The following is a 55,645-nucleotide window of genomic DNA, read 5'->3' on the forward strand; positions in this document are numbered from 1 at the left end:
CAAACCTTGCTCGGCAATGTCGCGAATTTCCAGCCAGGTAGCGTTGATGTTTTCCCACATGTCGGCGGTGATTCGTCCCCGCACTGCATGGGCACTGGCCCGCGCGGACCCGAGACAACTGTAGATGCTCGCCGGGTTGGCCGCTTCCAAAGCGAAAAAGTGCAGCAATCGCTCGGCATGCGGTTCGCCGTGCCTGTCGCGATAATCGTCCAGCGTGCCGGTGATCAACAGCGGCATCGCCAGTTCATGCAGACCGTCACCGTGTCCGTCCTGGGGCATCAATGACAGCGAATAGCTGATATCGAGCATTCGCGCGAGGTTCTCTGCCCGCTCCAGATAACGCGACATCCAATAAAGGTCCGAGGCGGTTCTACTTAACATGGCAGCTCCTTCAATCCTCGACCACCCACGTGTCCTTGGTACCGCCGCCCTGGGACGAGTTCACCACCAGGGATCCTTCGCGCAGCGCCACACGGGTGAGGCCGCCTGGCACCAGGCGGGTTTCACGGCCCGACAGGACGAATGGACGCAGATCGATATGCCGTGGGGCAACGCCGTTTTCGACAAAGGTCGGACACGTCGAAAGAGACAGCGTCGGCTGGGCGATGTAGGCATGCGGCTTGGCCTTGATCCGCTCGCGGAACGCGTCGATCTGCGCGGCCGTCGAGGCCGGCCCCACCAGCATGCCGTAGCCGCCGGAACCCTGGGTTTCCTTCACCACCAACTCTGGAAGATTCGCCAGCACATGGGAAAGTTCGGACGGGTTGCGGCATTGCCAGGTAGGAACGTTGCTCAGGATCGGCTCTTCGTCCAGGTAGAAGCGGATCATGTCAGTGACAAACGGGTACACCGATTTATCGTCCGCCACGCCGGTGCCGATGGCATTGGCCAGCACCACGTTGCCCGAACGGTAGGACGACAGTAGCCCCGGCACGCCAAGCATCGACTGCGGATTGAACGCCAACGGATCAAGGAATGCGTCATCGAGGCGACGGTAAATTACATCCACCGCTTTCGGCCCATCGGTGGTACGCATGAACACCTTGTCGTCACGCACGAACAGATCGGCGCCTTCCACCAACTCCACACCCATCTCCCGCGCCAGGAATGCATGCTCGAAGAATGCGCTGTTGAAACGCCCTGGCGTGAGCACCACGACGCTGGGGTCGTCCAGCGGGCTGGCACTTTTCAAAGTGTCGAGCAACAGGTTGGGGTAATGGTCGATCGGAGCGATGCGCTGGGCGGCGAACAATTCGGGAAACAGCCGCATCATCATCTTGCGGTCTTCGAGCATGTAGCTGACGCCACTGGGCGTGCGGAGATTGTCCTCAAGCACGTAGTACGTACCGTCGCCGTCACGTACCAAATCGACCCCGCAGATATGCGCATAGATATCACGGTGCAGATCCAGCCCTTGCATCGCCAGCTGATATTGATCGTTGGCCAGGACCTGCTCGGCCGGAATGATGCCGGCCCGGATAATCCGTTGTTCGTGATAGAGGTCGGCCAGGAACATGTTCAGTGCCTTGACCCGCTGGATGCAACCGCGCTCGACCACCCGCCACTCGCTGGCCGGAATGCTGCGAGGAATGGTATCGAAGGGAATCAGCCGCTCTGTCCCCTGTTCGTCCCCGTAGAGGGTGAACGTGATTCCGGCACGATGAAACAACAGGTCGGCCTCGCGTCGCCGTTGCGCCAGGAGTTCGTCAGGCGTTTCGGCCAGCCACTGGGCAAACGCTCGATAATGCGGGCGGACCTGGCCGTCGGCATCGTACATCTCATCAAAACCCGTGCGCATCATGCCGTACTCCTTGTTCCAGGCATCAGGCATCGCAAGGCCCGTGCCATTGGCATAAACGCTTGCTGCTCAAGGGGTTGGATCTGCCACCGGCGGTTCATGCCCCTATCTGGTGCAACCAGCCTCCTTGCCCCGAGCCCCCCGCTTCATTGCGACGCAACGTGCCGCTTTCCTGAGCATAGTCAGAGAAAAGCGATGAGGCTCGGGTTGGATACAGTTGGCTACAAAACATGACGGGTTGGCGGCGGGTCGAATGTATGAAAATCGCTGCCAGACACATGAAAACGGCCGACACGATGGCCAGCCGTTGCTGTGGATCTGTTGGAAAGTGTCAGGCTTGCAGGCGCCGAATCTCCTGCTTGACGCCCCACCCTTCGATGATGCCACCCAACGGTTCGACCACGGCTTCGAAGTTCATCTCGAAGTCGCCAATGTCATCATAAGTGGCGTACATCACCCGGCTCAGCTCCAATGACCAGGCGCCATCGTCCCGAGCGCTGATCTGCGCATTCAACGACTCTCCCCGAAAATGACCTGCCGCGCGCCGTGCCCGTTCCTCGTCGGGAAAAATGGCGTAGAACTCGATGGGATGAAACTGGGAGAAATCGAAACCGCCTTCTTTCATGCGGCGCAACACGCTGGTGCTGATGTCTTCTTGATAGGCTGTGCTCATGAAACGTCCTCCTAAAACCGATGGATAGACTTTCCGTCTTCCCGTGCGTGCAACCTGCTGTTGCAAGCGATACGGCATCAATAACCGTCGGGACACAAGCATGTAGCTGACAAGACCGGACCTTGGCGATCCTTTCGCTGATCTCGATTGCAGAGTAGCTTCAAGTCAGTGCGGCTGCCAAGCGGGACCAGACAATGATTTCATGAAACCGGTTTAATGCTGGTGATTTCAATGCTGTTTTGGGTCTTCAGACTCTTGACTGTGGGGTCCTCGGTGCGACCTTCCAGGTCGTTGAGGTCAAGCGCTTTCGAGAGAGGCACTAGCTTTTCACGAATCAGTTGTGCAGCTTGTTCCATCGTGGGCTCCTGGGCGTAATCAAACTGCTCGGCGATCGTTTCGCCGTGATCGTCAACGAAGGTGATTTCCCACTTTTGCATCAGTGTCTCCTTGATCGATGGAATGGCCAGGCTTACCCCTATCTCGACATTGGCGGCGAAACAATCGTTCCGCTGAGTTCATAGACGGCCTATATAAAACCGCCTCGAGGGCGGTTTTTCACAGAGTGATTGCCGTTATTTTTCGGCGCGTTCTTTCATCGCTTTCAACGTATTGAATGGCGCATCCACGACAAACTTGTTAGCGAGCCAGGACGGTACGTCGCCACCTGGTTCGGTATGGACCTGATAAATCACTTCGATCTGGCCCGCGTCCTTGGGCGTGAATTTCCAGAAGCCGTCGACTTGGGTCACGCGCACGAAACCTTTTTCTTCAGGCGCGTAAGTGGGCACGCCCTTGAGGTTGCGCGTCAGGCTGCCATCAGCGCCTTCGACGGTGGTGACTTCCAGCACGGAATCACGGGACGTGACCGGCCACGGCGTGTTGAATTGCGTATAGGTCCAGCTTTTGTTGCCTTCGTGCTTGAGCAGCTTCTGGCTCTTGCATTCATGAATCCAGGCGCACGCGCCGGACACGTCTTCCTGCAGGGCTCGCAGCTTGGCCATGGTGGTTTTCATGACGGTCACGCCACGGTAGGCCTTGTACTTGGAGCCGGCCACTTCACTGAGGGAAACCTGGATACCTTCCTTTTCCTTGGCGACCTGCCAGTCTTCTGCCTGGGCGGTCGCCGTTGCCAACAAGACAGTCAAACCACACAACACAGCCATACGATGCAGCGAACCCATAGTTGTTTTTCCTTATTGTCCAAGTTCGATCATTGACCATCACGCCGCCGTGACTTGCTCCCACCAACCGATCAGCCGAATGGCTTCGTCGCTGCTATGACCACAGACCTCGATATCGGCCTCGAACGCCGAGCACACCGCCGGACGTTCCGGTTGGCCAAAGATCTGGCACAAATTGTCGGCCGACAGTTGCACGCAACGTTCTCCCGCTGGTTTGCCCTGGGGCATGCCCGGGATGGGCGAACTGATGGAAGGGGCGATGCAACAGGCGCCACAGCCTTCACGGCATTCCATGACGACGATATCCTCACGACAGGTAATGATTGGTAACAGAGACAGAGTAACGGCTAAAACAGTCGTTTCAAATTGCCCGCCACGTGTTTTTTCATACATCGCCCGGTGACCGGGCGGTCAGCGACGAACAGCAGTGTTTTGCAGCGCTTATTGCTTGAATTCGAACTCCAGCGCGGCGCCTTCCACTTCGTTGCGCTCCTGGTTGCGCAGCGGCAGCTGCATCTCGTTGCTCAGCAGGCGGCCGTTGAGCTGGAACGGACCGGGTTTCTCGCCGAACATGGACGGCAATAACGGCTCACGCTTGGGTAACGGTACTTTGCCCGGTGGTTGCAGCTCATCGACCATATCGTGCGGCAGGCTCAGGTCGAGCTTGGCCGGTGGCAAAGGCGTCTTGGCGACCTCACGGGCGGATTTGCTCTTGGAGGCGATGGGCGCGCGTTTTTTCTTCGTCGTGGCGGATTTTCTAGCAGGGGACTTTTTCACCACTGCGGCTTTCTTTGGCGTGTCCTTCTTGGCGCTTGCGGTGGTTTTTTCCTGCGCTGGAGCCGCCACGGCAACGCTTCCGACATGGAAGGCGCTCAACAGGCCGATCAAAACCCAGGCAGCAGGACCAATAGCTTTCATAGACACAACGACATTCGCGGCAGAGTCCCCATGCTCGCCCGATTATGAGGCGCTGACAAGCACATCAAACCAAGCCACTGATTCCTATAGAAACCCGCTGGCTGTCTCCTGGCACAATTGAGTGGCCAGCAGCCCCAGCGTCATCAAGGCCCGCTCTGCTTCGCGGTTCCACGGAGTGCCGCAGTTCAGGCGGATGCAGTGGTTGAACTGCTCGGTATTACTGAATATCAACCCAGGGGCGATACTGATGCCCTGTTGCAATGCCCGCACATGCAATTCCTGAGTGTTGACCCGCCCCGGCAGGCTGACCCACAGGATAAAACCTCCGGTGGGACGGCTCATTTGCGTGCCTTCCGGGAAGTATTGCTGCACCGCCAGCTGGAAGGCGCTGAGGTTTTTGCGGTACTCCTGGCGGATATAGCGCAGATGCCGGTCGTAGCCGCCGTTTTCCAGATAGGCCGCGATTCCCATCTGGGTGACGCTGCACGCCGAGTGGGTACTGAACGTCTGGAGCCGCTGGATTTCCTGCTGGAACTTGCCGGCTATCATCCAACCAATACGCACGCCCGGTGAGAGCGTCTTGGAAAAACTCGAACAGTAGATCACCCGGTCCAATCGGTCGTACGCCTTCAGGGCCTTGGTACGACCCTGCTCGAACATCAGCTCGCCATAGATATCATCCTCGACGATCTGGATGTCGAAGTCCGACGCCAGGCGCAGCAGCTGCTTTTGCCGCTCCTCGGGCATGGTGCCGCCGAGAGGGTTGCTCAGGCGCGTGGTCAGGACCAGCGCCTTGATCGACCATTGGTTGGCCGCCAGTTGCAAGGCTTCAAGGCTCATGCCAGTGACAGGATCACTCGGGATCTCGATCACCTTGAGCCCCAGCAGATCCGCCAGTTGCAGCAAACCGTAGTAGGTCGGCGATTCGGCGGCGATCAGATCCCCGGGGCGAGTCAGCACGCGCAACGACATCTGCAGCGCATCGACACAACCATGGGTGATCACGACTTCGGAAGGATCCACCACGACACCGGCATCGCGCATGCGAATTGCCACCTGCCGGCGCAACGGTTCGAAGCCGGGGCTGAACATGTAGCTGAACGCCCGTGGACTGTGGAAACGCGTGACCTTGGCCAATTGCTGATGCAATGCCCGGACAGGCAGGTAGTCGACGCTCGGTACCGCTGCGCCCAACGGAAAGACGCCTTCGCGGCGCGACTCGACCAGTACCTGCTGGATGATGCTGCTGCGCGTCACCAGCCCCGGGCGCTCCACCCGGGCAATGTCCGGCGTCGGCGCGGTCAGGGCCGGCGTCTGGTGCACGTAATAGCCCGATTGCGGCCGCGCGCGAATCAAACCCTGGTCTTCAAGGTTGGCGTAGGCCTGTAGCACGGTGGCATGGCTGACGTTGAGCTGCGAACTCATCTTGCGCACCGAAGGCACGCGTTCACCGGGCTGATACACACCGCGCCGGATGTCTTCAGCCAGCTGTTGAGCAATACGTTGGTAGAGCAGGAGGTTGGTCATGACGCAGCACTCGATTTCACGGGCATTTTATTCTTGTCGGAAACGATACCGTAACAGTTTAGAAGTGTACTGGGACAGTTGCCAGATTACTCGACAGTACAGTGGAGTGACAGCTCTAACTGTACCCCTCCCCGGCCAATCGGCGAGCCCAAAAAAACCCGGCGCCTGTACAGGGGCCGGGTTTTCCAGAGACGCAGCCCTTAGCGGGCGGCGCCGAGCTGGCCTTTTTCGTCGGAGAACACAATTTCAACCCGACGGTTCTGTGCCCGGCCACGTTCGGACGCGTTGACGTCCACCGGGTATTGATCGCCGTAGCCTTCGACCTGAATGCGCTTCTCGTCGATTCCCAGGTCCACCAGCACGTCCGCCACCGCTTGCGCACGGTCACGGGACAGCTTGAGGTTCTCCTGTTTGCCACCGGTACTGTCGGTGTAGCCCTCGATACGTACTACGCGCTTGGGGTTGAGTTGGAGGAATTGCACGATCTTGAGCACCACGCGATTGGCCGAGTTCTTCAGCTCAGCTTCGCCGGTGTCGAACAATACGTCGCCGAGCGTCATCACCAGGCCGCGATCAGTCTGGGTTGTCGCCATCGCCATGATCTGCTCTTCGAGCCATTTGCCCTGCTGCTGGACACTCAGCAACTTGGACTCGCGCAAGGCCAATTGCAGACGCTGGCGCTCAAGCTCGAGCTTCGTCGCGCGCTCTTCGTTGAGCACTTGATTGCTGTGCTCCCGGGCAATCGCACTGTAGCGCTGGCTCAGATAGGCGTAATGCTGCACATCCTCACCGCTGCCCCAGTAGCTGGACAAGCGATCGGCACGGGCCAGGGATTCGCCGGCGCGGATCACGTCCCGGGGCGCGGCACGCAGCACGTTGGCGTCCTCCTTGACCTTCTGGAAATCGCCGCTGGCCTGTTCCAGCACTGCCTCGCTGCGCTGGCCGGCGCAGCCATACAAACTCGCGAGACCTGCAATCAGCAGGCCGCCGAATAGATGGGAGTGATTCATTGGGCATCCTCCCTCAACTGTTTGCGCAAGCGCTTGATACGCGTATCGAGCACGTTCAGTTGCTCCTGGCTCTTGAGCGTCAGCACCTTCGCTTCGGCCAGGCGCGCGTCCAGCTCGGCCTGCTCGGCCCGCATGCGCGCCTTCTTGTAGGATTCGTCGGCCATGTTCGATTTGGCACGAGCGAACTTTTCTTCGGCCAGTTTCAACTCGGGCACTTCTTCGGTGGTGGCACCTACCGCACGTGCTTGCTCGATGGCCTGTTCAGTCAGGCGGATCTGTTCATTCGGCGCCGGATCGGCTGCACAACCCGCCAGAGCCAGAACGGCCAGGGCAGCGAAAAGAGGTCGAATAGTCACTAATATTCCCTACTGTTTTGGGGCACTGACGGGAGACTTCAACTGTGTCTTCCAACGCTCCAGATTGCGTTGCAATACAGCCTCCGTCAGGCCGGACGCGGCCAATTCTGTCATCTTTTGCGCCAGCTGTCCGCGTAACCATGGGTCGTTGCAGGCGGAGTTATGGGAAACCGCGAGGAACAGTCCTGGTTTATCCACCGGTTGCGGCGCAGCCTGCAGATCGTTGGCCAAGCCCAATGTCTGCGCCATCGCCAAGCCCGAATAGCGCCCCGCCAGGACATATTCCACCTCGCCCAAGAGTAATTTCTGAAAGGCCTGGGTCAGGTTCGGCGTACGGATCAGGGACAATTGCTGCTCGGCGAAAACGCCAAATCCCTGGGTCATTCGAGCCTTTTCCGACAACGCGCCGGGATGCCCATGAAGGTCTTCTGGCTGGTTGATGACCAGCGTCGAATCGTTGCGAGTCCAGACCAGGTAATCATTTTCCAACAGTGGCGGGTGGAAGTAATCCAACGCTTCAAGCCCGGCGGCGGTCAGCGGAGCGTCAGTGAGCAGGTCCATGCGCCCGCTGCGCACTTCGTCCAGCGCCTGGGCACGCTTGCCGGCATACAGCAGCTCGATCTTGATCCCCAGCTCCGTCGCGACGTGCGCCAGCAGATCGGCGCCAGCGCCAATCAGGTGCTTGGGGTCCTGAGGGTCTTGCCAGAGGTAAGGTGGCGCGTCCGGACTGCCGGTGGCGATCAGTCGTTCACATTTGCCGGCGGCGACAGACAGGCCCGGCATGACCGCCAATGTCCACAGCAACGACCAACTGGTCAAACGACGCAGATCCATGGCGACTTGCTCCCCTTGCAGCGAAAAAAACAATGCAGAAAATAAAAAGCCCGGCCAAAGGGCCGGGCTCTTTATAAGTGAAGACGCTGGATTAGACCAGCTTCTCCAGCTCAGGGATGGCTTCGAACAAGTCCGCTACCAGGCCGTAGTCGGCCACCTGGAAGATCGGTGCCTCTTCGTCCTTGTTGATCGCAACGATCACCTTGGAGTCCTTCATGCCGGCCAGGTGCTGGATCGCGCCGGAGATGCCGACGGCGATGTACAGCTGTGGCGCAACGATCTTGCCGGTCTGGCCGACCTGCATGTCGTTGGGCACGAAACCGGCGTCAACTGCGGCGCGCGAAGCACCAACGGCAGCGCCCAGCTTGTCGGCCAGGGCGTACAGGTGCTTGAAGTTGTCACCGTTCTGCATGCCACGGCCGCCGGAAACGACGATCTTGGCAGCAGTCAGTTCAGGACGATCGGACTTGGCCAGTTCTTCGTTGACGAAGCTGGAGATGCCGGCGTCATGGGCGGCGCCCACTGCCTCAACGGCAGCCGAGCCACCTTCGGCGGCAACCGGGTCGAAACCGGTGGCGCGTACGGTGATGACCTTGATCGCAGCGTTCGACTGCACGGTGGCAATCGCGTTACCGGCGTAGATCGGGCGCTTGAAGGTGTCGGCGCTTTCTACCGAGATGATCTCGGAGATTTGGTCGACGTCCAGTGCAGCGGCCACGCGCGGCAGGATGTTTTTGCCGTTGGAAGTCGCGGCAGCCAGGATGTGGCTGTAGCTTTTGCCCAGCTCAGCTACGAGCGGCGCAACGTTTTCCGGCAGCTGGTGCGCATAGGCGGCGTTGTCGGCCGACAGCACTTTAGCCACGCCAGCGATCTTCGCGGCGGCTTCGGCAACGGCGCTTGCGCCCTGCCCGGCGACCAAAACGTGCACGTCGCCACCGATTTTGGCAGCGGCAGCAACAGTGTTCAGCGTGGCCGGAGCCAGCGCCTTGTTATCGTGTTCGGCGATTACCAAGATAGTCATAGTCAGATTACCTTCGCTTCGTTTTTCAGTTTCTCGACCAGTTCAGCCACCGACTTGACCTTGATGCCTGCGCTGCGTGCAGCCGGCGCTTCGACCTTGAGGGTCTTGTTGGTGGAGGCGGTGGAAACACCCAAAGCATCCGGAGTCAGCACTTCGAGCGGCTTCTTCTTGGCTTTCATAATGTTTGGCAGGGACGCATAGCGCGGCTCGTTCAAACGCAGGTCGGTGGTAACGATGGCCGGCAGTTTCAGCGCAACGGTCTGCGCGCCGCCGTCGATTTCGCGAGTCACGGCAACGCTGTCGCCAGACACTTCGACTTTCGAAGCGAAGGTGCCCTGGCCGTAGCCGCTCAACGCGGCAAGCATCTGGCCGGTCTGGTTGTTATCGCTGTCGATGGCCTGTTTGCCGAGAATGACCAGCTGCGGCTGTTCCTTGTCGACAACGGCCTTGAGCAACTTGGCCACGGCCAGGGAAGTCAGGTCTTCGGCGGATTCGACGAGGATGGCGCGATCGGCACCCAGTGCCAGCGCGGTGCGCAGTTGCTCCTGGGCAGTGGTCGGGCCGATGGAAACGACGACGATCTCAGTCGCCACGCCTTTCTCTTTCAGGCGTACGGCTTCTTCTACGGCGATTTCGCAGAATGGGTTCATCGACATCTTGACGTTGGCGAGGTCGACGCCGGAGTTGTCCGCCTTGACGCGAACCTTGACGTTATAGTCGACCACTCGTTTGACAGCTACAAGAACCTTCATGGATTCCTCGTTACTCTCCGGTGAAAAGAAAGCCGCCCGGGCGAACCTGGCGGTTGATGATCATGGGCGCAAGGGCACCTCTAAAAACGCCGGCATGAACCACACATGACCTTTGCTCACGGGAGTGAAGACCATTCGTCAGTGATGACCGATGAGTCATTCATTATCGCGGCGTGTAAACTGCGCGTTTGAACCACGCAACTCGTCACTTTGTGCTGCCTTCGCCCTGTCTTTAGAGGTGCTCTTGAAACCAACAGTCAGCCTACGGCGAGCGCAAAACCGCCCGTATCTTGACCGGAACGCCTATTCCGGTCAATACGGCAAAATGGTCAGTCATAAGCCGTACGTCAGTGATTTATCTGGGCTGCGGCAATTTCAAACAAACGTTTGTATTGGACCCTGAGAGTGGTGTAGATATAATGCGCCGCTTAAGAGAGAAGCGCGGGTCATCCATTGTCGCTTTCGTCGCCTGGCGAAAGAAACAACGGATGCATCGCCAAACCTCCAATTAGAAAAAACTGTAGAGCCTTGAGTAGGAGATAGCCTGTGGAACGCGAATACATGGAATTCGACGTGGTCATCGTCGGTGCCGGCCCCGCTGGCCTGTCTGCCGCTTGCCGACTGAAACAGAAGGCCGCCGAAGCCGGTAAGGAAATCAGCGTCTGCGTGGTCGAAAAAGGCTCCGAAGTCGGTGCGCACATTCTCTCCGGCGCGGTATTCGAACCGCGCGCCCTGAACGAACTGTTCCCGGACTGGAAAGAACTCGGCGCCCCGTTGAATACGCCCGTCAAGCGCGATGACATTTATGTCCTGAAGAACGCCGAGACCGCGAGCAAAATCCCTGACTTCTTTGTGCCCAAGACCATGCACAACGAAGGCAATTATATTATTTCCCTGGGCAACCTGTGCCGCTGGCTGGCCCAGCAGGCCGAGAACCTGGGCGTGGAAATCTACCCAGGCTTCGCCGCCCAGGAAGCGCTGTTCGACGAGAACGGCGTGGTGCACGGGATCATCACCGGCGACTTGGGTGTCGACCGCGAAGGCAACCCGAAGGAAGGCCTCTACACTCCCGGCATGGAATTGCGCGGCAAGTACACACTGTTCGCCGAAGGCTGCCGTGGCCATATCGGCAAGCAGTTGATCAAGCGCTTCAACCTGGACAGCGAAGCCGATGCCCAGCACTACGGCATCGGCCTGAAGGAAATCTGGGAAATCGACCCGGCCAAGCATCAGCCAGGCCTGGTGGTGCACACCGCCGGTTGGCCGCTGGACATCATGGGCTCCGAAAACACCGGTGGTTCCTTCCTTTACCACCTGGAAAACAATCAAGTGGTGGTCGGCCTGATCGTCGACCTGTCCTACAGCAACACATTCCTGTCGCCGTTCGACGAATTCCAGCGCCTCAAGCATCACCCGGTACTCAAGCAATACCTGGAAGGTGGCAAGCGCGTCAGCTACGGCGCACGCGCCATCGCCAAGGGTGGTCTGAATTCGCTGCCGAAAATGGTCTTCAAGGGCGGCGCGCTGATCGGTTGCGACCTCGGCACCCTGAACTTTGCCAAGATCAAGGGCAGCCACACGGCGATGAAATCCGGCATGCTCGCCGCCGAGGCCGTGGCCGATGCGCTGTTTGCCGGCTCCGAAGGTGCCGACGAACTGAACAGCTACGTCGACGCGTTCAAGGCCAGCTGGCTGTACGAAGAACTATTCGCCAGCCGCAATTTCGGCGCAGCGATCCACAAATACGGCGCGATTATCGGCGGTGGTTTCAACTGGCTCGACCAGAACATCTTTGGTGGCAAGCTACCGATCACCCTGCGCGATACCAAGCCGGACTACGCTTGCCTGAAACTGGCGGCCGATTGCAAGAAGATCGACTACCCGAAACCGGACGGCAAGATCAGCTTCGACAAACTCAGCTCGGTGTTCATCTCCGGTACCAACCACGAAGAAGAACAGCCCTGCCACCTGAAGCTGACCGATCCGAGCATCCCGATCAGCAAGAACCTGCCGCTGTACGACGAGCCGGCCCAGCGCTACTGCCCGGCTGGCGTGTACGAAGTCATCACCAAGGAAGACGGCGAAAAACGCTTCCAGATCAACGCCCAGAACTGCGTTCACTGCAAGACCTGCGACATCAAGGACCCAGCACAGAACATCACCTGGGTATCGCCGGAAGGCGCCGGCGGTCCGACTTACCCGAACATGTAAGCCGACACGCTGAACATCGAGGCTCCCGCAATGGGGGCCTTTTTGTTTGCCCACATTTAAGGGGGCGCCGCTTCGGTCAGAGGATCAGGCTGCCCGCTCTTCCCCAGGATTACGCTCGAAGTAGCGCTTGTACTCGCGACTGAATTGCGACGGGCTCTGATACCCCACGTGATGCGCCACCTGGGCCACGCCCATACCTTCGATGAGCAGCAGTCGCTGGGCCTTGAGCAGGCGCAACCGCTTGAGGTACTGCACCGGAGACAACAAGGTGCTGCGCTTGAAATGCTCATGGAAGGTCGATGCGCTCATGTTCGCGCAACTGGCCAAGGTCTCGACGTTCAGCGGCTCGGTGAAGTGTGCATGCAAATGGCTCAGGGCCGCGGCAATCCGGGCGAACTGGCCTTGCTGCTCCACCAGCGCCCGCAGCACATCGGCCTGGGGACCGCGCAACACGACGAACAACAACTCCCGCAACCGTGCCTGGCCCATGACCTGGCATTCCAGCGGATCGTGCAGGCAGCGCAACAAGCGTTCGACACACCCACGCATGGCGTCATCGAGCACTGCGCAGGTCATAGATTCAGGCGTCTGCGGCGGCAGGCTCCGACCCGGCATCAGCCCCATGGCCAGCACCAACTCCCCCAACATCGCCCGATCGATCGCAACGGAAACCCCAAGCAGCGGAGCATTGGGCATGGCGTAGGTCTCGCATTCGAACGGCACCGGCAAGGCCTGGATCAGATAATGCCCGGCGCCATATTCCATCGTGCGAGGCCCCAGGTACGCCAGTTTGCTGCCCTGGGCAATAATCACCAGGCTCGGCTCATAAAGCTGTGGGCCACGGGCGACGTCCTGGCTGGCGCGCAGCGCATGCACGCCGGGCAATGGTGTAGGGACGAAACCGTCACGGGTCGCCAAGGGTTCTATCAGTGAAACCAGCGTGGCATTGGCATCAAGATGGCGGGTCAACAGCATAGGCGAAAACTTCACGGAAAATGGCATGAAAACATCATCGCAGGTCTGACGCCACAGAAGATCAAATCCTGGTCAAGACCGGAGGATTAGGCATGACAGGCGGAGGAATCGCCATCGCCGCCGGTCGCCATGCCTCCCAGAATGGATTCCCTCACCGTTCACTGCTTAGCGAGGTCCATCATGTACACAGCTATCGGATATGCCGCCCAATCGGCCACCACGCCCCTCGCCCCCATGAAGTTCGAGCGTCGCAGCCCGCGAGCCGACGATGTGGCGATCGATATTCTCTACTGCGGGGTCTGTCACTCCGACATCCACCAGGCCCGCAATGAATGGGGCATTGCCGTTTATCCGCTGATGCCCGGCCATGAAATCATCGGAAAAGTCACCGCCGTCGGTGCGAATGTCACCCATCACAAAGTCGGCGACTTGGTCGGTGTAGGCTGCATGGTCGACTCCTGCCGTGAGTGCGAAGCGTGCCGGGCTGACTTGGAGCAATACTGTTTCGAAGGCATGACCCAGACCTACGCCAGCCCGGACCGCGTCAGCGGCGGCCACACCATGGGCGGCTATTCCGACAGCATCGTGGTCAGCGAGCACTTTGTGCTGCGCATACCGCAGACACTCGACCCGGCCAGCGCCGCACCGCTTCTCTGTGCCGGCATCACTACTTATTCGCCCCTCAAGCACTACGGCGTCAAGGCTGGCGACAAGGTCGGCGTGCTGGGCATGGGCGGCCTGGGTCACATGGGCATCAAGTTCGCCAAGGCCATGGGCGCAGAAGTGACGTTGTTCACCCGCTCGGCGAGCAAGGCCGAAGAAGCCCGTCGCCAAGGCGCGGACCACGTAATCGTGTCCACCGACGCCGAACAGATGGCGGCTGCCGCCGGACGTTTCAACTTCCTGCTGGACACCATTCCGGTGCAGCACGACCTCAACCCCTACCTCGACACGCTGCATTTCGACGGAGTGCACATCATCATGGGCCTGGTCGAGCCGGTCGACCCGCCGGTACACGCGGCAAAACTGATCATGGGTCGCCGAGTGCTGGCCGGCTCGCTGATCGGCGGTATCGCAGAAACCCAGGAAATGCTCGATTTCTGCGCCGAGCACAACATCAGTTGCGACATTGAAATGCTCGACATCCGCCAGATCAACGAAGCCTACAGCCGCATGATCGCCGGGGATGTGAAGTACCGCTTCGTTATCGACATGGCGACACTCAAGGCCTGACGTTCGTCAAACCTTGGCGCCCAGTTCCGCCGACAGCCGGGCTGTGACTCCTTTAACCAGGGGAATCAGCTCGGCCATCTTTTCCAGCGGCATGTACGGCACGGTGCTGGCGATGCTGATACCGGCGACGATGCGCTTGCCGGCGTCACGAATCGGCGCCGCTACACAGCGAATCGACGGTTCGTTGTCCTCCAGGTCGAAGGCATAGCCCCCCGCCACGTATTCCACCATTCGCTGCTGGAACTGCTCCCAGGATTGCTCCTGATGCTGTGGCCAGAACTGATTCTTCCCACCCGCCGGCAAGCTGATTTCATACAGCCGCTTCCATTGTTCCTGCGGGTCATCGAGCATCAGCGCCTTGCCGATGCCGGTGCGCGCCAGTGGCATGCGATGGCCGACGCGCGAGCGCATTTCCGGGCCATTGCGTCCGGGATTCTTCAGCAGGTACAAGACCTCGTCGCCCTCGCGAATCGCCAGGTGGACGGTGTCCCCGGTAAGCGCCGACAGTTCATCCAGGTAAGGCCCCGCCAGGCTCACCAGCGGCAACTCTTCCCGCGCCTGAAAACCCAATTCAATCAACTTCGGCCCAAGCAGGTAGCCCACTTGCGGCACCACGCGCAGGTAACGCTCGTCCACCAGGCAACTGGCCAGGCGATGAGTGGTGCTGCGCGTGGTACCGATCAGCCGGGCGATTTCCTTCAAGTCGCGGGCGCCGCTGGCGACCGCCTGGACCACACCCAGGCCACGCAGCAATGTCTGCGTGCCCGTGGGCGCTGCGTCCTTGGTATTTCTTGGGGCGTCTTGCATATCCGGCCTTTCACAATGAGCGAGGGAACGGGCGGCATTATGGTCGCCCGCCCCACGGGACTACAACTCGATGCGCTCGACTTTCCCCACCAGCAGTATGTAGGAAAGCGCGCCAGCCAATGCCAGGACAGCGATATAAGTAATGGCCGGGGCAAACGAATCGCCGCTCGCCAGGAAGCCAATGACGATCGGCGTCGCGATGGCCGCCAGGTTGCCGATGAAATTGAACACCCCGCCGGTCAGTCCGAGCAGCCGCGCCGGCGCCAGGGTGGAAACCAGCGACCAAGTGATCGACGCCAGGCCATTGCCGAAGAACGCCAGGGCCAGGAACGCGATCACCAGCGGCGTTGACTCGACGAAGTTGGCACCGATGATTGAGGTGGAGATCAGCAGCCCGCCAATGATCGGTAGCTTGCGCGCAAACCCCACGCTGGCGCCGCGGCGAATCAGCCAGTCGGAGAAGAACCCGGAACACAGCACGCCGACAAATGCCGCGAGGAACGGCAGCGACGCCAGCAGGCCAGACTTGATGAAGTCCATGCCGCGATATTTCACCAGGTAGGTCGGAAACCACGTCAGGAAAAACCATAGCGTGGAGTTGAGGCAGAACTGCCCCAGGTAAATGCCCCACAACTTGCGTTGGGTCAGGACGATTCCCAGGTCGGACCAGCTGAATGTCGCCTTCACTTTGGCGGTCTCGGCCTGGATATCCACCAGCCCGCCGCCTTCGCGGATCAGTTCGATTTCGGCGGCGTTGGCGCCTTTGAAATCCCGTGGCTCGCGATACACCGCGTACCAGATTACCGCCCAGAGAATGCCCACCGCGCCCGTAGCGACAAAGACCATGTGCCAACCGAAGGCGTGTTGCAGCCACGCCAGGACCGGCGTCAGGAATGCCAGCCCGACGAACTGTCCAGAGGTATAGAAACCTATCGCCGTGGCCCGCTCGCGCTCGGGAAACCAGGTCGTCACTACGCGGCTGTTGATCGGGTAAGCCGGCGCTTCCAGGGCGCCGACGGCCATGCGCAGCACGAACAAGGCGATGAAGCTGGAGACGAACCCCAGCATCACTGTGGCCACCGACCACAGCAACAGCGCCACGCTATAGAGGATGCGTGGCGGCACCCGGTCCACCAACCAGCCACCGGGGATCTGCATGGCGGCGTAGGTCCAGCCGAACGCCGAGAAAATCAGCCCGACATGAATCGGATCAATACCCAGCTCACTGGTCATTGCAGGGGCGGCAATCGAGAGGTTGCTGCGGTCCAGGTAATTGATCACCACGGTGATGAACAGCAGGACCATGATGAAAAAACGCTTGCGGCTGGGCGTCACCAACGACGCCTGCGCGTTCAGGGTGTGCGCTTGCATGTGAGGTGCCTCTTTTTATGTTTATCGAGGGCGAAACTTATGAGCGGCTACGTCAACCGCCGTGGCGAGGGAGCTTGCTCCCGCTGGGCCGGCCCGACGCCTCGGGCGCAGCAGCCCCTGGGTTCGTTGGTCAATATTTTTGCGACCGCTGCGCAGTCGAGCGGGAGCAAGCTCCCTCGCCACATGGAATGTGGGGCGTCTAGGCACTCACCACTCGGCAAAACTGCCATCGGCATGGCGCCAGATCGGGTTGCGCCAGCGGTGGCCGATGGCCGCGCGCTCAATCACATATTCCTCGTTGATCTCGATGCCCAGGCCCGGACCATTGGGGATTTTCACGAAGCCCTTGTCGTAGTCGAACACCTGCGGATCCTTGATGTAATCCAGCAGGTCGTTGCTTTCGTTGTAGTGAATACCCAGGCTCTGCTCCTGGATGAACGCGTTGTAGCAGACCGCATCCAGTTGCAGGCACGCCGCCAGGGCAATGGGGCCCAGCGGGCAGTGCAGCGCCAGCGCCACGTCGTAGGCCTCGGCCATGTTGGCGATCTTGCGGGTTTCGGTGATGCCGCCGGCGTGGGAGGCATCCGGCTGGATAATGTCCACGTAGCCTTCGCTGAGCACGCGCTTGAAATCCCAACGCGAGAACAGCCGCTCGCCCAGGGCAATCGGGGTGCTGGTCAGCGGCGCCAATTCCTTGAGCGCCTCGTAGTTTTCGCTGAGCACCGGCTCTTCGATGAACATCAACTTGTAAGGGTCGAGCTCCTTCATCAGCACCTTGGCCATCGGCTTGTGCACGCGGCCGTGGAAGTCCACGCCAATGCCGACGTTCGGCCCGACTGCATCGCGCACTGCCGCCACATTGGCCAGGGCCAGGTCGACCTTCTCGAAGGTGTCGAGAAACTGCAGCTCTTCGGTGCCGTTCATCTTCACCGCTGTGAAGCCCCGCGACACCGCCTCTTTCGCCGCTCGCGCAGTGTCCGCCGGACGATCGCCGCCGATCCACGAATACACACGGATCTTGTCCCGCACCTGGCCACCCAGCAAGTCGCTGACCGACACGCCCAGGGCCTTGCCCTTGATGTCCCACAACGCCTGGTCGATACCGGCCAGGGCGCTCATGTGGATGGCGCCGCCACGGTAGAAGCCGCCGCGATAGAGCACGGTCCAGATGTCTTCGATGTTGCGTGGGTCTTTGCCGATCAGGTAGTCGGACAATTCCTCGACGGCAGCCGCCACCGTGTGGGCACGGCCTTCGACCACGGGCTCGCCCCAACCGGTCACGCCCTCGTCGGTCTCGACCTTGAGGAAGCACCAGCGCGGCGGAACGATAAACGTGGTCAGCTTGGTGATTTTCATCTTGTTGTCTCTCTTGTCAGATGCAGCGCGCGGGGCGCTGGAAAAGTCTTCAGTTCAAGGCATTCCATGCGGCCACATAGGCCTTGGCGCGTACCGCCACTTCATCCGCTGTCAGGCCCGGCTTGAACAGCCCGGAACCGAGGCCGAAACCCTTGACGCCGGCTTCGACGAACACCGCCATGTTGTCCGGCGTGATCCCACCCACCGGCACCAGCACCGTCCCGGCCGGCAGCACCGCGAGCCAGGCCTTGACCACCGCCGGGCCCATTTGCTCGGCCGGGAACATCTTCAGCACGTGAGCGCCTTCGGCCAGCGCGGCAAAGGCTTCGGTGGGCGTGGCGACGCCGGGCGATAGGTACAAGCCCGCCGCTTTCGCCGCACGCAGCACCGTCGGGTCGCTGTGGGGCATGACGATGACTTGGCCGCCAGCAGCTTTTACCTGCTCGACCTGTTCCGCTGTGAGCACGGTCCCTGCACCGATCAGGCAATCGGCCGGCAGGGTGCTGCGCAGGATGCGGATACTTTCGTACGGCTCAGGGGAATTGAGCGGTACTTCGATGACGCGAAATCCGGCGCTATAAAGGACCTCGCCTATAGCGGCGGCCTCCTCGGGACGCAGGCCGCGCAGAATCGCAATCAGCCCGTTGTGCGCCAGTGCTTGTGTGAGCATGTCAGACCTCCAGTCAGGTTTAACGCGATGGGGTGGCGTCGAGCAGCCCGGCCGCTACAGCCAGTTGCCACAAGCCACGCTCGGTGGCCTGTTCGGCCAAGGTCACCCGGGCGAAACCGCAGGCGTCGAGGGCCCGTTGATAACGGGCACAGAGTTGAGAGTTGCCGATCAACACCACCGTCGGCAGATGCACGCTGTTGCGTCGTTGGCGTTGCGCCGCGGCCAGGGCTGTCAGCTCATGGCCGATCAACAGGCCGGAGAGATAATCGGCTTGTGCACTGGCGCCGAGTTCACCGGTCAGCCCCAGGCTGCGGGCGCTGAATACGGTGGACAACGGGCCGATCTGCCCCTCCGCCGACAGCGCCACCTGCACGCCGCGATCGAAGGCCAGGCCATCGAACGCCGCGCCCCGCTGCTGGGTACGGCCGAGGATGCTGTGGTCGCTGAGCACGGCGAAGATTTCACCGGTCATGAACGTGTCGAAACGCACAATGCAGCCATCGGTGACTTCCACCCACTTCGAGTGGCTCCCCGGCAGGCCGATCAGCACCGCTTCGTTCGGCAGGCTGTGCAAGGCGCCAAGCACTTGGGTTTCTTCGCCACGCATGACATTGGGCAAGCGTGAACGCTGGATCACGCCAGGCACGATGTGCACGTTGACACCGCGAAGGCAGCGAACGGTTTGTAGGGAATGTCCGAGGTTGGCGACGTTTGCAGGCGTGTCGCAGTAAGGCGCTTCGCGCCAGCCCTGGGCGCTGCCGACCATGCCGCAGGCAATCACAGGCAAGCCAGGCTGGGCGTCGAGCCAGTCGCCGCAGGCCTCGTCGAAGGCCAGTTCAAAACCGTCGATGCAGACCCGGCCGGCCACGGTTCGCGGCCCGGACGGCAACTGCATGATCCCCGACGACAGCGCACGCTGCTCGAGCACCTCGCCACCGGCTGCGAGTTTGTAAGCCCGTAAGGAGGTGGTCCCCCAATCGAGCGCGATCAATTGCGCCTGCATCCGCTTCACCTGTTCTGTTTTTTGGCAGTGAGTGAGACGGACTATAAACCTGGGCGGGACAAAATCTCAATATATAAATATCACTCCCATATATTGGGACTTAACAAGCCAACCATAAAGCCAATCGCCATCCGGCCAAGACCCTGCTACGTTTTCTGACCGGACGCCAAACGACTCAGGGAAAAATAATGGGACAACAGCTGAAAATCCTCGGCCGCACCTCCTCGATCAACGTCAGAAAAGTGCTGTGGACCTGTCAGGAACTGGACCTTTCCTACGAACGCGAAGACTGGGGCATCGGCTTTGCCTCGACCCATGACCCGGCCTTCCTGGCGCTCAACCCCAACGCCCAGGTGCCGGTGATCATTGACGAGAACGGCGTGCTCTGGGAGTCGAATACCATTTGCCGCTACTTGGTCGGCAAACATGGGCGCAGTGATCTGCTTCCCATCGAGCCTGCCGCACGGGCGCGTGTAGAACAGTGGATGGACTGGCAAGCCACGGAGCTCAACCCGTCATGGGGCTACGCCTTTCACGCCCTGGTGCGCAAGAATCCGGACTTCCAGGCCCCACAGCTCATCGCCGCCGGCGTCAAAGGCTGGAACGAGAAGATGGGTTTGCTGGAACAGCAGTTGAACCGCACCGACGCCTACGTGGCCGGTGCGGATTTCTCCCTGGCGGACGTGCTTATCGGCCTGTCCGCGCATCGCTGGCGCCAGGCGCCCATGGAGCGTCCGGACTATCCTGCGGTGGCCGCCTATTGCAAGCGGCTCGAACAACGCCGCGGATTTGCCGAGTATGCGTCCAGCGCATACGCATAAAATCAGTTGCCGTTGGCAAAATCCCGGAGCACTTTACCGTCCATTCGATAGCGCACCCACTCCTCCTGTGGTTGCGCACCGAGGGACTTGTAGAACTCGATGGCCGGCGTGTTCCAGTCCAGCACGCTCCATTCGAAGCGACCGCAATCATTGTCACAGGCGATCTTCGCCAAGTGCCGCAGCAACGTCTTGCCCGCCCCGCCACCACGCTGTTCGGGAGTGATGTACAGGTCTTCGAGGTACAGGCAGTTGCTGCCCAGCCACGTGGAATAACTGAAGAAGAACACCGCAAAACCGATGGGCACGCCATCACGCAGGCAGATCAAGCCGTGGGCGGTTGCACCTTCGCTGAACAGGCTGCGCTCGATATCGGCCACACTGGCGATGACTTCGTGGCGGGCTTTCTCGTAATCGGCAAGCTCAGTGATGAAGGCAAGGATTTGAGGCGCATCGCTAGGTTGCGCGGGACGGATCTCGATCGACATGAACGGGCCTTGTAGCCAATTGAAAGCGCCATACTAAGCCGCTACGCGGCGCTCGTCACATCTTCTGGACGGGGCTTTCCGTGTGCCATTCGTCGCCGACGAGGCACCAACCTCGCTCCAGCGCGGCCAAAAATCAGGCAAGCATTCCAAAAATGGAGGCGACACCATGATTTATTCAAGGCTGACTGCGATCACATTCGCTGCACTGCTGTCTTCGGCAGCTTTGGCAGCGTCGACCTCTGGTACCGGGCCGACCGACCCGGTGCAGGCTCCGAATTCGCCCGCCACGCAAGGCTTGCCCAAGCTGAACACTGACGGCACCGGTGGCACCCTGAACAATGGCCAACCGCCCGCCACTGGCACCGATCCAAGGGTCCAGGGTAATGACGCCGGCCGCCAGGGCGGATTGAATACCCCAGACTCTACAGCCCCCGACAATGCCGACACCGGCGTGGGTTCGAAAACCACCACCGGCGGCTCTGGCTCGGAAGGTGGCGCGAGCCAGTAATCCGGCTCGCGGAGGGCTCTGCCCACACACAGAGGAGGAACATTTCATGCCTCGTGGAAGCAAAGAAAAATACACCGACAAGCAAAAGCGCAAGGCCGAGCACATCGAAGAAAGCTATGAGCACAAAGGTGTGTCGGCGAACGAAGCCGAGGCTCGAGCTTGGGCCACGGTCAACAAACAATCGGGCGGTGGCGAGCGCTCCGGCGGAAGCGGGAAGAAAAAGCCCACCGAAGAGAAGCAATCCGACCGCAAGGAATCGGCCCGCCGTGCCGCCAAGACCCGCGAGGGACATCCGCGCACGAGCAAAGCCTCCCATGAGGCCCAGACCGTGGATAACCTGATGAAAGAAGCCCGGGCAAAAAATATTCCCGGGCGTTCGAAGATGCGCAAGCAAGAGTTGGTCGAAGCGTTGCGCAAAGCGGGATGAACAATGGCGTCAAGGACGACGCCATCGAGCAGGCCTGCCGCGCAGGGCTCTCAGCGTTGCTTCAACCGGTCGATCACCACCGCCAGCAGCAGGATCGAGCCGCGAATGACGTATTGGTAGAAGGTATCGATGTTCTTCAGGTTCATCGCGTTCTCGATGATCGCCAGGATCAGGACACCCGCGATGACGTGGCGAATCATGCCGATGCCACCACTCAATGAAACCCCACCCAGCACGCAAGCCGAGATCACCGTCAGTTCAAAGCCCTGGCCGATCATCGGCTGGCCCGAAGTCATGCGCGACGCCAGGATTACCCCGGCCAGCGCGCCAATGACACCGTGAACGGCGAAGATGATGATCTTGGTACGATCAACATTCACCCCCGCCAGCAAGGCCGCTTCCTGATTGCCGCCGATGGCCATGGTATTGCGACCGTAGGTGGTGTAGTTCAACAGCCAGCCGAAGAACAGGAAGCAGGCGATGGTAATCAGGATCGGTACCGGCACGCCGAACATCTGGCCGTTGCCGAAGACGAAGAACGATTCCTGGGACACGCCCACCGCTTTGCCGTTGGCGAAGATGTAGGCCAGGCCGCGAACGATCTGCATGGTCGCCAGCGTCGTGATCAACGCATTGACCCGCAGTTTGGCAATCACGATGCCGTTGATCAGACCGACGATCAGCCCCATCACCAGCGCCGCGCTCACGCCCAGGAACACGCTGTTGGTGTCGCGCATCACCACCGCCGCGACCACACCAGCACAGGCAATCACCGAACCGACCGATAAGTCGAAGTGCCCGGACGCCAGGCAATAAAGCATGGTGCACGCGGCGATGCCGGTGGTGGAAATCGCCAGGCCCAGGCCACGCATGTTCAGCGGTGACAGGAAGTTGTCGATCATCAGGGTGCAGAGCACGAAGATACCGATGGCCGCCAACAGCATGACCCAGTCGTCGAGGAAGCGGCGCAGGTCCAGGGGTTTGCGTGCCGTTGGCAGTGCATTGTTTTGAATGGTCATGATTACCTCTCAGTTCGCCGCGTCGGCAACGCGTTGGCGCGGCAGCGCCAGTTGCAGCAGGTTGGATTCGTTGGCCTGGTCACGCAGCAGCTCGCCACGCATGGCCCCTTCGCAGAGCACCAGGATCCGGTCGGAAATGCCCATCACTTCCATCAGGTCGCTGGACACCACAATCACCGCGATGCCATCGGCCGCCAGGTTGTGGATGATCTGGTAGATCTCAGCCTTGGCGCCGATGTCGATGCCGCGTGTCGGCTCGTCCAGCAGCAAGACTTTCATCGGCATGGACAGCCAGCGTCCGAGGATCGCCTTCTGCTGGTTGCCGCCGGACAAGTACATGATCTTCTGGCCCGCCGACGGTGTCTTCACCTTCAGCGCCTTGATCTGCTTGTCGGCGTTGCCCCGCTCCCAATCGCCACGCAACAGGCAACCGAGCGTTGAATGAGCCGGGCGCGCGCTGATGTTGATATTTTCGCCCACGCTGCCCAACGGGATGATGCCTTCCTTTTTACGGTCTTCCGGGCAAAGCAGCACGCCAGCGGCAATGGCATCGCGCGGGGAACGCAGTTTCAGATCCTTGCCGTGCAACACGAGACTGCCCTCGCTCTGACGCTCCAGGCCACTGAGCAAACGCAGCAACTCGGTACGACCGGCACCGACAAGCCCAAACAAGCCGAGGATTTCGCCTTTGTGCACCTGGAAACTCACCGGTTCGCGCAAGCCCGGCCCCAACAGGCCCTTTACTTGCAGCGCGACATCGCCGCGCTCACGAGGACGGTAGTCATAGATGTCCTGGATATCGCGACCGACCATGCACGTGACCAGTTGATCGTGGGTCAGCTCGCTCATGTTCTCGAAGGTCCGGACATAACGACCGTCCTTGAACACTGTCACCGCATCGCAGATACGGAACACCTCTTCCATGCGGTGACTGACGTACAGCACCACTTTGCCCTCGTCCCGCAGGCGGGCGATGATTGCCATCAAACGGTCTATTTCCCGGGCCGACAGGCTGCTGGTGGGTTCGTCGAAGGCAATGACGTGGGCGCCACGGGACAAGGCCTTGGCAATTTCTACCAACTGCCGTTGGCCGAGAGACAGGCGCCCGACCTTTTCCTGGGGGTCGATTTCGTCGGCCAGGCCTTTGAGCAGCGTCAGCGCCTGCTGGCGCAGCACACCGCGATTGACCAGGCCGAAACGCGCCGGCAAGTGACCAAGGAACAGGTTTTCGGCGACAGTCATTTCCGGCACCAGGTGCAATTCCTGGTGAATCACCGCAACACCGCTGGCGATGCTGTCGGCGGTGCCTTTGAAGGCCATCGTCTGTTCGCCGATCTGCAAGTCGCCGCTGCTCGGAATGTAGGCGCCACCGAGGATTTTAAGCAGCGTGGATTTGCCCGCGCCATTTTCGCCCATCAAGGCATGAACTTGCCCCGGATGGGCGACGAAACTGATATTGGCCAGCGCCTGTACGCCGGGAAAGGACTTACCGATCCCGTTGAATCGCAAGCTGCCGCCGATGTTGTGTTGCCGTGTCGCTGTTTGCGCTTGCATAACCACCTCGAACTTACAGAGATCAAGCGGCCCGGTCACGCCTGTGACCAGAGCCGCTTTTGAATCAACCGACCGTCAGTTCCACAGGCCGATTTTTTCCAGCTCCTGCTTGAAGTTCTCCCGGGTGATCAGCGTCACCTCGTCCATGGCGGTGTACTTCGGCGGCTCCTTGCCGGTGGTGATCCACTCGTACATCATCTCGGCAGTCTTGTAGCCTTCGATGTGCGGGCTTGGCAGCATCGAACCGAAGAAGCCACTGTTTGGTTTCTTCAACTCACCGATGGCGTCGGTGCCGTTGATACCGATGCCGATCACATTGGCCGCCTTGAACCCAGCGGCTTCGGTGGCGCGCACGCCGCCCAGCACGGTGTTGTCGTTCATGCCGCCGATGATCAGGTTCTTCGCGGCACTTGGCAGCTTCACCAGCGCCGAGTTGGTGGAATCCATGCTGCCGGGAACGTCGAGGGTCTTCAGCGCCGAATACAGGATATGGTCTTCCGGCATCCCGGCTTTCTTCAGGGCATCGACCGAACCGTCAGTGCGCTTCTTGCCGGTGTCCAGCTCGTTGAAGGTGTTGATCACCGCGTAGGTGTCTTTCCAATCCCAGTTGCGTTTTTTCGCTTCAGCAGCCATCGCGGCGCCCTGCTTCTGGCCCACCTCGAAGGCGGCCATGCCCAGGTACGGCACGTCTTCCATGAATTTGCCGTTGGCGTCGACGAAACGATCATCGACGGCAATCACCTTCAGATCGTTGAGCTTGGCCTTGGCCATGATGGCCGGGCCGAGGGACACGTCTGGCGGGCAGATCACGAAGCCCTTGGCGCCGTTGGCGGCGAGGCTGTCGATGGCCGAGAGGGTTTTCTCGCCATCGGGCACGGCAATCTTGATCAACTGGAAGCCTTTGTCCTTGGCCGCCTTCTCGGCAAACGCCCACTCGGTCTGGAACCAGGGTTCCTCGGCCTGCTTGACCAGGAAACCAATTTTCACCGCATCGGCCGCCAACAAGTGGCTGCTGAGACTGACCGCGGTAACCGCCAGGGCGGCGCGACACAGGGAACGGATCCCACGACGATGTTTCATAGCTGACTCCTTGTTTTTTTTATTGAAAGCCAAAACGTCCAGGGATCTGCTCCACTTTGGTGGAACCGCGCAGGCTGGCCGGTCAAATCGTGTTACTGCACAGCATAGGTCTAAATAGTCATATCGTATGATGATTGGATTACAGGCGAAGTTTCCCACCGCAACCCAAGAATATTCAGTCGTGGTACATGACCGAACGTCCACCATCGATGGTGATGCATGAAGCATTGATAAAAGGGGCTTCGTCACTGCCCAGGAACACCGCCGTCATTGCCACTTCGAGCGGCTGGCCGATGCGCCGAGGCGGGTGCAGATCCAGCGCACGCTGGCGTTCGGCATGAGGATCGGCGAAACCGTTCCAGTAATCGACATTCAATTGAGTCTCGATGTATCCCGGCGCAATGGCATTTACGCGCACACCCTTGGGCGCATATTCGATGCCCAGGGCGCGGGTAAGACCGAGCAGGCCGTGCTTAGCCACCGGGTACGGAAAACATCCGGGGATGATGTGCGACGAATGGGTCGACGCGATGTTGATAATGCTGCCCACGCCTTGCTCGATCATTTGCGGCAGCACCGCCTTGCAACCGTACCAAGCGCCATCCAAGTCGATGGCAAAGCAGCGGCGCCAGTCTTCCTCGGTCATTTCCAGGGGGTCGCGAAACACATTGACCCCGGCGCAATTCACCAGCACGTCGATGCGACCATGCAGTTCAACGGCGCGACGGGCCATGGCGTGCAGATCCTGCTGGTTCGAAACGTCGACTCTGAGCGCTTGCACGTCCGCGCCCTGGCCACGCCAATGGGCGGCGACAGCCTCGACTTTTTCTGCCTGGATGTCACTGATCACCAGCCGCGCCTGCTGGCAAGCAAATGCCGCAACGATCGCCTCGCCAATGCCTTGGGCAGCGCCGGTCAGCAGCACGACCTTGTCTTTCAGCCGTTCGCCTTTCACAGGCTCCGGCATTGGCGGCAAGCGCAGCGCTTCAGCCATGGGCCTGGGCTCCAGTGCGAAGGCACGACAAAAACCGGACACCCACGGATGACCGGCCAAGAGGCTGAGAAATTGACAGTGACTCGCGAACGCCGCCGGGGCGTTCGGGGAAAGATCGATGCATCACTTCACCTGTTTTGTTTTTTTAAGTGTGAGTGCGTATTGCTGATGGAGCCGACTATAAACCCGACTGCCAAATAATCTCAATATATATATTTACATCCCATATTTTGGGATTCAGCCAGCAAACCGTGTGCAAGCCACGCCCGGCACATCGACACGTATCGACAGCACCGCACCGTCAAGGGGATGGCCTAGGGGGCTCTCTGCACTGGTGATGTACAACGTCTTGAGGTCTTTACCACCAAATACGCAACTGGTGGGGCGACTGACCGGCAGTTCGATCACCCGATCGACATGGCCGTCCGGATGCAACCGCAACAAGCAACTGCCGTCCCAGCGCGCGTTCCAGATATAGCCTCGCGCATCCATCGCCGAACCGTCCGGCCCACCACGCGAATGGGGCCCGAACCAGACTTCGGCGGGCGCCAACTGTCCATCGGGATAGATGAAGTGCCGGTACAGCGTCCCATCCAGGCTCTCGCCAAAATACACCGTCGTGCCATCGGGACTCCACAACAACGTATTGGGAATCCCCAGCCCGCGCAGCAGCGGCATTACCCGACCGTCTGCCCCGACACGGAACAGGCCGCCGGACCGTCGTTCGATGGGCAGGTCTTCGCCGTTTTCACCAATATTGTTCTGCATGGTGCCTAGCCAGAGCTGGCCCAGCGGATCACAACGGGCTTCGTTGGCGCGGTTGCCCGGCTGGGGATCGGCCATGCACAACAGCTTCAGGCGCGGTTCCAGCCCTGGCGAATCCAGGTCCAGTCGATAGACACCGCTGCTCAGCGTCACCAACGCATCGCCGGTCTGCGTCGGGATAAAAGCCGAGACATGCTCAGGCATTTGCCAGATCTGGACGTTCTCGCCAATCAACCGCAGCGCCTGCCTGCCGGCGATATCGACCCAATACAGCGCCTGGGTCGCCTCATCCCAGAACGGCCCCTCGCCCAACTTTGCCCGATGCTCCGTGAGCGCCGTCCACTTCATTGAAACCTCCTGTCCCCGGCTTTCCCGGCGTTGTCTGTCCGACCGGCCATGACATCAGGGTAAAACCGCTTGATGGCCAAGTCTGCATTATCGATCAAGGTCATGCAGGCCCAGACGCCTCGCGCCGCGTCACGGGCGGCGATGGCGTCGGCGATTTCCTTGTGAATCGGCAAGGTGCGGCGCAGTTCGTCCGGATCGGCGGCCGACACTTCGAACGAGACCGCCAGCAGCGCGCCAAGGGCCGGGACCATTTGTTCGATGAATTGATTGTGGCTGGCGGCGAGAATGCACTCGTGAAAGAACTGATCGGCGCGGTTGTAATCAGCGCCACTGTCCACCGCCCGTTCCAGCGCATGATAGGCCAGGCGGATCGCCTGCACCTGGTCAGCCGTCGCCCGTTCGCAGGCCCAGCGGACCGCCATCGGTTCGATGGTCCGGCGCAGGTCCAACAGGTCGTCGACGAAATTTTCCGGCAGGCCACTGCGTGACAGCCAGCCTACTACTTGGGGATCGAACAGATTCCAACGGCGCACCGGCAATACCCGCGTGCCGACTTTCGGTCCCACTTCCAGCATGCCCTTGGCGACCAAGGTCTTGATGGCCTCACGAATGACCGTGCGACTCACGCCCAACTGCTCGCCCAAGTCGGCCTCGACCTTGATGGTTTGCCCAGGCTTGACCTGGCCAGCGGCAATCCAGCCACCCAGCCAATCGACGGTCGACGCATGAAAACTGCTGGACATGAACACCCCGTGGGCTTTTCTTATCAGGCGCCCACGCTAATCATCATATGATTGAGTGTCAATTTGAATTTTTGCCCCCTCCAAGGTTGAGGGTCAGGGTTCGAGGCCTATGGGAAAGAACACGCCGCCGCTCCAGACACCCAACCACCGCTGGCCGTCGATCTCGCGGCTGACCGCCAGCTCGACCAACTGATAGAAGACGTTGCGATGAATCAGCGCTTCGAGGTTGCTGCGCACGTGGATGTACGGAGCGGGCTCCTGGGTCTGGGGATCGATCACCACTCGCATCGGATGATCGGGTCCAGCTTCGGTGACTTCATCGACATTAGTAGTAAAGCGCAACAACTGCCCTTCTCCCTGTCCTTCGACTTCCAGGGTCACCGCCACGAACGGGGCGTCGTCCACCTTGATGCCGACTTTTTCCACAGGAGTGATCAGGAAGTAATCATCGCCGTCGCGGCGAATGATGGTGGAGAACAGCTTGACCATCGGCTTGCGTCCGATGGGCGTCCCTAGGTAGTACCAAGTGCCGTCACGGGCGATGCGCATGTCGATGTCGCCGCAGAAGTCGGGGTTCCACAAGTGGACCGGCGGCAGGCCTTTGGTCTTGGGGATCTGTCCCAACAGGTCATTGGCTTTTTGCGGTCCGCTCATGGTGACTCCTTCTGTTTATTCGTCGCTCATCCCCAGCAGGCTGCGGGCATACTCACGCAGCGGCGCGGCGATGAGGTCTTGTGGCTGCTTGTCGTGCAACGTCAGCAAACCGCCACGGCTCTTGATACGTGCAGTATCGATCAAATACTGGGTACTGGTCTCGATCAACATGATCTGAATCACGCCGGTATCGACGCCGAGACGATCCACGGCCTCTTCATCCAGCCATTCGTCGGTAGTGCCGATGCGGTTGTCCGCCTTGGCGAATCGGGTATACAGCAAATAATGGGCGCCGGCGGCACGCGCTTCGCCCATAGCCTGGTCAAGCCCTTCGGGGACCCGGGCGCGACGAACCATGGGGAAATATTCAACGAAACCGTTGAAGGCTTCTTCGGCCACGACGTTGGGACGCGGATAGGCGCTGCCTGGCGGAGCGAACGCCCCCTGGGCGATATAGATAAAGGAGTCCGGCTGGATGCGCAGGTTGTTCACGCGACGACTGTCGCTATGGTCCAACAGGCCGGCATCGCTCATGTGATAACGAACGCCCTCCCCCATGTCGCTGACATTCATGCAGCCACCCAGCGCCAAAACGGCCAGCAGCGAAAACAGGCTACGCATCCTACCCTCCAAAGACCGGTGACGGAAAACCGGCGAATGGCCACGGGATGCAGCTTTTGCGCCAGCTCGCAGGATGGCTGGATTTTATTGCCTTGGAATACCCGATCAGCCGCCGATGATTTTCATGATGGTTGCACCGCCGGAGAATGCCACTTCCTGCTTATCTCCCAGTGCCTTGACCAGCAAGCGCTGAAGCGCTGGCAGCGCCTGATGGCGGGGTTTGTCCAGCAGATCGCCGACAAAGTGCCGATTGCTCGACGACAGACAGCCGTGCAACCACCCCGTCGAAGACAACCGCAGCCGCGAACAGGTACGGCAGAACGGCACGCTTTCGTTGGCGATCACGCCGAAATGTCCCAGCCCCGGAATCTCATAACGCACTGCGGTGGCATCCACCGGCGCATCGGCCTGCAGGTATTCGTATTGGTCGCCAATCAGGCCCAGCAGTTGCTGGAGGCTGACGAACTGCTGGAGGAACGCATTCGAGTCCTTGGCCAAGTGGCCCATGCGCATCAGCTCGATGAAACGCAACTCATAGCCGCGCTCGAGGCAGTACTCCAGCAACGGCATCACCTGATCGAGGTTCTGCCCGCGCAACGGCACCATGTTGACCTTGATCTTCAACCCGGCGGCCCGGGCCTGCTCCATGCCGTCCAGCACGGTCGCCAGGTCGCCACCCCGGGCGATGCTGCGAAACGCGCCAGCATCGAGGGTGTCGAGGGAAACGTTGATTCGGCGGATGCCGGCACTCACCAGCAAAGGCAGCTTTTTTGCCAGCAGTTGACCGTTGGTGGTCAGGCTGATGTCGTCCAGCCCCATCTGCCCGACCGCCGTCATGAAGCGCTCAAGCTTGGGACTGACCAGCGGCTCGCCCCCAGTGATGCGCAACCGCTCGATGCCGGCAGCTTCGATCAGGTAAGCCACGCCCCGTGCCATCGCCTCGGCCGACAGCTCATCCTGCGCAGCCACCAGCCGCTTGCCATCAGGCACGCAGTAGGTACAGGCGTAATTGCAGGCTGAAGTCAGGCTGATCCGCAAATTGCGAAAACGCCTGCCTTGACGATCAACGATCATGGATCACTCCGGCGAAAGAAAAATCGGGCCCGCAAAACTTGACTTAGAAATCAAATTTCCGCAAGACCCCAGCCCGAGTATATTCCTGGGGCGCCACGCCATGTAAGCGGACATGGCGCAATTAAACAGCTGAATGCCTCAACTGCTCGGTGTATCCGTATCGCGCTTGCGCTTGTTGCCCATGCGCACGCCGATATCCATCAGAAACTGGAAGAAGCCTTCCTGGTCTTCCAACACATTGCTCCAGAACGGCGAGTGATACAGCGCTACCGCGCCGTGCACCAATGCCCAGGCAGCGCAGTAGTGGAAATAAGGCGGCACGTCTTCGAGCTTTCCTTCGCTGATCCGACCCTTGATCAGCAGGGTCAGGCGTTCGAAATTCGAGGCACGGATCTTGTGCAGTTCCTCGACCATTTCCGGCACCTGGTTGCCCTTGACCACTTTCTCTTCGAGACGGTCGAACAAGCGGTAACGTTGGGGGTCACGCATGCGGAACTCGAAGTAGGCACGGGACAGGGCCTCCTTGTCTTTGTCCACATCGGCCGAATGCAGCAGCTCGTTCAAATCGCGCTCGTAATCGAGCATCAAGCGCAGGTAAATCTCCGCTTTTGATTTGAAGTGTTTATAAATCGTGCCTTTGCCGATACCCACGGCATCCGCAATCATCTCGACGGTGACGCTGTCTTCGCCCTGGTCGAGGAACAACTTGAGCGCGGTGTCGAGAATTTCCTGCTCGCGGCGACGAAACTCACGGACCTTACGGGGTTCTTTATGCATAAGAAAAAGGTCTGAAGGGTCAAAATTCGAAGCCGGGTATTATGCCTAACTTACGCAAAAATGCACGGATCATCCGCTCTTGGCGGCAGTTCTTCTAAAAACCGTGCTAACCCGACTCCCCCATGTACGCCACCACCCGCACCGTACTGGCAGGCTTGGGTTGCAATGAGAACTTATCCGAAGCGAACGTATTCCAAATTTGTTTAAAAACCAAAGCGGCCAAACTGGACGCGTCGCCATAGTGATCAATACTTGAACTGTCGGCGCGACATCTCCCCCAAGTGACGCGCCGATAAAGGTACCAACGGACCGCGTGCCTTTGTTTTACTCCTAATGGTCTTAACCCGGATTCACCCCCCAGAACCCGGGTTTTTTTTGCCTGCGATTCAAGCCCGCACCGAACGGACATGGGCCAATGGAAACAGGCGCTTGAAATTCTCCGTGGTCTGCTGGGCGAAACGCTCGTAGGACTCGCCGCGCAACATCGCCAGGAACTCCGCCACCTCCCGTACGTATTGCGGAAGGTTCGGCTTGCCGCGATACGGTATCGGAGCCAGGTAAGGCGAGTCCGTTTCCACCAGCAAGCGATCGGCCGGCACCTTGCTTGCAACATCGCGCAGGGCATCTGCATTGCGGAACGTGACAATCCCGGACAGGGAAATGTAATAACCCATGTCCAGCGCGGCCTTGGCCATCTCCCAGTCCTCGGTGAAACAGTGCAGCACACCGGCCTGGGGCAATGCCGCCTCTTGCAGCAGGGCCAAGGTATCAGCCCGGGCACCGCGGGTATGAATGATCACTGGCTTGCCCGTCTGTTGCGCGGCCTCCAAGTGTAGACGGAACGAAGCCTGTTGAACGTCGGCGGCTTCCGGCTCGTAGTGATAGTCGAGGCCGGTCTCGCCAATGGCGACCACCCGGGGATGGTCCAGCTCACGCAGCAGCCAGTCCAGGGCCGGCGCAGCACCGGGCTGAACATCCAGCGGGTGGATACCAACCGAGCAATCGACGTCTTCGTAACGTTCAGCCAGGACTTTGACGTCGGCCGCATTGTCGGCGCTGACGCCAATGCACAGGAAGTGGCCGACACCCCGTTGGCGTGCGGCATCCAGCGCAGCGTCCAGGGAGCCGCCATGGGCGGCAAGATCGAGGCGATCGAGGTGGCAATGAGAGTCTACAAGCATAAGAGGCCAGGCTACATCGTATGGGTGGGACGGTCGGACTTGAGGGTTCCGGCCAGGTGGGTTTCGATCTGGTTGCGGGCGGAGTTGTCGCCTTCATTGAATTGCACGCCGACGCCAGCGGCCCGATTGCCCTGGGCGCCTTTGGGCGTCATCCAGATCACCTTGCCGGCAACCGGGATTTTCTCCGGTTCGTCCATCAGGCTCAACAGCATGAACACCTCATCGCCCAAGCGATAATTCTTGTTGGTGGGAATGAACAGGCCGCCGTTCTTGATGAAGGGCATGTAGGCGGCGTAAAGCACCGACTTGTCCTTGATGGTCAGGGACAAGATGCCATTGCGTGGCCCGGGACTGACAGGTTCGTTCATGCTGATCTCCGCTGCAATTGAGCTGAGTCTAGGCGCTCTCTGTCAGTTACGACCAGGCAAACTCGCCCATTGCACCAACAGTGCCTCCAGCAGCAACACGCGGTTGAGGTTGGCCTTGCTCAGCACCTTCTGACGTTGGGCAAGGATCCAGTCCTGAATGTTCAAGATTTTGTCCTGGCTGCTTTTTTGCGCCAGGTATTGGATCACCTTGCGCATGTCGGCTAGCCCCAGGCCTGCCTCGTCCTCGGTGAGCTGATAACGCAGGATCAGGCTCGACCAGTCGCAGAACCAATCAAACAACAGCAGCAAGGGAATGGCGTTCCACCCCTCGGCCAGTTGCGTCGGAGATTGTTGCTGCTTGAGCAGCTTCTTCACGCCGTCAACCACCAGCGCCCGCTGCTCCCGCACGCCCTGGGCCTGGAGGCTGACGGCGGCAAGCGGTGAACCGGCGGCCAGGGTCAGCAGTTCGACACGTTCTTCATCGGTGCTCCCGGGCAACGCCTGGCCCAGCCATTGCAGGCTGATCGCCTCGCTGGGCAACGGACAGGCCTGCTGCACGCAACGACTCTTGATGGTCGGTAGCAAACGGCTAGGCTGGTGGCTGACCAGCAACAGCACCGTATCGCCGGAAGGCTCTTCGAGGCTCTTGAGCAGCGCGTTCGCGGCGTTGATGTTCATCGACTCGACCGGCTCGATCAACACCACTTTGCGCCCGCCCATCTGCGCGGTCTGGACCACGAAACTGACCAGGTCGCGGACCTGGTCGACCTTGATCGCCTTGTCCGCCTCTTCCGGCTCCAACACATAGTTGTCAGGGTGACTGCCGGCCCTGAGCAGCATGCACGATTTGCATTCACCGCAGGCATCCAAGGCCGTCGGAGCCTGGCACAACAAGCTGGCCATCAAGCGCTCGGCAAGGGCTCGCTTGCCGATACCGACCGGGCCGTGCAACAGATAGGCATGGGCGTGTTGCGAGCGACCGGCCAACTGTTGCCAGAGGCCGTCCTGCCAGGGATAGGCTTCAGCCACGGGTACGCTCCAGCAAACGCGGCAGCAAGCTGTCCAATGACTGCTGGACTTGCGTCAACGGCTGAGCGGCGTCGATCAACAAGTAACGCGCAGGATCGGCCTTGGCGCGGCCCAGGAAAGCATTGCGCACGGCATTGAAGAACGCCTGTCCTTCAAGCTCGAAGCGATCCAGGCGACCGCGAGCACTGGCGCGGGCCAGGCCGATTTCAACCGGCAGGTCGAAAACAAGGGTCAGGTCGGGTCGCAGGTCGCCCTGGACGAAAGACTCCAGCGCAGCGATACGCTCAAGTGACAAGCCTCGGCCTCCGCCCTGGTAGGCGTAGGTCGAATCGGTAAACCGATCACACAGCACCACGGCACCACGGGCCAGCGCCGGGCGAATCACTTCCGCCAGGTGCTGCGCCCGGGCGGCGAACACCAACAGCAGTTCCGTATCGGCGTTCATGACTTCGTCGGCAGGTGCCAGCAGGACCTCGCGAATCCGCTCGGCCAACGGCGTACCGCCCGGCTCACGCGTCAACACGACCTCGACGCCCGATGCCCGCAGGCGTTCGGCCAAGTATTCGCGGTTGGTGCTCTTGCCGGCGCCTTCGGGGCCTTCCAGCGTTATAAACAAGCCAGTCACGGGCGATCCTTAATTCAGTGTCATTGCGGGCTCGGCGGCTCGCTGGCGTTCGGTTCAGGGGCAGGTTCCTGCGGCGGCACCTGAGGCACGGCTTCGGGCGCGGTATCAGGCGATGCAGCGGGAATCGGCGCTGAATCTTCCGACGCAGCTGGAGCCGGGCTGGAGCGGTAGTCGGCACGGCGCTTGAGCTGATATTCGCGCACCGCGTTATTGTGCGTTTCCAGGTCATCGGAAAAGACATGGCTGCCATCGCCGCGCGCGACGAAGTAAAGGCTGTTGCCGTCGGCCGGGTTCAATGCCGCATGAATCGCCTCACGCCCGACCATCGCAATGGGCGTTGGCGGCAAGCCTGGAACGAGGTACGTGTTGTAGGGATTCGGTTCTTTCAAATGGGCCCGGGTGAGCTTACCGGTGTAGCGCTCCCCCAAGCCGTAGATCACGGTGGGATCGGTCTGCAACAGCATGCCCAGGCGCAGGCGGCGCACGAATACCCCGGCAATCTGGTCGCGCTCCTGGGGCACGCCGGTTTCCTTTTCAATCAGGGAGGCCATGATCAGTGCTTGGTAGGGCTGAGTGTAAGGGATGTCGGCGGCGCGTTGCGCCCACTCCCTGGCAAGCACGTCTTCCAGCCGATCGTAGGCTTTTTTCAGCAGGTCGACGTCCGACGTTCCGCGCACGAATCGATAGGTATCCGGAAAGAACCGGCCCTCGGGAAATACCCCGGAATGGCCAAGACGCTCCATCACCTGGCTGTCGCTCAGGCCGGCAACGGTTTGCTCGAGCTTTTCAGCCTTGGCCAGCGCAGCGCGAACCTGACGGAAGTTCCAACCCTCTACCAGCGTCACGCTGTACTGCACCACTTCGCCGCGCTTCCAAACACCGATCAGGCCTTCCATGGTCATCCCCGGCGTCATCCGGTATTCACCGGAATGCAACGGCTGGCCGGCAAGATTGAAACGCCAGTAGACCCGCAACCAGAAAGCATCCTTTATCAGGCCATCAGCTTCGAGACGATTGAACGTGCCGGTCGGCGTGGTCCCGTTGGGCACGTCGAGCAGTTCTTCCTGGGCGATGTTCAACGGCTGCTGCAAAGCTGAATGAATTTTCCAGGCCGAAGCGCCCAACAACAGCCCCGCCAGAACCAGTCCGGTCTCTAGCAGCAACAAGAATTTACGTCTCACGAATCAAGCATCCAATAGCGCACGGGCAAGGGACTGCAGTTTACGGGTGAGCGGGCCAACCGACCAGCGCGTCGAACCGCATCCGCGTACCGGCCATACGCCGTACACGCTGTTGCAGACAAAGACTTCGTCGGCCTGGTGCAGCTGTTCGAGGCGGATATCGGTGATTTTCGTGGCGATGCCTTGCGACTCGGCTTGAAACAATAATTCCGCTCGCATCACACCGGCCACACCACAACGGCTAAGGTCCGCCGTGAACAATACGCCATCACGCACCAGGAACAGGTTGCTGAAGACGCCCTCGATCACCCGACCGGACGTGTCGAGCATCAAGCCGTCGGCATGCTCGGTGTCGCTCCATTCGGCCCGGGCCAGCACCTGCTCAAGGCGATTGAGATGCTTGAGGCCGGCGAGCAAAGGTTGTTCGGACAGGCGTGTTGCGCAGGGAAACAGATGAATGCCTTGCTCGGCATGGGCCAGCGGATAGGCGGCCGGTGGACTGCCTTGCAAAATGCGTCGAGCCTGGGCCAAGGGGCTGGCGGCATAGCCCCTCTCACTGTCGCCTCGGGTCACGATGAGTTTCATCACGCCTTCGCCAAGCTGTTGCGCATAGGCTTGCAGCTCGCCGTCCAGTAAGGTCCAGTCGAGATTGAATGCCAACCGTTGGCACCCCAGCGCGAGGCGTTGCAGATGACGCTCCAGCAAAACGAGCTTGCCTTCACGCACAGCGATGGTTTCGAACACACCATCGCCGTAAGCCAGGCCGCGATCTTTCAGCGACAGGACGTCAGCCGTCTGACCATCGACCCAGCTTTCCATCAACCGGCGAACCGGCGGAACACCAGCGAGCCGTTGGTTCCGCCGAAGCCGAAGGAGTTGGACAGCACCACATCGATGTCCATGCTACGGGCCGTATGCGGCACGAAGTCCAAGTCGCAACCCTCGTCTGGCTCATCGAGGTTGATGGTCGGCGGCGCCACCTGGCTATTGATCGCCAGCACGCTGAAGATCGCTTCCACTGCTCCTGCTGCACCCAGCAGGTGACCGGTCATCGACTTGGTAGAGCTGACAGCCAGCTTGTAGGCGTGGTCGCCGAACACCGTCTTGATCGCCTGGGCTTCGGCCAAGTCGCCGGCCGGGGTCGAAGTGCCGTGGGCGTTGATGTATTGCACCTGTTCGCCGTTGAGCTTCGCATCCCGCAGGGCGTTGGTGATGCAGCGGGCAGCACCGGCACCATCGGCCGGCGGCGACGTCATGTGATACGCATCGCCACTGGTGCCAAATCCGATCAGTTCGGCATAGATGGTCGCGCCGCGCGCCTTGGCGTGCTCCAGCTCCTCGAGAACCAGCGCACCGGCACCGTCCGACAACACGAAGCCATCGCGGCCCTTGTCCCATGGACGACTGGCGCGGGCCGGCTCATCGTTGCGGGTCGACAGCGCACGCGACGCGCCGAAACCGCCCATGCCCAAGCCGCAAGCGGCCATTTCGGCACCGCCGGCGATCATCACGTCGGCTTCGTCGTACATGATGTTACGCGCGGCCATGCCGATGCAGTGAGTACCCGTGGTACACGCTGTGGCAATGGCGTAGTTAGGCCCCTGTGCACCCAGGTGGATGGACAGGAAACCGGAAATCATGTTGATGATCGAGCCCGGCACGAAGAACGGAGAAATCCGTCGCGGCCCCGAATCGTGCAGCGTGCGGCTGGTTTCTTCGATATTGGTCAAGCCGCCAATACCCGAGCCCATGGCCACGCCGATGCGTTCACGGTTGGCGTCGGTGACTTCCAGGCCAGCGTTACGCACTGCCTGAAACCCGGCTGCCAGGCCGTATTGAATGAACAGATCGAGCTTGCGGGCTTCTTTGACCGACAGGTATTCCTCGACATTGAAGCCCTTTACCGAGCCGCCAAAACGGGTGGAATAGGCAGAAAGGTCGGTGTGTTCGATCAGACCAATGCCACTGCGGCCAGCCAGAATGCCTTGCCAGCTGCTCGGCACATCCGTGCCCAGTGGCGACAACATACCCATACCGGTGACTACGACGCGTCTACGCGACACAGCACTCTCCTTTTTCTAATGACGACTTTGCATCAGGCCTAAAGAAAAAACCGCACGCCGAAATGGCAGTGCGGTTTTTCCATGACAGCTAGCGACGACTAATAACGATTACGCCTGGTGGGCGGTAACGTAGTCGATAGCAGCTTGTACAGTAGTGATCTTTTCAGCTTCTTCGTCAGGAATCTCGGTCTCGAATTCCTCTTCCAGAGCCATCACCAGCTCAACGGTGTCAAGGGAGTCGGCACCCAGGTCTTCAACGAAGGAAGCGCTGTTGATCACTTCTTCTTCCTTAACGCCCAGTTGCTCGGCAACGATTTTCTTGACGCGCTCTTCGATGGTGCTCATACCTTGTTTTCACTCCTAATGGACAAATTCAGGCAGCTGGCCGGTGGGTAAGTGTATAGAAAGACTTTTCGGTTTTTCAACCGAAAGCTTCACTCCTCGAACCCTGGGGCCCGCCGCCTATAAATAGATTGCAGCTTTATAACGGATTTTAGACAGCTCGTATGACATTTTTTTGAAGCAATCCGTCACATTTAACTCATGTACATCCCGCCGTTTACCGGGATTGTAGCCCCAGTCACGTATGCCGCACCGTCCGAAGCAAGAAAAGCGACCACCGACGCGATTTCTTGAGCTTGCCCCAGACGACCCAGCGGAATCTGCGTCAACAAGGCTTCACGCTGCGCTTCCGGCAGTTCACGGGTCATGTCGGTGTCGATGAAACCCGGTGCAACCGAGTTTACCGTAATCGAGCGCGAACCCACTTCACGCGCCAGCGCACGGCTGAAACCTTCCAGACCGGCTTTCGCCGCAGCATAGTTTACTTGGCCTGCGTTGCCCATGGCACCCACAACCGAGCCGATACTGATAATTCGACCCCAGCGCGCCTTGGTCATGCCACGCAAAACGCCCTTGGACAGCCGGTACAGACTGTTCAGGTTGGTGTCGATCACGTCGAACCATTCGTCATCTTTCATGCGCATCATCAGGTTATCGCGGGTGATACCGGCATTATTGACCAGGATCGCCGGCGCACCGAACTGCTCCTGAATGCTTGCCAGCACCGCCGCGACGGATTCGTCGCTGGTGACGTTCAGCTCAAGGCCGGTGCCCTGGATGTCGTTTTCCTTCAGGGTCGCGGCGATACGCTCGGCGCCCGAAGCGGAAGTCGCGGTGCCGATGACGATGGCGCCTTGACGGCCCAGTTCCAGGGCAATGGCCTGGCCGATGCCACGGCTTGCACCGGTCACCAGTGCAACTTTACCTTGCAGACTCATGCAAGCTTCTCCTGTTCAGGCCTGCGCTGCACGGGCGGCAGCGAAGGCGTCTGGGGTGTTGAGGTTGGAAGTCGACACGCCTTCGGCGCAGCGTTTGTTCAAGCCTGCCAGCACTTTGCCAGGACCGCATTCGACCAGTTCGGTCGCGCCCTTGGCTGCCAGGGTCTGCACCGATTCGACCCAGCGAACCGGCTTGTAGAGTTGCTCCAGCAGATCACGCTTGAGGGTCTCGAGATCCGGCGCCACGCTGGCGCTGACATTCTGCACCACCGGAATCTGCGGGGCCTGCCAGTCGATGGCGGCGATGGATTCGGCAAAGCGCTCGGCGGCCGGACGCATCAGTTCGCAGTGCGATGGCACGCTGACCGGCAAGGGCATGGCGCGCTTGGCACCACGGGCCTTGCAGCCTTCGATGGCGCGCTCGACAGCGGCCTTGGCACCGGCGATGACAACCTGGCCCGGAGAGTTGAAGTTCACCGCGCTGACCACTTCGCCTTGCGCCGCTTCGGCACAGGCAGCGAGCACGTCAGCGTCTTCCAGCCCCAGGATCGCGGCCATACCGCCCTGCCCGGCCGGAACGGCTTCTTGCATCAACTGGCCGCGACGCTCCACCAATTTCACCGCGGCGCCCAGGCTCAGGCTGCCAGCGGCCACCAGGGCGCTGTATTCGCCCAAGCTGTGACCGGCGACAAATGCCGGGCGCGCGCCGCCCTCAGCCAACCACAGGCGCCACAAGGCGATCGAGGCGGTGAGGATGGCCGGCTGGGTTTTATCGGTTTGATTGAGTTGCTCTTCCGGCCCCTGCTGGGTCAGTGCCCACAAGTCGTAGCCGAGTGCATCGGACGCTTCTTTGAATGTTTCAAGGATCAGCGGGTATTGCGCGCCCAGCTCGGCCAACATACCGAGGGACTGCGAGCCCTGTCCTGGAAAGACGAATGCGAGGGAAGCAGACATGAAAACAAAGCCCCTAATGATCTTGTCGTCAAAAATTGACGCCCCTGGGGGCGCTAGGAAACTGACAGTTGGATGGCGGGTTGAACCGACCGGTCACATTTAAGCATTGTCGGACGAAAACGCCTAAGTTAACAAATCTTCGAGGCGTCCATGAAGACGTTCCGGCAGGTTCTCCTGGATCTCGATCACCGCCCGATTGATAGCACTTTGGAAACCCTGCACGCCCGCCGAACCGTGACTCTTGATCACGATCCCCTGCAACCCGAGAAAACTCGCACCGTTGTGCCGCGCCGGGGCCAGGTCCGCTTGCAGTCGCCGCATCAACGGCAGGGCAAGGGCGCCAACGACCCGCGAGGCCAGATTCTGTTTGAACAGGGTTTCAATGCGCTGGCCGATCATGGTTGCCAGGCCTTCACTGGACTTGAGCAGGATATTGCCGACAAAACCATCGCAAACCACAACATCGGCCTCGCCACGGTACAAGCCGTCGCCCTCGATGAAACCGATGTAGTTGATGCCGTTTGCGCCCTGCAACAACGTCGCCGCCAGCTTGACCTGCTGGTTGCCCTTGATGTCTTCGGTACCGATATTCAGAAGCGCCACGCGAGGTCGGGCGATGCCAAGGGTCTGCGCCGCAACCGAGCCCATCACGGCGAACTGCAACAGGTGCTCGGCGCTGCAATCGACGTTGGCGCCCAGGTCCAGCAACTGGCAGAAGCCGCGCTGGGTCGGGATCGCAGCCACCATCGCCGGGCGATCGATACCCGGCAGGGTCTTGAGTACGTAGCGCGACAGCGCCATCAGCGCACCGGTGTTACCCGCGCTGACACACGCTTGGACCTTACCGTCTCGCAACAACTCAAGAGCCACCCGCATCGAAGCGTCAGGCTTGCCACGCAGAGCCTGGGCCGGCTTTTCGTCCATCGTGATGACTTCGGACGCGGGCGCGATCGATAGGCGTGCGCGATCCGCAGCCGATTGGCCGTTGAGCATTTCTTCAAGGAGAGAGGGTTGACCGACGAGGGTCAGGTGTAGCGAGGGCATGGCGTTCAGGCAAGCAAGGCTGGCCTGGACAATGCTGCGGGGACCGAAGTCCCCGCCCATTGCGTCAATCGCGATGACTTGAGCGGACAAGTGATTACTCGTCGGCGCCCTTGTCGATCACTTTACGGCCACGGTATACGCCTTCTGGCGATACGTGGTGACGCAGGTGCACTTCACCAGTGGTTTTTTCTACAGACAGGGTGCTAGCCTCGAGAGCGTCGTGCGAACGGCGCATGTCACGGGCAGAGCGGGATTTTTTGTTCTGCTGAACAGCCATAATTGATTAACTCCTAAACGTTTGGGTCACGCTTTAACTGCGCCAATACACTGAACGGGTTGGACCGCGTTACCTCGTCCTCGCTCGGTTCGGGCTCATCTGCTCCCGCCGGCTGCTGGCATTCTTCCGGATGATGAGCAGGCACAATGGGCAAGGCGAGCAGAAGCTCCTCCTCGATCAGTGACTGCAGATCCAATGGATCTTCGCCCAGTTCCAGCACGTCATAACCTTTCGGCAACGACTGGGTATTCGCACCCTCCTTCACCACGGCGTAACTGCATTCGCTATGGATCGGCAGGGTGACCAGCTCAAGACAACGCTGGCAAACCATTTTGACTTCAGTGTCGATAAAGCTGTGGATGACCACAGATTTACGTTCATCTCGTTCAAAAACGAATTTGGCCTGGACCGTACCGACATTGTCGGAAAGCGGGTCGCAGAGTCTCTTCAAATCGGCCAGCAGCAGCTCACCTTGAAGGGTGGTGCCACGGTCAGCCAATTTGCGCGGGTCAACGTGAGGTGGAATCGGGTCATTCAACATAGGCGCAGCATTATAGGGATGCACCGGGCCATGTCAAAGGAAATTCAGCCCTGTCCGTCACTTGCGCGCCTCGCTAGAATTCGCTCCTGCCTCCTGGAGACGCCCATGCTGCCTTTATTACTTGCCTCAAGCTCGATCTACCGCCGGGAATTGCTCGCCCGCCTGGGGCTGCCATTCGTCTGCCGCTCACCGGACATCGACGAAAGCCGCCACCCCGATGAATCCGCGCTCGAACTGGTAAAACGCCTGGCCCGGGAAAAAGCCTTGGCGCTAGCCGGCAGCCATCCAGCGCACCTGATCATCGGATCAGACCAGGTCGCCGTACTCGGCGAGCGCATCCTGGGCAAGCCCCATACCTTCGAAAACGCCCGGGACCAACTACTGGCCGCCAGCGGCGCCCGCGTAACGTTCCTGACGGGCCTGGCGCTACTTAACAGCCAGACCGGCAACTGCCAGGTCGATTGTGTTCCGTTTACCGTGACGATGCGGACACTTGACCAGGCACGCGTCGAGCGCTACCTGCGAGCGGAGCAGCCATACGACTGCGCCGGCAGTTTCAAGGCCGAGGGGCTGGGCGTGAGCCTGTTCCAGAGCACCGAAGGACCGGATGCCACCAGCCTGATCGGCCTGCCATTGATTCGGCTTGTGGATATGTTGCTGGCCGAGGGTGTGCAGATCCCCTGAATTGCCACAGGGACCGCATCGCCCTTCAGGCGCGCAGCCGTCCAAACAAATCAGCGCAACGCCGGGCCTCGGAAGCCCATCCACATCGCCAGATGCTCGGCAATGCTTGCACCCAGTTTTTTCGAGAAGCGATCGAACGGCGACTCTTCGATAGTGAAATCCACCAGCTCTTTCTCGCCGATCACGTCCCGAGCCACGAAACTGGCACTGCCCAAGCCATCGATCAAGCCCAGCGGCAACGCCTGCTCCCCCGACCAGACCAGCCCGGAGAACAACTCTGGATGCTCCTTGTCCTTCAGGCGCTCGCCCCGGCCTTTCTTGACGCTGGCGATGAATTGCTTGTGAGTGGTATCCAGCACACCCTGCCAGAACGCGGTTTCTTCAGGCTTTTGCGGCTGGAACGGATCAAGGAAGGATTTATGCTCGCCAGAGGTATAGACCCGGCGCTCCACGCCAAGCTTCTCCATGGTTCCGACAAAACCATAACCGGCCGCCGTCACACCAATGGACCCCACCAGACTGGCCTTGTCGGCATAAATCTGGTCTGCCGCACTGGCAATGTAATAGGCCCCGGACGCACCGAGATCGGCGATGACCGCGTAAACCTTGATGTTCGGGTGCAAGCCACGCAGACGGACGATTTCGTCGTAAACATAACCCGACTGCACCGGACTGCCACCCGGGCTGTTGATGCGCAGCACCACACCCTTGACCTTCGGATCCTCGAACGCCGCCCGCAAACTGCCGACGATGTTGTCTGCGCTCGCCGGCTCCTTGTCGGCGATCATGCCTTCGATATCAATCAGCGCGGTATAGGCCGATCCGCTCACGGCGCCCTTTTCCAGGCTCATCAGCGGCGTGAACAGCATCAATGCGCCAAAAAGATAAATGAAGGTCAGCAACTTGAAGAAAATGCCCCAGCGGCGAGACCGACGCTGCTCCTGGACACTGGCCAGCAGAGTCTTTTCCAACAGCTTCCAGCTTTTATCATCACCAGTCTCGGCGCTTGCCTTGGCCGGTGCCTTCCATTCATCCGTCATGCATGCATCCCCGTCAAAACTTAATCGGCACGCCGGCTCAACCAGGCGTGCAACTCAGGAAAATGGTCAATCGCCAGGCACGGCTCAAAAGCCTTCAACGCCTCGATCGTCTGCGCGCCGTAACTGACAGCCACCGAACTCATGCCGGCGTTACGCGCCATTTGCAGGTCGAACGACGAATCCCCCACCATCAGCGCCTGCCCAGCCTGCACATCGCAATGAGCCAGGATTTGCTCAAGCATCAGCGGATGCGGCTTGCTGGCGGTTTCATCCGCAGCACGGGTGATGTCGAAATAATCGTCCCAACCGTGGGCTTTCAACACCCGATCCAGCCCACGCCTGGCCTTGCCGGTCGCGACGGCCATGCGATAGCCCTCGTCCCGCAGAAGCTGGAGCGTGTCCGCCACACCGTCGAACAGCGGCGATGGCTCGGCCTCCAAGGCAATGTAGTGATCGGCGTAATGCTGGCGAAAAACAACCAAACCATCGTCATCGATGTCCGGGTACAGGCTGCGGATCGCCTCTGGCAACCCGAGGCCGATGATGCCCTTCACCGCATAGTCGTCGCGCCGCGCGAAACCTGTACGGTCAGCCGCGATATGCATGGACTCCACGATCCGACCAATGGAGTTCGCCAGAGTGCCGTCCCAATCGAATATCAACAGCTTGTAGTCAGGATGCACTTAGCCGCTCCACGGTCTTGGCCCACATTTCGTCAACGGGAGCCTGCAACTTCAACTCGCCGCCATCAGGCAGCGGCACAGTCAGCATGTAGGCGTGCAGAAACAGGCGCTTGCCGCCCAGGTCGCGAATTTCCTTGGTGAAATCGTCATCGCCGTATTTGCTGTCACCGGCGATGCAATGCCCGGCATGCAGGGCGTGGACACGGATCTGGTGCGTGCGCCCGGTGACCGGCTTGGCCTCGACCATGGTGGCAAAGTCGCCGAAGCGTCGGAGCACCTTGAACACGGTCAGCGCCTCCTTGCCCTCCTCGTTGACTTCCACCATGCGCTCGCCCGAACGCAGGTTGCTCTTGAGCAACGGCGCACGGACTTGCTTTACGGAGGTATCCCAACGACCACGCACCAACGCCATGTAGCGCTTGTCGACGCCATCGCCGCGCAACTGCTCGTGAAGATGCCGCAGCATGCTGCGCTTCTTGGCGATCATCAGCAGACCGGAGGTGTCGCGATCCAGGCGATGGACCAGTTCCAGCTCCTTGGTATCCGGACGCAACTGACGAAAAGCCTCGATCACGCCGAAATTCAGGCCGCTGCCGCCGTGGACCGCGATGCCCGCAGGCTTGTTGACCACGATCAGCGCCTTGTCTTCAAAGACGATGGAAGCCTCCAGGCGTTGCAACAAGCCTTGGGCCAGAGGCACCGGCTCGTCGCGCTCGGGCACGCGAACCGGCGGCACGCGCACGATGTCGCCCGCCTGGAGCTTGTATTCAGGCTTGATCCGACCTTTGTTCACCCGCACTTCGCCTTTGCGCAAGATGCGATAGATCAAGGTCTTGGGCACGCCTTTGAGCCGGGCAAGGAGGAAATTATCGATTCGTTGGCCGGCATATTCCGGCGAGACCTCGAGCAGTTGAACGCCAGGGGTCGAAGGGGCAGTAGTTGTCATGGCGGCGATCATAACAATTTTTTATGGAATTGAAGCACTTAATCATTGCTGCTATAGTCGCGAACGCCGCCAAAAGTGGCTGGCCAGCGGACTAGCGGTCAAAAACCGGCCCTGACCAACGCAATTCACGAGGACGAGAGGCCGTCCTACGGGGCTTTTGCTACGTAACGGTAGAGTTTACGGGTGCAACGAGCGCAGGTGACATGAGGCCTGAAATACGCCGCAAAGCAGAGTTTCTACTCGCATTGCGCGCCACATTCACGGCCAGTTCACAAAGTGCAGTCAGCCGAAGACGACCCCGAGCGAGAGCTTCGGAAACAACGCCTAAATTAGCCATGATGCGTGACCTCCCCTTTCGGAGCTCACGGTAAATGCCAACCCGCTGCGGATTCTGCGCGCGGCAGCACCCGAATTATCAGGGATACGTGTAGGGTGGAGATGTACAACCGTCGGACTGTGTAGCACTAGGCTTATATTTAGACGCTTCATCTCGTCCACAGGCGCCGGTTGATTCCTCCTCCTGACTGAGTGCTTGAGTACCAGCAAGCAGGACGCGTCCGTCGCGACTTCGCCATCATTGGGCCGAACTCGCTGGACACTGGAATGGCCCCGCCATTGCCAGGACGCACCTGACACCGACCGTGAGAAGTCGTGTGTGCCGAACGCCGTTTCCGGCAGCCCGGAAACCGACGGTACTACATGAAAAGAATGCTGATTAACGCAACTCAACCCGAAGAGTTGCGTGTTGCACTGGTAGACGGCCAGCGCCTCTACGACCTGGATATCGAATCCGGTGCACGCGAGCAGAAGAAGGCCAACATCTATAAAGGCCGGATTACTCGCATCGAACCAAGCCTTGAGGCTGCCTTTGTCGATTTCGGCTCCGAGCGCCACGGCTTCCTGCCCCTCAAAGAAATCTCCCGCGAATACTTCAAGAAAGCCCCTGAAGGCCGCGTCAACATCAAGGACGTCCTGAGCGAAGGCCAGGAAGTCATCGTCCAGGTCGAAAAAGAAGAACGTGGCAACAAGGGCGCCGCCCTGACCACCTTCATCAGCCTCGCCGGCCGTTACCTGGTCCTGATGCCGAACAACCCGCGTGCCGGTGGTATCTCCCGCCGCATCGAAGGTGAAGAGCGCAACGAACTGCGCGAAGCCCTCAACGGCCTGGTCGCACCTGCCGACATGGGCCTGATCGTGCGCACTGCCGGCCTGGGCCGCAGCAGCGAAGAAATGCAGTGGGACCTCGATTACCTGCTGCAACTGTGGACCGCCATCAAAGAAGCCTCGCTGGATCGCTCCGCGCCGTTCCTGATCTACCAGGAAAGCAACGTGATCATCCGCGCCATCCGCGACTACCTGCGCCAGGACATCGGCGAAGTGCTGATCGACAGTGTCGAAGCCCAGGACGAAGCCCTGACTTTCATCCGCCAGGTGATGCCGCAGTACGCCAGCAAGATCAAGCTCTACGAAGACAGCGTTCCGCTGTTCAACCGTTTCCAGATCGAAAGCCAGATCGAGACCGCCTTCCAGCGCGTCGTCGAACTGCCGTCCGGCGGCTCCATCGTTATCGATCCGACCGAAGCCCTGGTGTCCATCGACATCAACTCGGCCCGCGCCACCAAAGGCAGCGACATCGAAGAAACCGCCCTGCAGACCAACCTTGAAGCCGCTGAAGAAATCGCCCGTCAGTTGCGCCTGCGCGACATTGGCGGCCTGATCGTCATCGACTTCATCGACATGACCCCGGCCAAGAACCAGCGCGCCGTGGAAGAGAAGGTCCGTGAGTGCCTGGAAGCCGACCGCGCCCGCGTACAGGTCGGTCGTATCTCGCGCTTCGGCCTGCTGGAAATGTCCCGTCAGCGCCTGCGTCCATCGCTGGGTGAAAGCAGCGGCATCGTTTGCCCTCGCTGCAACGGCACCGGCATCATCCGTGACGTTGAATCGTTGTCCCTGGCAATCCTGCGCCTGATCGAAGAAGAAGCCCTGAAAGACCGCACCGCCGAAGTTCGCGCCCAAGTGCCGATCCCAGTGGCCGCGTTCCTGCTCAACGAAAAACGCAACTCGATCACCAAGATCGAACTGCGCACCCGCGCCCGTATCGTCATCCTGCCGAACGATCACCTCGAGACACCGCACTTCGAAGTGCAGCGCCTGCGCGATGACAGCCCGGAAGCCCACACCAACCAGTCCAGCTACGAAATCGCTGCTGCCGCTGCCGAAGTGGAAGAAGTCCAGCCGGCCGCCGCCACTCGCACCCTGGTTCGCCAGGAAGCGGCGGTCAAGACTGCCCCAGCCCGCGCCAACGCTCCGGTCCCGAGCGAAGTCGCCGCCCCGGTTGCCGCACCCGCCGCCGCGCCAGAACCAAGCCTGTTCAAGGGCCTGGTGAAATCCCTGGTCAGCCTGTTCGCCACCAAGGAAGAGCCCGCGACCCCTGCCGTTGTTGCCAAGCCTGCCGCCACCGAGCGTCCGGCCCGCAACGAAGAACGTCGCAATGGTCGCCAGCAGACCCGCAACCGCAACGGCCGTCGCGACGAAGAGCGCAAGCCTCGCGAAGAACGTGCACCGCGTGAAGAGCGTGCGCCACGTGAGCCGCGTGAAGAACGCCAGCCACGCGAAGCCCGCGAGGAAGCGCCAGCGACTCCAACCGTAGCCCGTGAAGAGCGCGCACCGCGCCCACCACGTGAAGAGCGTCAGCCGCGCGCACCGCGTGAAGACCGCAAGCCGCGTGGCGAGCGTGAAGAGCGTGTCCGCGAACTGCGTGAGCCACTGGATGCCGCACCTGCCGCCGCCGCTGGCGCCGCACTGGCTGAAGAGCGCCCGGCCCGCCAAGAACGCGCACCGCGTCAGCCGCGTGAAGAGCGTCAACCACGCGCCGAGCAGGCGGCCGCCGCTGCCAGCGAAGAAGAAGTGCTGAACAGCGAAGAGCAGTTGCAGGAAGATGGCCAGGACAACGCCGAAGGCGATCGTCCACGCCGTCGCTCCCGTGGCCAGCGTCGTCGCAGCAACCGCCGCGAGCGTCAACGTGATGCCAATGGCAACGTGATCGAAGGTTCGGAAGAGTCCGAATCCGCCGAGAACGCCGAAGCGCCAAGCGGCGCGGATCTGGCCGCAGGCCTGGCCGTCACTGCGGCAGTGGCCAGCAGCGCGATCAGCGCCCCGGCCGAAGCCCAGGCACACGAGCAGGCTGAACGCGCCACCGCTGCGGTGGAAGACGCCCCGGTTGAAGCGCCAGTCGTCGAAGCGACCACGCCAGTGCAAACCACCGCTTCGCCAGAAGTGGAACTCGCACCGGCTCCCGACGCCGAGCCTGAAGCCCAAGCCGCCGAGCCAGCACCGATCGTCGAGCAGCCAGTGGCCGCAGCCGAACCTGCCGTCGAAGCTCCGGCGCAGGAAACCCCGGCCGAAGAAGTTGCACCCGAGCCTGTGCGTGAAGAGCAGACGACCTTCAACTGGAACGCAGAACCCGCAGCGCCAGCGCCAGTCGCCGAGCCTGAGCCAGTGAAAACCGTTGAAGCGCAAGTGATCGAGCCGGTGGTCGAAGCTGCCCCGGTGGAAGAGCCTGCGCCCGTGACCGAGGCTCCTGCGGTTGTCGAGGCTCCGGCCCCGGTTGAAGCACCTGCAGCTGTCAGCGCCTTGGCTCCGAATGGCCGCGCTCCGAACGATCCACGTGAAGTGCGCCGTCGCAAGCGTGAAGCCGAGCGTCTGCAGAAGGAAGCCGAACAGGCCGCCGCCGCTGCCGCTGCCCAGGCGCCTGCCGCCGAACCGGCACCAGCCGTGGAAGCCGTAGAAGCCCCTGCCCCGGTTGCTGAAACCGCAGCAGAGCCGGCGATCGACGAACCTCAGCAGTCCGCTGAAGAAGTTGCACCGCACCACCCTGAAGCCCTGGAAAAAGAGCACGAGCCTAAACCTCACGCCTGATTCCACCGCCCAGTAAAAAGCCCCGCCTGGTGATGCCAGGCGGGGCTTTTTTATGCCTTCAGATTACGCACGACGCCTGTCCATCACGGTGATTTATTTAAAGACCAGCGCTTCAGGTACGTCGATATCCCAAGTGACACCGGGATCATCCACCGAAACCTCGACCACTTGCGCCCCGGCGAACAACGCTTTGGCGCCGCCAACGCCGCTCAACGTCATCAGCTTCGGCCCTAACGCACGACCAAATCCCACCGGATGCCCATACTCCCCGGCAAGCACCGGCACGCTGATGCTTTCCTCGCGCATCCCCGCCATCACCCGTTCGAAGCTCGACGGCAAAATGAAAGGCATGTCGCCCAACGCGATCAGCCAGCCGTCAAGGTCCGGGCACGCCTGGACGCCGGCGGCAATGCTGTCGCCCAGGCCGGGCGAGTCCAGCGCCACGTAGTTGCACCCGTAGGCCTGGGCCATGCGAATGGCCTGCGGACGATCGTTGCGGGTCACCAGCACGCGCTTTTCCAGGGAGGACGGTAAATTGACCAGCACATGTTCGATCACTGAGCGCACCGCACCGTCACGCCCAGTGCAATCGGCCAGCAACTTATCCTTGTCGGCACCGGCAACCTCACGGAAACGGCGGCCCAATCCCGCCGCAAGAATGATCACGCCAATGGACCCAGTCATAACCTGCTCCTTTGTGGCTTACAGCGGTTTCTTTTGACGCAGTTCGACGCCATTTTTGATGGCAACGATTTCCGCCAGCAACGACAAGGCGATTTCCGCTGGTGTGTGGCTGCCGATGTGCAGGCCGATAGGGCCATGCAGCCGTTCGATAGCCTGTGCCGACAAGCCTAGCTGAGCCAGGTTGTCCCGGCGTTTCTGGCTGTTGACCCGCGACCCCAGGGCGCCCACATAAAAGGCCTTGGAATCGAGGGCGGTCAACAAGGCCATGTCGTCCAGGCGCGGATCATGGGTCAGCGCCACGATTGCCGTGCGCTCATCAGTCTGGATGCTCAGCACCGCTTCGTCGGGCATGCCGGTCACGAAGCGGCCGTGCTGCTCCTCCCAGCCGTAGACGAATTCCTTGCGCGGATCGCAGATCAGCACTTCGAAATCCAGCAGCCGGGCCATCTCCGCGACGTAACGGGACAGCTGCCCAGCGCCGATCAACAGCAGCCGCCAACGCGGGCCATAAATCGCCCGCAGTGTCTCGCCATCAAACACTAAAGCATCGCTTTTACTGGCCGGCACCAACGACACGCTACCGGTGGCGACGGTCAATTCCCGGGCGACAATCTCGTGGGCCTCGCAACGCTCCAGCAAGTCGCTCACCCACTGGGGGTCGCCCACTCGCTCTTCCGTCAAGCGCAAGGTGCCGCCGCACGGCAGGCCAAAGCGCGCCGCCTCCTCGCGGGTGACGCCATAGGTGATCAGCTGCACCGGCGGACCGTCCGCCGGAATCCGGCCGTCGTGCAGCCGGGCAATCAGGTCATCTTCGACGCAACCGCCCGACACCGAACCGATTACCACGCCATCCTCGCGCAAGGCCAGCATGGCGCCAGGGGGGCGTGGCGCGGTGCCCCAGGTCTGGACCACGGTGAACAACACCACGCGCTGCCCGGCGCGGCGCCACTCCAGCACACTGCGCAGGACATTCAGGTCAACGCTGTCCATCAGGCTTTGGCCTGTTGCCAGCCTTGCAGCTGATAACGCACGGGCAGATCGCGGATACGCTTGCCGGTGGCAGCAAAAATCGCGTTGCACAGTGCCGGTGCGATCGGCGGCACGCCTGGCTCACCCACGCCGCCCAAGGGAACTTCACCCGGCGGCGTGACCAGATGCACCGCCACTTCCTTGGGCGCCAGGGACATGCGCGCAACTTCGTACATGTGGAAGTTATCCTGCTGGACCTTGCCGTCCTTGAAGCTGATCTCGCCGACCATCGCGTTCCCCAGGCCCATGACGCAGGCGCCTTCGAACTGGGAGCGGATGCGCTCGGGATTGATCTGTGGCCCACAATCCACGGCAATGTCGGCCTTGCGCACAATCACCGTACCGTCATCCTTGACCTCGACTTCGATCGCCGCCGCGACGTAAGTGACAAAACTGTAATGCACCGCCAGGCCCAATCCCCTTCCCTTGGGCAATTCACGTCCCCAACCGGCGGCTTTCGCCGCAGTCTCCAGCACGGTACGGATCCGCGCCGTATCGATGGGATAACGCTCGGGCGATTCGCCGTAGTTCCAATCGTCGTTCAGGCTGTTCGGATTGATCTTGCGGTCCGGTCCCAGCAACTTGAGGTGATACTTCAGCGGATCCTGGCCGGCCTTGTGGGCCAATTCGTCGATGAAGCTCTGGATCGCAAAACCGTGGGGAATATTCGACACCGAGCGGTACCAGCCTACCCGCGTGTGGGCCGCCGCCTCGGGATTTTCCAGGCGCATATTGGGAACGGCATAAGCCATGTTGGTCACGCCCATGCCCACTTCGAACGGTGCTTCGTGGGTCATGCCCGGCGCGAACAGCGCGGTGATGGTCGGAGCCACGGTGCGATGCAGCCAACCGGAGGGCAATCCGTCCTTGTTCAGGCTGGCCTTCAGGTATTCGGCCGATACGGTGTGGAAATACGAGTGATGGATATCGTCCTCGCGGGTCCATTGCACCCGTACCGCCTGGCCGGGAAACGCCTTGGCGAGCACGGCGGCTTCGACGACAAAATCGGGTTTCGACTTGCGCCCGAAGCCGCCGCCCAACAGCGTGATGTTCACCGTGACGTTCTCGAAAGGGATGCCCAGGCGCTCGGCGACGCGCTCGCGGGTCACCTGCGGTGCCTGGCTCGGCGCCCAGGCTTCGCATTGGCCATCCTTGAACCGGGCGACGGCGACCATTGGCTCCATAGGGGACTGGGACAGGTGCGGCAGATAATACGAAGCCTCCAACGTCGAATCGGCCTTGGCCAATGCGCCATCGAGATCACCGGTGCTGCGCAAGACTTTTCCAGGCTTGCGAGCAGCCGCTTCCAGTTCCTTGCGGTAGGCGATGGAGTCGTAACCGGCGTTCGGGCCGTCGTCCCACTCTATTTTCAGCGCTTCGCGGCCCTTGATCGCTGCCCAGGTATTTTTTGCCACCACGGCCACGCCGCCCAGAGGCTGGAATTCGGAGGGCAATGGGCGCCCCTCGATCTGCACCACCTTGACCACGCCCGGTACTTTCAACGCCGCGCTGCTGTCGACGCTCTTGACCTTGCCGCCATAGACCGGCGGACGCGCGATGACGGCATAGAGCATGCCGTCGAAATGCACGTCGGCACCGAAGACTGCGCGACCGCTGACGATGTCCGCGCCGTCGATGGCACGGCTCGCCTCCTTGCCGATGTAACGAAACTCCGAAGGCTGCTTGAGGCGCAGGCTCTCGCGGGCCGGCACCGGCAAGGCACTGGCTGCGGCAGCCAAGGCGCCATAACCCAGTTCCCGCCCGGAAAGCTGGTGCACCACTTTATGCAGTTGCGCGCGGCATTCGCCTACCGGCACGTTCCATTGTGCAGCGGCGGCCAGTTCCAACATGGTCCGGGCGGCGGCACCGCAACGGCGCATCGGCTCGTACCAATGGCGCATGCTGCGCGAACCGTCGGTGTCCTGGTTGCCGAAGCGTGCCTCATCTGCCGGTGCCTGCTTGACCTTGACCAGCGCCCAGTCGGCTTCCAGTTCGTCGGCCACCACCATGCTCAGGCTGGTGCGCACACCCTGGCCCATCTCGGAACGGTTGCAGATCACCGTCACGCTGCCGTCGGCGGCAATGCTCACGTAAACCTTGGGGTCGTCGACCGCGCCGTTGGGCATGCCCTCGGCGCCAAATTTCTTTTCCTCGGCGAAGGCATCCGGCAGGCCCCACGTGGCCGCCAGCACCAGCACACCGGTGGCGCTCGCACCTTTCAGGAAGCCACGACGGCTGAGGTTGCTCAGGACAAAATCATCGGGCAAGCGGCTCATGCCTTGGCCCCCTTCAGGTGGGTGGAGGCTTGGCGAATCGCGGTCTTGATCCGGTTATAAGTGCCGCAGCGGCAGAGGTTGCCGACCATGGCTTCTTCGATCTGCTCGTCGCTGGGGTTGGGGTTGGTCTTGAGCAGGGCTGTCGCAGACATGATCTGCCCGCCCTGGCAAAAACCGCACTGCGCTACCGCGGTATCCAGCCAGGCTTTCTGCACCACCTGCCCGACCGGGTCGACGTGAAGCGCGTCGATAGTGCTGACGTTCTGCCCCTTCACCGAGCCGATCGGCGTGATGCAACTGCGTGCGGGTGCTCCGTCGATGTGAATGGTGCAGGCACCGCACAAGCCCATGCCGCAACCGAACTTGGTGCCGTTGTAACCGGCCACGTCACGGATCGCCCACAGCAGCGGCATGTCCTCGGTCACATCCAGTTGGTGATCTTTTCCATTGAGTTTCAGGGTAATCATGGGCACGCCCGCATCGTCATCGAGTTATGGGGTCGAGCCATCTGCCGTTTGGTTATCGGTTCGGTGTCGCAGACTGGCTCAGGCTAATCGGGCTCTCTTGTGCACACGCGAGCAAGCGTCTGCACCGGGCCTCAGGGATGCGTATGCTCGCATCGTCAGCCCATTAAATTAACCCAGGATCAAGCAAAACGCCCTGCACAATCCTGCACGAATGGTTTTGTGCAGCCTGTCCAGGGCGTTTTATCCGGCGCTTGCGAAGCGCGGTTCAGTACCGATTGGGTTCCATTTCCAGCTCGACCTGAAAACGTTCGGCGATGTCCTTCTGGATGCGCCGGGCCAATTCCAGCAGTTGCAGGCCGGTGGCATTGCCGTAGTTGACCAGCACCAGCGCCTGCAATTTATGCACCCCGGCGTCGCCCTCGCGAAAGCCCTTCCAGCCGGCGTGCTCGATCAGCCAGCCAGCGGCGATCTTCATCTGGCCGTCGGGCTGTGGATAAGCCACCAGGTCCGGGTACCGGGCCTTGAGTTGCGCCACGTGGGAGGCCGGCACCAACGGGTTCTTGAAGAAACTGCCGGCATTGCCCAGCACCGCTGGGTCTGGCAGTTTTTCGCTGCGGATACTGCAGATGGCCCGACTGACATCGCTGGGCGTCGGCTGGTTGATGCCTTGCTCGGTTAACCGTTGGCGTACCGGGCCGTATTCCAGATGCAGATGGGCGGCACGACTGAGGGCAAAACGCACCCGCAGGATCAGCCAGCGACCCGCCTGCTGCTTGAAAAGACTGTCGCGGTAGGCGAAATCGCATTCTTCAAGGGTGAAATCGCGCAGCTCGCCGGTGTCGCGATCCAGCGCGGTGAGGCTAGAAAAGACGTCCTTTATCTCCACCCCGTAGGCGCCGATATTCTGCATCGGTGCCGCACCCACCGTACCCGGAATCAGGCTGAGGTTTTCCAGCCCCGACCAACCTTGCGCCAGCGTGTATTGGACAAACGGGTGCCATGGCTCGCCCGCCTCGGCCTCGACCACCACGCGCTCGCCGTCATCACTGAGCAGGCGAACGCCTTGGCTGGCCATGCGCAACACCAGCGCGTCGACGTCGCCGGTCAACAAGAGGTTGCTGCCGCCGCCGATGACCAACAGGGGCACATTATGCCCGGCGGCGTAGGCCAAGGCCTCACGGACATCCTCGTCGTTGTGGGCCTGGGCGAACAATCGGGCGGCGACATCCACGCCAAAGCTGTTGAATGGCTTGAGGCTGACACCCGCCTGGATGTGCAAGGTCATAGCCGCCCCTTCAGTTCGACCACCAGGCGATCCGTGGCACGTTCAATCAAATCCAACACTTGCTCGAAACCTTGCTCACCGTCGTAGTAAGGGTCTGGTACGTCATCGAGTTCCGCCTCGTAACGACGCAGGAACAGGTCCAGCTCAGCCCTGGCATTGGTCGGTTGCAGGACTTTGAGATTGCGCAGGTTGCTGCTGTCCATCGCCAGGATCAGGTCATAGGCGGCGAAATCGGCACGGGACACTTGCCGGGCACGCTGGGCCGACAAATCATAACCGCGCCGCAGGGCCGCGGCCTGGCTGCGCTTGTCCGGCGCCTTGCCGACGTGCCAGTCACCGGTTCCGGCGGAGGCGACCTCCACCTGATCGTCCAACCCGGCTTCGCGCAACTTGTGGCGCAAGATGCCTTCGGCCGTGGGCGAGCGGCAGATATTGCCGAGACAGACAAACAGAACCCGCATCAGGCCTCCAGCAAGCGCCGAACGCGCTCGAGATCTTCAGCGGTATCGACACCGGTCGGCGGA

General features: G+C 60.7%; 60 protein-coding genes (2 of these 60 only partly in view). 7 read left to right on the top strand and 53 right to left on the bottom strand.

Annotation, left to right across the window (positions count from 1 at the left end; translation table 11 throughout):
* From HU806_RS11445 to HU806_RS11505, 13 genes are all read right to left on the bottom strand, one after another.
* Positions 1-381 carry the 5' portion of an alpha-E domain-containing protein gene (locus HU806_RS11445; protein ID WP_186611481.1) on the bottom strand. It extends 570 nt beyond the left edge of the window, so only the first 381 of its 951 coding nucleotides appear in the window; it begins with the start codon at positions 379-381; the stop codon falls past the left edge of the window.
* Between the two features lie 10 nt (positions 382-391).
* Positions 392-1,801, bottom strand: a complete 1,410-nt coding sequence (locus HU806_RS11450) for a circularly permuted type 2 ATP-grasp protein (protein WP_186611606.1) — start codon at positions 1,799-1,801, stop codon at positions 392-394.
* Between the two features lie 328 nt (positions 1,802-2,129).
* Positions 2,130-2,471, bottom strand: coding sequence for a ribonuclease E inhibitor RraB (locus tag HU806_RS11455; RefSeq protein ID WP_186611482.1), 342 nt, complete (start codon positions 2,469-2,471; stop codon positions 2,130-2,132).
* Positions 2,472-2,671: 200 nt separating this feature from the next.
* The gene (locus HU806_RS11460; RefSeq protein ID WP_186611483.1) at positions 2,672-2,908 is read right to left on the bottom strand and encodes a hypothetical protein; all 237 of its coding nucleotides are present in this window, start codon (positions 2,906-2,908) and stop codon (positions 2,672-2,674) included.
* 135 nt (positions 2,909-3,043) lie between these two features.
* Complete coding sequence (locus tag HU806_RS11465) at positions 3,044-3,652, bottom strand: START domain-containing protein (RefSeq protein WP_186611484.1); 609 nt, start codon at positions 3,650-3,652, stop codon at positions 3,044-3,046.
* 39 nt (positions 3,653-3,691) lie between these two features.
* A complete protein-coding gene (locus HU806_RS11470) occupies positions 3,692-3,946 on the bottom strand; it encodes a YkgJ family cysteine cluster protein (RefSeq protein WP_186611485.1) in 255 nt (84 codons plus the stop codon).
* A gap of 147 nt (positions 3,947-4,093) precedes the next feature.
* Complete coding sequence (locus tag HU806_RS11475; protein WP_186611486.1) at positions 4,094-4,570, bottom strand: translation initiation factor 2; 477 nt, start codon at positions 4,568-4,570, stop codon at positions 4,094-4,096.
* An 84-nt stretch (positions 4,571-4,654) separates the two neighbouring features.
* Positions 4,655-6,097 (bottom strand): aminotransferase-like domain-containing protein, encoded by a 1,443-nt coding sequence (locus HU806_RS11480; RefSeq protein WP_025214826.1) that lies wholly within the window; start codon positions 6,095-6,097, stop codon positions 4,655-4,657.
* Positions 6,098-6,297: 200 nt separating this feature from the next.
* Positions 6,298-7,107: an OmpA family protein gene (locus HU806_RS11485; protein WP_186611487.1), complete on the bottom strand. Its 810-nt coding sequence runs from the start codon at positions 7,105-7,107 to the stop codon at positions 6,298-6,300.
* Positions 7,104-7,463, bottom strand: a complete 360-nt coding sequence (locus HU806_RS11490) for a DUF4398 domain-containing protein (protein WP_186611488.1) — start codon at positions 7,461-7,463, stop codon at positions 7,104-7,106. The genes HU806_RS11485 and HU806_RS11490 overlap by 4 nt, the downstream gene beginning before the upstream one ends.
* A gap of 9 nt (positions 7,464-7,472) precedes the next feature.
* On the bottom strand, positions 7,473-8,297 hold the full coding sequence (locus HU806_RS11495) for a substrate-binding periplasmic protein (protein WP_186611489.1): 825 nt from the start codon (positions 8,295-8,297) through the stop codon (positions 7,473-7,475).
* 91 nt (positions 8,298-8,388) lie between these two features.
* On the bottom strand, positions 8,389-9,318 hold the full coding sequence (locus HU806_RS11500; RefSeq protein WP_186611490.1) for an electron transfer flavoprotein subunit alpha/FixB family protein: 930 nt from the start codon (positions 9,316-9,318) through the stop codon (positions 8,389-8,391).
* 2 nt (positions 9,319-9,320) lie between these two features.
* Positions 9,321-10,070 carry an electron transfer flavoprotein subunit beta/FixA family protein gene (locus HU806_RS11505; protein ID WP_186611491.1) on the bottom strand — a complete coding sequence of 250 codons (750 nt, stop codon included), beginning with the start codon at positions 10,068-10,070 and terminating at the stop codon, positions 9,321-9,323.
* A 546-nt stretch (positions 10,071-10,616) separates the two neighbouring features.
* Here HU806_RS11505 and HU806_RS11510 point away from each other — a divergent pair.
* Complete coding sequence (locus tag HU806_RS11510; RefSeq protein WP_186611492.1) at positions 10,617-12,281, top strand: 4Fe-4S dicluster domain-containing protein; 1,665 nt, start codon at positions 10,617-10,619, stop codon at positions 12,279-12,281.
* An 84-nt stretch (positions 12,282-12,365) separates the two neighbouring features.
* On the opposite strand, the gene HU806_RS11515 is transcribed toward HU806_RS11510, so the two are convergent.
* Complete coding sequence (locus HU806_RS11515; protein ID WP_186611607.1) at positions 12,366-13,256, bottom strand: AraC family transcriptional regulator; 891 nt, start codon at positions 13,254-13,256, stop codon at positions 12,366-12,368.
* Positions 13,257-13,436: 180 nt separating this feature from the next.
* On the opposite strand from HU806_RS11515, the gene HU806_RS11520 reads away from it, so the two are divergent.
* Positions 13,437-14,489 carry an NAD(P)-dependent alcohol dehydrogenase gene (locus tag HU806_RS11520; protein WP_186611493.1) on the top strand — a complete coding sequence of 351 codons (1,053 nt, stop codon included), beginning with the start codon at positions 13,437-13,439 and terminating at the stop codon, positions 14,487-14,489.
* A gap of 6 nt (positions 14,490-14,495) precedes the next feature.
* On the opposite strand, the gene HU806_RS11525 is transcribed toward HU806_RS11520, so the two are convergent.
* The 5 genes from HU806_RS11525 to HU806_RS11545 all read right to left on the bottom strand — a co-directional run bounded on the left by HU806_RS11525 (position 14,496) and on the right by HU806_RS11545 (position 19,696).
* The gene (locus HU806_RS11525; RefSeq protein ID WP_186611494.1) at positions 14,496-15,296 is read right to left on the bottom strand and encodes an IclR family transcriptional regulator; all 801 of its coding nucleotides are present in this window, start codon (positions 15,294-15,296) and stop codon (positions 14,496-14,498) included.
* Between the two features lie 60 nt (positions 15,297-15,356).
* Complete coding sequence (locus tag HU806_RS11530; protein WP_186611495.1) at positions 15,357-16,667, bottom strand: MFS transporter; 1,311 nt, start codon at positions 16,665-16,667, stop codon at positions 15,357-15,359.
* A gap of 207 nt (positions 16,668-16,874) precedes the next feature.
* Complete coding sequence (gene dgoD / locus HU806_RS11535; protein ID WP_186611496.1) at positions 16,875-18,023, bottom strand: galactonate dehydratase; 1,149 nt, start codon at positions 18,021-18,023, stop codon at positions 16,875-16,877.
* A 49-nt stretch (positions 18,024-18,072) separates the two neighbouring features.
* Positions 18,073-18,693, bottom strand: a complete 621-nt coding sequence (locus HU806_RS11540; RefSeq protein ID WP_186611497.1) for a 2-dehydro-3-deoxy-6-phosphogalactonate aldolase — start codon at positions 18,691-18,693, stop codon at positions 18,073-18,075.
* A 19-nt stretch (positions 18,694-18,712) separates the two neighbouring features.
* Positions 18,713-19,696 carry a 2-dehydro-3-deoxygalactonokinase gene (locus HU806_RS11545; RefSeq protein ID WP_186611498.1) on the bottom strand — a complete coding sequence of 328 codons (984 nt, stop codon included), beginning with the start codon at positions 19,694-19,696 and terminating at the stop codon, positions 18,713-18,715.
* 188 nt (positions 19,697-19,884) lie between these two features.
* Here HU806_RS11545 and HU806_RS11550 point away from each other — a divergent pair, with 188 nt between their 5' ends.
* A complete protein-coding gene (locus HU806_RS11550) occupies positions 19,885-20,517 on the top strand; it encodes a glutathione S-transferase family protein (protein ID WP_186611499.1) in 633 nt (210 codons plus the stop codon).
* A gap of 2 nt (positions 20,518-20,519) precedes the next feature.
* Here the strand turns inward: HU806_RS11550 and HU806_RS11555 are convergent, their stop codons facing one another.
* Positions 20,520-21,002 carry a GNAT family N-acetyltransferase gene (locus HU806_RS11555; RefSeq protein ID WP_014339485.1) on the bottom strand — a complete coding sequence of 161 codons (483 nt, stop codon included), beginning with the start codon at positions 21,000-21,002 and terminating at the stop codon, positions 20,520-20,522.
* A gap of 166 nt (positions 21,003-21,168) precedes the next feature.
* Here HU806_RS11555 and HU806_RS11560 point away from each other — a divergent pair, with 166 nt between their 5' ends.
* Positions 21,169-21,510 (top strand): hypothetical protein, encoded by a 342-nt coding sequence (locus HU806_RS11560; RefSeq protein WP_186611500.1) that lies wholly within the window; start codon positions 21,169-21,171, stop codon positions 21,508-21,510.
* A gap of 46 nt (positions 21,511-21,556) precedes the next feature.
* Positions 21,557-21,937 (top strand): Rho termination factor N-terminal domain-containing protein, encoded by a 381-nt coding sequence (locus HU806_RS11565; protein ID WP_186611501.1) that lies wholly within the window; start codon positions 21,557-21,559, stop codon positions 21,935-21,937.
* Positions 21,938-21,987: 50 nt separating this feature from the next.
* Here the strand turns inward: HU806_RS11565 and araH are convergent, their stop codons facing one another.
* From araH to HU806_RS11680, 23 genes are all read right to left on the bottom strand, one after another.
* Complete coding sequence (araH, locus tag HU806_RS11570; protein ID WP_186611502.1) at positions 21,988-22,956, bottom strand: L-arabinose ABC transporter permease AraH; 969 nt, start codon at positions 22,954-22,956, stop codon at positions 21,988-21,990.
* 9 nt (positions 22,957-22,965) lie between these two features.
* Entirely contained in the window at positions 22,966-24,510 is a 1,545-nt protein-coding gene (gene araG, locus HU806_RS11575) for an L-arabinose ABC transporter ATP-binding protein AraG (RefSeq protein WP_186611503.1), read from the bottom strand.
* Between the two features lie 75 nt (positions 24,511-24,585).
* Positions 24,586-25,590 (bottom strand): substrate-binding domain-containing protein, encoded by a 1,005-nt coding sequence (locus HU806_RS11580; RefSeq protein ID WP_186611504.1) that lies wholly within the window; start codon positions 25,588-25,590, stop codon positions 24,586-24,588.
* Positions 25,591-25,765: 175 nt separating this feature from the next.
* Entirely contained in the window at positions 25,766-26,584 is an 819-nt protein-coding gene (locus tag HU806_RS11585; RefSeq protein WP_186611505.1) for an SDR family oxidoreductase, read from the bottom strand.
* A gap of 237 nt (positions 26,585-26,821) precedes the next feature.
* Positions 26,822-27,697: an SMP-30/gluconolactonase/LRE family protein gene (locus tag HU806_RS11590; protein ID WP_186611506.1), complete on the bottom strand. Its 876-nt coding sequence runs from the start codon at positions 27,695-27,697 to the stop codon at positions 26,822-26,824.
* Positions 27,694-28,440 carry a FadR/GntR family transcriptional regulator gene (locus HU806_RS11595; protein ID WP_186611507.1) on the bottom strand — a complete coding sequence of 249 codons (747 nt, stop codon included), beginning with the start codon at positions 28,438-28,440 and terminating at the stop codon, positions 27,694-27,696. Before HU806_RS11595 ends, HU806_RS11590 begins: the two co-directional genes overlap by 4 nt.
* A gap of 93 nt (positions 28,441-28,533) precedes the next feature.
* The gene (locus HU806_RS11600) at positions 28,534-29,094 is read right to left on the bottom strand and encodes a DUF1285 domain-containing protein (RefSeq protein ID WP_186611508.1); all 561 of its coding nucleotides are present in this window, start codon (positions 29,092-29,094) and stop codon (positions 28,534-28,536) included.
* 15 nt (positions 29,095-29,109) lie between these two features.
* Positions 29,110-29,715 carry a DUF4823 domain-containing protein gene (locus HU806_RS11605; protein WP_186611509.1) on the bottom strand — a complete coding sequence of 202 codons (606 nt, stop codon included), beginning with the start codon at positions 29,713-29,715 and terminating at the stop codon, positions 29,110-29,112.
* Between the two features lie 105 nt (positions 29,716-29,820).
* Positions 29,821-30,789, bottom strand: coding sequence for a GTP 3',8-cyclase MoaA (locus tag HU806_RS11610; protein WP_186611510.1), 969 nt, complete (start codon positions 30,787-30,789; stop codon positions 29,821-29,823).
* A 138-nt stretch (positions 30,790-30,927) separates the two neighbouring features.
* Positions 30,928-31,566, bottom strand: a complete 639-nt coding sequence (locus tag HU806_RS11615; RefSeq protein ID WP_186611511.1) for a TetR/AcrR family transcriptional regulator — start codon at positions 31,564-31,566, stop codon at positions 30,928-30,930.
* A 386-nt stretch (positions 31,567-31,952) separates the two neighbouring features.
* The gene (locus tag HU806_RS11620; RefSeq protein ID WP_186611512.1) at positions 31,953-32,747 is read right to left on the bottom strand and encodes a TatD family hydrolase; all 795 of its coding nucleotides are present in this window, start codon (positions 32,745-32,747) and stop codon (positions 31,953-31,955) included.
* Between the two features lie 11 nt (positions 32,748-32,758).
* Positions 32,759-33,115: a PilZ domain-containing protein gene (locus HU806_RS11625; RefSeq protein ID WP_186611513.1), complete on the bottom strand. Its 357-nt coding sequence runs from the start codon at positions 33,113-33,115 to the stop codon at positions 32,759-32,761.
* Between the two features lie 42 nt (positions 33,116-33,157).
* Positions 33,158-34,144 carry a DNA polymerase III subunit delta' gene (locus HU806_RS11630; protein ID WP_186611514.1) on the bottom strand — a complete coding sequence of 329 codons (987 nt, stop codon included), beginning with the start codon at positions 34,142-34,144 and terminating at the stop codon, positions 33,158-33,160.
* Positions 34,137-34,769 carry a dTMP kinase gene (gene tmk, locus HU806_RS11635; RefSeq protein WP_186611515.1) on the bottom strand — a complete coding sequence of 211 codons (633 nt, stop codon included), beginning with the start codon at positions 34,767-34,769 and terminating at the stop codon, positions 34,137-34,139. The genes HU806_RS11630 and tmk overlap by 8 nt, the downstream gene beginning before the upstream one ends.
* 20 nt (positions 34,770-34,789) lie before the next feature.
* Positions 34,790-35,950 (bottom strand): endolytic transglycosylase MltG, encoded by a 1,161-nt coding sequence (mltG, locus tag HU806_RS11640; protein ID WP_186611516.1) that lies wholly within the window; start codon positions 35,948-35,950, stop codon positions 34,790-34,792.
* Positions 35,951-35,953: 3 nt separating this feature from the next.
* Positions 35,954-36,769, bottom strand: coding sequence for an aminodeoxychorismate lyase (pabC, locus tag HU806_RS11645; protein WP_186611517.1), 816 nt, complete (start codon positions 36,767-36,769; stop codon positions 35,954-35,956).
* Positions 36,769-38,013 carry a beta-ketoacyl-ACP synthase II gene (gene fabF / locus HU806_RS11650; protein WP_186611518.1) on the bottom strand — a complete coding sequence of 415 codons (1,245 nt, stop codon included), beginning with the start codon at positions 38,011-38,013 and terminating at the stop codon, positions 36,769-36,771. The genes pabC and fabF overlap by 1 nt, the downstream gene beginning before the upstream one ends.
* A 108-nt stretch (positions 38,014-38,121) precedes the next feature.
* Positions 38,122-38,358 (bottom strand): acyl carrier protein, encoded by a 237-nt coding sequence (gene acpP, locus HU806_RS11655; RefSeq protein WP_138814235.1) that lies wholly within the window; start codon positions 38,356-38,358, stop codon positions 38,122-38,124.
* 191 nt (positions 38,359-38,549) lie between these two features.
* A complete protein-coding gene (gene fabG, locus HU806_RS11660) occupies positions 38,550-39,293 on the bottom strand; it encodes a 3-oxoacyl-ACP reductase FabG (RefSeq protein ID WP_092168510.1) in 744 nt (247 codons plus the stop codon).
* Positions 39,294-39,308: 15 nt separating this feature from the next.
* Positions 39,309-40,247 carry an ACP S-malonyltransferase gene (gene fabD / locus HU806_RS11665; RefSeq protein WP_186611519.1) on the bottom strand — a complete coding sequence of 313 codons (939 nt, stop codon included), beginning with the start codon at positions 40,245-40,247 and terminating at the stop codon, positions 39,309-39,311.
* 123 nt (positions 40,248-40,370) lie between these two features.
* A complete protein-coding gene (plsX, locus tag HU806_RS11670) occupies positions 40,371-41,381 on the bottom strand; it encodes a phosphate acyltransferase PlsX (protein WP_186611520.1) in 1,011 nt (336 codons plus the stop codon).
* A 4-nt stretch (positions 41,382-41,385) separates the two neighbouring features.
* Positions 41,386-41,568: a 50S ribosomal protein L32 gene (gene rpmF, locus HU806_RS11675; protein WP_003179396.1), complete on the bottom strand. Its 183-nt coding sequence runs from the start codon at positions 41,566-41,568 to the stop codon at positions 41,386-41,388.
* Between the two features lie 13 nt (positions 41,569-41,581).
* Positions 41,582-42,109 (bottom strand): YceD family protein, encoded by a 528-nt coding sequence (locus HU806_RS11680; protein ID WP_014339505.1) that lies wholly within the window; start codon positions 42,107-42,109, stop codon positions 41,582-41,584.
* A gap of 105 nt (positions 42,110-42,214) precedes the next feature.
* Between HU806_RS11680 and HU806_RS11685 the strand changes: the two genes are divergently transcribed.
* Positions 42,215-42,793, top strand: coding sequence for a Maf family protein (locus HU806_RS11685; protein ID WP_186611521.1), 579 nt, complete (start codon positions 42,215-42,217; stop codon positions 42,791-42,793).
* 50 nt (positions 42,794-42,843) lie between these two features.
* Here HU806_RS11685 and HU806_RS11690 read toward each other — a convergent pair whose 3' ends face one another.
* From HU806_RS11690 to rluC, 3 genes are read right to left on the bottom strand one after another with little or no spacing between them, the layout of a single operon-like run.
* Positions 42,844-43,833, bottom strand: coding sequence for a S49 family peptidase (locus HU806_RS11690; protein ID WP_186611522.1), 990 nt, complete (start codon positions 43,831-43,833; stop codon positions 42,844-42,846).
* 20 nt (positions 43,834-43,853) lie between these two features.
* Entirely contained in the window at positions 43,854-44,516 is a 663-nt protein-coding gene (locus tag HU806_RS11695; protein ID WP_186611523.1) for an HAD-IIIA family hydrolase, read from the bottom strand.
* A complete protein-coding gene (gene rluC, locus HU806_RS11700) occupies positions 44,506-45,462 on the bottom strand; it encodes a 23S rRNA pseudouridine(955/2504/2580) synthase RluC (RefSeq protein ID WP_186611524.1) in 957 nt (318 codons plus the stop codon). The genes HU806_RS11695 and rluC overlap by 11 nt, the downstream gene beginning before the upstream one ends.
* Before the next feature lie 699 nt (positions 45,463-46,161).
* Here rluC and rne point away from each other — a divergent pair.
* The gene (gene rne / locus HU806_RS11705; protein ID WP_186611525.1) at positions 46,162-49,380 is read left to right on the top strand and encodes a ribonuclease E; all 3,219 of its coding nucleotides are present in this window, start codon (positions 46,162-46,164) and stop codon (positions 49,378-49,380) included.
* A gap of 93 nt (positions 49,381-49,473) precedes the next feature.
* On the opposite strand, the gene HU806_RS11710 is transcribed toward rne, so the two are convergent.
* From HU806_RS11710 to kdsB, 7 genes are all read right to left on the bottom strand, one after another.
* Positions 49,474-50,064: a nucleotidyltransferase family protein gene (locus HU806_RS11710; RefSeq protein WP_186611526.1), complete on the bottom strand. Its 591-nt coding sequence runs from the start codon at positions 50,062-50,064 to the stop codon at positions 49,474-49,476.
* Positions 50,065-50,082: 18 nt separating this feature from the next.
* Positions 50,083-51,054 (bottom strand): XdhC family protein, encoded by a 972-nt coding sequence (locus tag HU806_RS11715; RefSeq protein ID WP_186611527.1) that lies wholly within the window; start codon positions 51,052-51,054, stop codon positions 50,083-50,085.
* Entirely contained in the window at positions 51,054-53,369 is a 2,316-nt protein-coding gene (locus HU806_RS11720; protein WP_186611528.1) for a xanthine dehydrogenase family protein molybdopterin-binding subunit, read from the bottom strand. Before HU806_RS11720 ends, HU806_RS11715 begins: the two co-directional genes overlap by 1 nt.
* Positions 53,366-53,836 carry a (2Fe-2S)-binding protein gene (locus tag HU806_RS11725; protein WP_186611529.1) on the bottom strand — a complete coding sequence of 157 codons (471 nt, stop codon included), beginning with the start codon at positions 53,834-53,836 and terminating at the stop codon, positions 53,366-53,368. The genes HU806_RS11720 and HU806_RS11725 overlap by 4 nt, the downstream gene beginning before the upstream one ends.
* A 265-nt stretch (positions 53,837-54,101) precedes the next feature.
* Complete coding sequence (gene murB / locus HU806_RS11730) at positions 54,102-55,121, bottom strand: UDP-N-acetylmuramate dehydrogenase (RefSeq protein ID WP_186611530.1); 1,020 nt, start codon at positions 55,119-55,121, stop codon at positions 54,102-54,104.
* A complete protein-coding gene (locus HU806_RS11735; RefSeq protein WP_186611531.1) occupies positions 55,118-55,582 on the bottom strand; it encodes a low molecular weight protein-tyrosine-phosphatase in 465 nt (154 codons plus the stop codon). The genes murB and HU806_RS11735 overlap by 4 nt, the downstream gene beginning before the upstream one ends.
* On the bottom strand, positions 55,582-55,645 hold the final stretch of the coding sequence (kdsB, locus tag HU806_RS11740; protein WP_186611532.1) for a 3-deoxy-manno-octulosonate cytidylyltransferase. It continues 701 nt past the right edge of the window; only the last 64 of its 765 coding nucleotides appear in the window; its start codon lies beyond the right edge, outside the window; the stop codon is at positions 55,582-55,584. Before kdsB ends, HU806_RS11735 begins: the two co-directional genes overlap by 1 nt.

The sequence above is a fragment of the Pseudomonas sp. SWRI154 genome (genome assembly GCF_014268645.1).
Taxonomy (GTDB): Bacteria; Pseudomonadota; Gammaproteobacteria; order Pseudomonadales; family Pseudomonadaceae; genus Aquipseudomonas; species Aquipseudomonas marvdashtae.

What these genes read in the sequence shown, in the direction of transcription:
- HU806_RS11580 (WP_186611504.1), bottom strand. Translation starts at nt 25,590, where the DNA reads ATGAAACATCGTCGTGGGATCCGTTCCCTGTGTCGCGCCGCCCTGGCG.
- rpmF (WP_003179396.1), bottom strand. Translation starts at nt 41,568, where the DNA reads ATGGCTGTTCAGCAGAACAAAAAATCCCGCTCTGCCCGTGACATGCGC.
- HU806_RS11545 (WP_186611498.1), bottom strand. Translation starts at nt 19,696, where the DNA reads ATGCAGGCGCAATTGATCGCGCTCGATTGGGGGACCACCTCCTTACGG.
- HU806_RS11590 (WP_186611506.1), bottom strand. Translation starts at nt 27,697, where the DNA reads ATGAAGTGGACGGCGCTCACGGAGCATCGGGCAAAGTTGGGCGAGGGG.
- HU806_RS11625 (WP_186611513.1), bottom strand. Translation starts at nt 33,115, where the DNA reads ATGAACGAACCTGTCAGTCCCGGGCCACGCAATGGCATCTTGTCCCTG.
- HU806_RS11735 (WP_186611531.1), bottom strand. Translation starts at nt 55,582, where the DNA reads ATGCGGGTTCTGTTTGTCTGTCTCGGCAATATCTGCCGCTCGCCCACG.
- HU806_RS11605 (WP_186611509.1), bottom strand. Translation starts at nt 29,715, where the DNA reads ATGCGTAGCCTGTTTTCGCTGCTGGCCGTTTTGGCGCTGGGTGGCTGC.
- HU806_RS11600 (WP_186611508.1), bottom strand. Translation starts at nt 29,094, where the DNA reads ATGAGCGGACCGCAAAAAGCCAATGACCTGTTGGGACAGATCCCCAAG.
- araH (WP_186611502.1), bottom strand. Translation starts at nt 22,956, where the DNA reads ATGACCATTCAAAACAATGCACTGCCAACGGCACGCAAACCCCTGGAC.
- HU806_RS11685 (WP_186611521.1), top strand. Translation starts at nt 42,215, where the DNA reads ATGCTGCCTTTATTACTTGCCTCAAGCTCGATCTACCGCCGGGAATTG.
- HU806_RS11595 (WP_186611507.1), bottom strand. Translation starts at nt 28,440, where the DNA reads ATGTCCAGCAGTTTTCATGCGTCGACCGTCGATTGGCTGGGTGGCTGG.
- HU806_RS11515 (WP_186611607.1), bottom strand. Translation starts at nt 13,256, where the DNA reads ATGCTGTTGACCCGCCATCTTGATGCCAATGCCACGCTGGTTTCACTG.
- rne (WP_186611525.1), top strand. Translation starts at nt 46,162, where the DNA reads ATGAAAAGAATGCTGATTAACGCAACTCAACCCGAAGAGTTGCGTGTT.
- dgoD (WP_186611496.1), bottom strand. Translation starts at nt 18,023, where the DNA reads ATGAAAATCACCAAGCTGACCACGTTTATCGTTCCGCCGCGCTGGTGC.
- HU806_RS11550 (WP_186611499.1), top strand. Translation starts at nt 19,885, where the DNA reads ATGGGACAACAGCTGAAAATCCTCGGCCGCACCTCCTCGATCAACGTC.
- pabC (WP_186611517.1), bottom strand. Translation starts at nt 36,769, where the DNA reads ATGGAAAGCTGGGTCGATGGTCAGACGGCTGACGTCCTGTCGCTGAAA.
- HU806_RS11710 (WP_186611526.1), bottom strand. Translation starts at nt 50,064, where the DNA reads ATGACTGGGTCCATTGGCGTGATCATTCTTGCGGCGGGATTGGGCCGC.
- HU806_RS11565 (WP_186611501.1), top strand. Translation starts at nt 21,557, where the DNA reads ATGCCTCGTGGAAGCAAAGAAAAATACACCGACAAGCAAAAGCGCAAG.
- HU806_RS11525 (WP_186611494.1), bottom strand. Translation starts at nt 15,296, where the DNA reads ATGCAAGACGCCCCAAGAAATACCAAGGACGCAGCGCCCACGGGCACG.
- HU806_RS11560 (WP_186611500.1), top strand. Translation starts at nt 21,169, where the DNA reads ATGATTTATTCAAGGCTGACTGCGATCACATTCGCTGCACTGCTGTCT.
- HU806_RS11690 (WP_186611522.1), bottom strand. Translation starts at nt 43,833, where the DNA reads ATGACGGATGAATGGAAGGCACCGGCCAAGGCAAGCGCCGAGACTGGT.
- HU806_RS11720 (WP_186611528.1), bottom strand. Translation starts at nt 53,369, where the DNA reads ATGAGCCGCTTGCCCGATGATTTTGTCCTGAGCAACCTCAGCCGTCGT.
- fabD (WP_186611519.1), bottom strand. Translation starts at nt 40,247, where the DNA reads ATGTCTGCTTCCCTCGCATTCGTCTTTCCAGGACAGGGCTCGCAGTCC.
- rluC (WP_186611524.1), bottom strand. Translation starts at nt 45,462, where the DNA reads ATGACAACTACTGCCCCTTCGACCCCTGGCGTTCAACTGCTCGAGGTC.
- HU806_RS11470 (WP_186611485.1), bottom strand. Translation starts at nt 3,946, where the DNA reads ATGGAATGCCGTGAAGGCTGTGGCGCCTGTTGCATCGCCCCTTCCATC.
- HU806_RS11480 (WP_025214826.1), bottom strand. Translation starts at nt 6,097, where the DNA reads ATGACCAACCTCCTGCTCTACCAACGTATTGCTCAACAGCTGGCTGAA.
- HU806_RS11540 (WP_186611497.1), bottom strand. Translation starts at nt 18,693, where the DNA reads ATGCTCACACAAGCACTGGCGCACAACGGGCTGATTGCGATTCTGCGC.
- fabG (WP_092168510.1), bottom strand. Translation starts at nt 39,293, where the DNA reads ATGAGTCTGCAAGGTAAAGTTGCACTGGTGACCGGTGCAAGCCGTGGC.
- HU806_RS11495 (WP_186611489.1), bottom strand. Translation starts at nt 8,297, where the DNA reads ATGGATCTGCGTCGTTTGACCAGTTGGTCGTTGCTGTGGACATTGGCG.
- HU806_RS11465 (WP_186611484.1), bottom strand. Translation starts at nt 3,652, where the DNA reads ATGGGTTCGCTGCATCGTATGGCTGTGTTGTGTGGTTTGACTGTCTTG.
- HU806_RS11475 (WP_186611486.1), bottom strand. Translation starts at nt 4,570, where the DNA reads ATGAAAGCTATTGGTCCTGCTGCCTGGGTTTTGATCGGCCTGTTGAGC.
- murB (WP_186611530.1), bottom strand. Translation starts at nt 55,121, where the DNA reads ATGACCTTGCACATCCAGGCGGGTGTCAGCCTCAAGCCATTCAACAGC.
- araG (WP_186611503.1), bottom strand. Translation starts at nt 24,510, where the DNA reads ATGCAAGCGCAAACAGCGACACGGCAACACAACATCGGCGGCAGCTTG.
- HU806_RS11715 (WP_186611527.1), bottom strand. Translation starts at nt 51,054, where the DNA reads ATGGACAGCGTTGACCTGAATGTCCTGCGCAGTGTGCTGGAGTGGCGC.
- HU806_RS11725 (WP_186611529.1), bottom strand. Translation starts at nt 53,836, where the DNA reads ATGATTACCCTGAAACTCAATGGAAAAGATCACCAACTGGATGTGACC.
- HU806_RS11505 (WP_186611491.1), bottom strand. Translation starts at nt 10,070, where the DNA reads ATGAAGGTTCTTGTAGCTGTCAAACGAGTGGTCGACTATAACGTCAAG.
- HU806_RS11555 (WP_014339485.1), bottom strand. Translation starts at nt 21,002, where the DNA reads ATGTCGATCGAGATCCGTCCCGCGCAACCTAGCGATGCGCCTCAAATC.
- HU806_RS11455 (WP_186611482.1), bottom strand. Translation starts at nt 2,471, where the DNA reads ATGAGCACAGCCTATCAAGAAGACATCAGCACCAGCGTGTTGCGCCGC.
- HU806_RS11680 (WP_014339505.1), bottom strand. Translation starts at nt 42,109, where the DNA reads ATGTTGAATGACCCGATTCCACCTCACGTTGACCCGCGCAAATTGGCT.
- HU806_RS11615 (WP_186611511.1), bottom strand. Translation starts at nt 31,566, where the DNA reads ATGCATAAAGAACCCCGTAAGGTCCGTGAGTTTCGTCGCCGCGAGCAG.
- HU806_RS11530 (WP_186611495.1), bottom strand. Translation starts at nt 16,667, where the DNA reads ATGCAAGCGCACACCCTGAACGCGCAGGCGTCGTTGGTGACGCCCAGC.
- HU806_RS11460 (WP_186611483.1), bottom strand. Translation starts at nt 2,908, where the DNA reads ATGCAAAAGTGGGAAATCACCTTCGTTGACGATCACGGCGAAACGATC.
- HU806_RS11610 (WP_186611510.1), bottom strand. Translation starts at nt 30,789, where the DNA reads ATGATCGTTGATCGTCAAGGCAGGCGTTTTCGCAATTTGCGGATCAGC.
- acpP (WP_138814235.1), bottom strand. Translation starts at nt 38,358, where the DNA reads ATGAGCACCATCGAAGAGCGCGTCAAGAAAATCGTTGCCGAGCAACTG.
- HU806_RS11450 (WP_186611606.1), bottom strand. Translation starts at nt 1,801, where the DNA reads ATGATGCGCACGGGTTTTGATGAGATGTACGATGCCGACGGCCAGGTC.
- HU806_RS11620 (WP_186611512.1), bottom strand. Translation starts at nt 32,747, where the DNA reads ATGCTTGTAGACTCTCATTGCCACCTCGATCGCCTCGATCTTGCCGCC.
- HU806_RS11485 (WP_186611487.1), bottom strand. Translation starts at nt 7,107, where the DNA reads ATGAATCACTCCCATCTATTCGGCGGCCTGCTGATTGCAGGTCTCGCG.
- HU806_RS11500 (WP_186611490.1), bottom strand. Translation starts at nt 9,318, where the DNA reads ATGACTATCTTGGTAATCGCCGAACACGATAACAAGGCGCTGGCTCCG.
- HU806_RS11520 (WP_186611493.1), top strand. Translation starts at nt 13,437, where the DNA reads ATGTACACAGCTATCGGATATGCCGCCCAATCGGCCACCACGCCCCTC.
- HU806_RS11585 (WP_186611505.1), bottom strand. Translation starts at nt 26,584, where the DNA reads ATGGCTGAAGCGCTGCGCTTGCCGCCAATGCCGGAGCCTGTGAAAGGC.